57 protein-coding genes (1 of these 57 running past the window's edge) are annotated in these 57050 nt (G+C 52.4%); 27 read left to right on the forward strand and 30 right to left on the reverse strand.

The genetic code is table 11. From position 1 onward, the window contains the following. Positions 1-299 precede the first annotated feature (299 nt). Positions 300-875 carry a molybdenum cofactor guanylyltransferase MobA gene (mobA, locus tag LU196_RS18055; RefSeq protein ID WP_232761411.1) on the reverse strand — a complete coding sequence of 192 codons (576 nt, stop codon included), beginning with the start codon at positions 873-875 and terminating at the stop codon, positions 300-302. Positions 876-930: 55 nt separating this feature from the next. Here mobA and LU196_RS18060 point away from each other — a divergent pair, with 55 nt between their 5' ends. The 4 genes from LU196_RS18060 to polA all read left to right on the forward strand — a co-directional run bounded on the left by LU196_RS18060 (position 931) and on the right by polA (position 6041). Beyond that, positions 931-1206 (forward strand): YihD family protein, encoded by a 276-nt coding sequence (locus tag LU196_RS18060; protein WP_232761410.1) that lies wholly within the window; start codon positions 931-933, stop codon positions 1204-1206. Positions 1207-1251: 45 nt separating this feature from the next. Beyond that, positions 1252-2238 carry a serine/threonine protein kinase gene (locus LU196_RS18065; RefSeq protein ID WP_232761409.1) on the forward strand — a complete coding sequence of 329 codons (987 nt, stop codon included), beginning with the start codon at positions 1252-1254 and terminating at the stop codon, positions 2236-2238. 26 nt (positions 2239-2264) lie between these two features. Further along, the gene (gene dsbA, locus LU196_RS18070) at positions 2265-2894 is read left to right on the forward strand and encodes a thiol:disulfide interchange protein DsbA (RefSeq protein WP_232761408.1); all 630 of its coding nucleotides are present in this window, start codon (positions 2265-2267) and stop codon (positions 2892-2894) included. A gap of 357 nt (positions 2895-3251) precedes the next feature. Next, entirely contained in the window at positions 3252-6041 is a 2790-nt protein-coding gene (polA, locus tag LU196_RS18075) for a DNA polymerase I (protein WP_232761407.1), read from the forward strand. A gap of 395 nt (positions 6042-6436) precedes the next feature. Here polA and yihA read toward each other — a convergent pair whose 3' ends face one another. Continuing rightward, complete coding sequence (yihA, locus tag LU196_RS18080) at positions 6437-7072, reverse strand: ribosome biogenesis GTP-binding protein YihA/YsxC (RefSeq protein WP_232761406.1); 636 nt, start codon at positions 7070-7072, stop codon at positions 6437-6439. Between the two features lie 662 nt (positions 7073-7734). Between yihA and yihI the strand changes: the two genes are divergently transcribed. Both yihI and hemN read left to right on the forward strand, forming a co-directional pair. After that, on the forward strand, positions 7735-8262 hold the full coding sequence (gene yihI, locus LU196_RS18085) for a Der GTPase-activating protein YihI (RefSeq protein ID WP_232761405.1): 528 nt from the start codon (positions 7735-7737) through the stop codon (positions 8260-8262). A gap of 236 nt (positions 8263-8498) precedes the next feature. Continuing rightward, positions 8499-9872 carry an oxygen-independent coproporphyrinogen III oxidase gene (gene hemN, locus LU196_RS18090; protein ID WP_232761404.1) on the forward strand — a complete coding sequence of 458 codons (1374 nt, stop codon included), beginning with the start codon at positions 8499-8501 and terminating at the stop codon, positions 9870-9872. Between the two features lie 26 nt (positions 9873-9898). On the opposite strand, the gene LU196_RS18095 is transcribed toward hemN, so the two are convergent. From LU196_RS18095 to glnA, 4 genes are all read right to left on the reverse strand, one after another. After that, positions 9899-10024, reverse strand: a complete 126-nt coding sequence (locus LU196_RS18095) for a YshB family small membrane protein (protein ID WP_232761403.1) — start codon at positions 10022-10024, stop codon at positions 9899-9901. A 105-nt stretch (positions 10025-10129) separates the two neighbouring features. Next, the gene (gene glnG / locus LU196_RS18100; RefSeq protein WP_232761402.1) at positions 10130-11539 is read right to left on the reverse strand and encodes a nitrogen regulation protein NR(I); all 1410 of its coding nucleotides are present in this window, start codon (positions 11537-11539) and stop codon (positions 10130-10132) included. Between the two features lie 7 nt (positions 11540-11546). Beyond that, positions 11547-12596 (reverse strand): nitrogen regulation protein NR(II), encoded by a 1050-nt coding sequence (gene glnL / locus LU196_RS18105; protein WP_232761401.1) that lies wholly within the window; start codon positions 12594-12596, stop codon positions 11547-11549. Positions 12597-12771: 175 nt separating this feature from the next. Next, the gene (glnA, locus tag LU196_RS18110) at positions 12772-14181 is read right to left on the reverse strand and encodes a glutamate--ammonia ligase (protein ID WP_232761400.1); all 1410 of its coding nucleotides are present in this window, start codon (positions 14179-14181) and stop codon (positions 12772-12774) included. Positions 14182-14607: 426 nt separating this feature from the next. On the opposite strand from glnA, the gene typA reads away from it, so the two are divergent. From typA to fabY, 5 genes are all read left to right on the forward strand, one after another. Next, positions 14608-16428 (forward strand): ribosome-dependent GTPase TypA, encoded by a 1821-nt coding sequence (typA, locus tag LU196_RS18115; protein ID WP_232761399.1) that lies wholly within the window; start codon positions 14608-14610, stop codon positions 16426-16428. Positions 16429-16610: 182 nt separating this feature from the next. Further along, positions 16611-17207: a glucose-1-phosphatase gene (yihX, locus tag LU196_RS18120; RefSeq protein WP_232761398.1), complete on the forward strand. Its 597-nt coding sequence runs from the start codon at positions 16611-16613 to the stop codon at positions 17205-17207. Positions 17208-17213: 6 nt separating this feature from the next. Next, positions 17214-18080: a virulence factor BrkB family protein gene (locus LU196_RS18125; RefSeq protein ID WP_232761397.1), complete on the forward strand. Its 867-nt coding sequence runs from the start codon at positions 17214-17216 to the stop codon at positions 18078-18080. Continuing rightward, complete coding sequence (dtd, locus tag LU196_RS18130; RefSeq protein ID WP_232761396.1) at positions 18077-18514, forward strand: D-aminoacyl-tRNA deacylase; 438 nt, start codon at positions 18077-18079, stop codon at positions 18512-18514. Before LU196_RS18125 ends, dtd begins: the two co-directional genes overlap by 4 nt. 59 nt (positions 18515-18573) lie before the next feature. Then, the gene (gene fabY, locus LU196_RS18135; RefSeq protein ID WP_232761414.1) at positions 18574-19521 is read left to right on the forward strand and encodes a fatty acid biosynthesis protein FabY; all 948 of its coding nucleotides are present in this window, start codon (positions 18574-18576) and stop codon (positions 19519-19521) included. A gap of 44 nt (positions 19522-19565) precedes the next feature. Here fabY and LU196_RS18140 read toward each other — a convergent pair whose 3' ends face one another. The 7 genes from LU196_RS18140 to gmk all read right to left on the reverse strand — a co-directional run bounded on the left by LU196_RS18140 (position 19566) and on the right by gmk (position 28730). Further along, on the reverse strand, positions 19566-21248 hold the full coding sequence (locus LU196_RS18140) for an AsmA family protein (RefSeq protein ID WP_232761395.1): 1683 nt from the start codon (positions 21246-21248) through the stop codon (positions 19566-19568). Positions 21249-21366: 118 nt separating this feature from the next. Then, positions 21367-22746: an NCS2 family protein gene (locus tag LU196_RS18145; RefSeq protein WP_232761394.1), complete on the reverse strand. Its 1380-nt coding sequence runs from the start codon at positions 22744-22746 to the stop codon at positions 21367-21369. A 124-nt stretch (positions 22747-22870) separates the two neighbouring features. After that, entirely contained in the window at positions 22871-24949 is a 2079-nt protein-coding gene (gene recG / locus LU196_RS18150; RefSeq protein ID WP_232761393.1) for an ATP-dependent DNA helicase RecG, read from the reverse strand. Next, positions 24946-25641, reverse strand: coding sequence for a tRNA (guanosine(18)-2'-O)-methyltransferase TrmH (gene trmH, locus LU196_RS18155; protein ID WP_232761392.1), 696 nt, complete (start codon positions 25639-25641; stop codon positions 24946-24948). Before trmH ends, recG begins: the two co-directional genes overlap by 4 nt. 3 nt (positions 25642-25644) lie before the next feature. Then, positions 25645-27753, reverse strand: coding sequence for a bifunctional GTP diphosphokinase/guanosine-3',5'-bis pyrophosphate 3'-pyrophosphohydrolase (gene spoT, locus LU196_RS18160; RefSeq protein WP_232761391.1), 2109 nt, complete (start codon positions 27751-27753; stop codon positions 25645-25647). A gap of 20 nt (positions 27754-27773) precedes the next feature. Then, complete coding sequence (gene rpoZ, locus LU196_RS18165; RefSeq protein WP_100702040.1) at positions 27774-28049, reverse strand: DNA-directed RNA polymerase subunit omega; 276 nt, start codon at positions 28047-28049, stop codon at positions 27774-27776. A 57-nt stretch (positions 28050-28106) separates the two neighbouring features. Beyond that, positions 28107-28730: a guanylate kinase gene (gene gmk, locus LU196_RS18170; protein WP_232761390.1), complete on the reverse strand. Its 624-nt coding sequence runs from the start codon at positions 28728-28730 to the stop codon at positions 28107-28109. Positions 28731-28970: 240 nt separating this feature from the next. Between gmk and ligB the strand changes: the two genes are divergently transcribed. Continuing rightward, the gene (gene ligB / locus LU196_RS18175; protein ID WP_232761389.1) at positions 28971-30737 is read left to right on the forward strand and encodes an NAD-dependent DNA ligase LigB; all 1767 of its coding nucleotides are present in this window, start codon (positions 28971-28973) and stop codon (positions 30735-30737) included. Here the strand turns inward: ligB and LU196_RS18180 are convergent. Beyond that, a complete protein-coding gene (locus LU196_RS18180) occupies positions 30651-31268 on the reverse strand; it encodes a trimeric intracellular cation channel family protein (protein WP_232761388.1) in 618 nt (205 codons plus the stop codon). The genes ligB and LU196_RS18180 overlap by 87 nt on opposite strands. Before the next feature lie 274 nt (positions 31269-31542). Here LU196_RS18180 and LU196_RS18185 point away from each other — a divergent pair, with 274 nt between their 5' ends. After that, positions 31543-32223 (forward strand): DNA-binding response regulator, encoded by a 681-nt coding sequence (locus LU196_RS18185; RefSeq protein WP_232761387.1) that lies wholly within the window; start codon positions 31543-31545, stop codon positions 32221-32223. Positions 32224-32302: 79 nt separating this feature from the next. Here the strand turns inward: LU196_RS18185 and LU196_RS18190 are convergent, their stop codons facing one another. From LU196_RS18190 to lpxP, 4 genes are all read right to left on the reverse strand, one after another. After that, positions 32303-32947 (reverse strand): oligosaccharide flippase family protein, encoded by a 645-nt coding sequence (locus LU196_RS18190; RefSeq protein ID WP_232761386.1) that lies wholly within the window; start codon positions 32945-32947, stop codon positions 32303-32305. Between the two features lie 71 nt (positions 32948-33018). Then, complete coding sequence (locus tag LU196_RS18195) at positions 33019-33285, reverse strand: hypothetical protein (RefSeq protein ID WP_232761385.1); 267 nt, start codon at positions 33283-33285, stop codon at positions 33019-33021. Positions 33286-33719: 434 nt separating this feature from the next. Beyond that, entirely contained in the window at positions 33720-34118 is a 399-nt protein-coding gene (locus tag LU196_RS18200) for a polyketide cyclase (protein WP_232761384.1), read from the reverse strand. A gap of 149 nt (positions 34119-34267) precedes the next feature. Beyond that, positions 34268-35191, reverse strand: a complete 924-nt coding sequence (lpxP, locus tag LU196_RS18205; protein ID WP_232761383.1) for a kdo(2)-lipid IV(A) palmitoleoyltransferase — start codon at positions 35189-35191, stop codon at positions 34268-34270. A gap of 660 nt (positions 35192-35851) precedes the next feature. On the opposite strand from lpxP, the gene LU196_RS18210 reads away from it, so the two are divergent. The 4 genes from LU196_RS18210 to LU196_RS18225 all read left to right on the forward strand — a co-directional run bounded on the left by LU196_RS18210 (position 35852) and on the right by LU196_RS18225 (position 40417). After that, complete coding sequence (locus LU196_RS18210) at positions 35852-36466, forward strand: hypothetical protein (protein WP_232761382.1); 615 nt, start codon at positions 35852-35854, stop codon at positions 36464-36466. 3 nt (positions 36467-36469) lie between these two features. After that, complete coding sequence (locus LU196_RS18215; protein WP_232761381.1) at positions 36470-37597, forward strand: ImmA/IrrE family metallo-endopeptidase; 1128 nt, start codon at positions 36470-36472, stop codon at positions 37595-37597. Positions 37598-37799: 202 nt separating this feature from the next. Further along, complete coding sequence (locus LU196_RS18220; protein WP_232761380.1) at positions 37800-39782, forward strand: DEAD/DEAH box helicase; 1983 nt, start codon at positions 37800-37802, stop codon at positions 39780-39782. After that, positions 39779-40417, forward strand: a complete 639-nt coding sequence (locus LU196_RS18225) for a hypothetical protein (protein ID WP_232761379.1) — start codon at positions 39779-39781, stop codon at positions 40415-40417. The genes LU196_RS18220 and LU196_RS18225 overlap by 4 nt, the downstream gene beginning before the upstream one ends. Before the next feature lie 232 nt (positions 40418-40649). On the opposite strand, the gene LU196_RS18230 is transcribed toward LU196_RS18225, so the two are convergent. From LU196_RS18230 to LU196_RS18240, 3 genes are all read right to left on the reverse strand, one after another. Next, complete coding sequence (locus tag LU196_RS18230; RefSeq protein ID WP_232761378.1) at positions 40650-41687, reverse strand: hypothetical protein; 1038 nt, start codon at positions 41685-41687, stop codon at positions 40650-40652. Positions 41688-41818: 131 nt separating this feature from the next. Beyond that, entirely contained in the window at positions 41819-42052 is a 234-nt protein-coding gene (locus LU196_RS18235; protein WP_370641020.1) for a helix-turn-helix transcriptional regulator, read from the reverse strand. Between the two features lie 473 nt (positions 42053-42525). Continuing rightward, on the reverse strand, positions 42526-42900 hold the full coding sequence (locus LU196_RS18240; RefSeq protein ID WP_232761376.1) for a helix-turn-helix domain-containing protein: 375 nt from the start codon (positions 42898-42900) through the stop codon (positions 42526-42528). A gap of 248 nt (positions 42901-43148) precedes the next feature. Here LU196_RS18240 and LU196_RS18245 point away from each other — a divergent pair, with 248 nt between their 5' ends. The 3 genes from LU196_RS18245 to LU196_RS18255 are packed head-to-tail and all read left to right on the forward strand — an operon-like array spanning position 43149 to position 44073. Further along, on the forward strand, positions 43149-43427 hold the full coding sequence (locus LU196_RS18245) for a hypothetical protein (RefSeq protein WP_232761375.1): 279 nt from the start codon (positions 43149-43151) through the stop codon (positions 43425-43427). 9 nt (positions 43428-43436) lie between these two features. Then, on the forward strand, positions 43437-43694 hold the full coding sequence (locus tag LU196_RS18250; protein WP_232761374.1) for a hypothetical protein: 258 nt from the start codon (positions 43437-43439) through the stop codon (positions 43692-43694). A gap of 22 nt (positions 43695-43716) precedes the next feature. Further along, positions 43717-44073 (forward strand): acyl-CoA dehydrogenase, encoded by a 357-nt coding sequence (locus tag LU196_RS18255; RefSeq protein WP_232761373.1) that lies wholly within the window; start codon positions 43717-43719, stop codon positions 44071-44073. Positions 44074-44142: 69 nt separating this feature from the next. Here the strand turns inward: LU196_RS18255 and LU196_RS18260 are convergent, their stop codons facing one another. Then, positions 44143-45405 carry a site-specific integrase gene (locus tag LU196_RS18260; protein ID WP_232761372.1) on the reverse strand — a complete coding sequence of 421 codons (1263 nt, stop codon included), beginning with the start codon at positions 45403-45405 and terminating at the stop codon, positions 44143-44145. A gap of 192 nt (positions 45406-45597) precedes the next feature. Beyond that, the gene (locus tag LU196_RS18265; RefSeq protein WP_232761371.1) at positions 45598-46461 is read right to left on the reverse strand and encodes a YicC/YloC family endoribonuclease; all 864 of its coding nucleotides are present in this window, start codon (positions 46459-46461) and stop codon (positions 45598-45600) included. A 157-nt stretch (positions 46462-46618) separates the two neighbouring features. On the opposite strand from LU196_RS18265, the gene LU196_RS18270 reads away from it, so the two are divergent. After that, on the forward strand, positions 46619-47062 hold the full coding sequence (locus LU196_RS18270; protein WP_232761370.1) for a DUF3574 domain-containing protein: 444 nt from the start codon (positions 46619-46621) through the stop codon (positions 47060-47062). Between the two features lie 36 nt (positions 47063-47098). Here the strand turns inward: LU196_RS18270 and LU196_RS18275 are convergent, their stop codons facing one another. Further along, positions 47099-48283, reverse strand: coding sequence for a NupC/NupG family nucleoside CNT transporter (locus LU196_RS18275; protein WP_232761369.1), 1185 nt, complete (start codon positions 48281-48283; stop codon positions 47099-47101). Between the two features lie 147 nt (positions 48284-48430). On the opposite strand from LU196_RS18275, the gene rph reads away from it, so the two are divergent. Both rph and pyrE read left to right on the forward strand, forming a co-directional pair. Then, positions 48431-49147: a ribonuclease PH gene (gene rph, locus LU196_RS18280; protein WP_232761368.1), complete on the forward strand. Its 717-nt coding sequence runs from the start codon at positions 48431-48433 to the stop codon at positions 49145-49147. Positions 49148-49196: 49 nt separating this feature from the next. Further along, positions 49197-49838 carry an orotate phosphoribosyltransferase gene (pyrE, locus tag LU196_RS18285; RefSeq protein WP_232761367.1) on the forward strand — a complete coding sequence of 214 codons (642 nt, stop codon included), beginning with the start codon at positions 49197-49199 and terminating at the stop codon, positions 49836-49838. Positions 49839-49879: 41 nt separating this feature from the next. Here the strand turns inward: pyrE and slmA are convergent, their stop codons facing one another. The 3 genes from slmA to coaBC form a co-directional block, all read right to left on the reverse strand. After that, entirely contained in the window at positions 49880-50476 is a 597-nt protein-coding gene (gene slmA, locus LU196_RS18290) for a nucleoid occlusion factor SlmA (RefSeq protein WP_232761366.1), read from the reverse strand. A 117-nt stretch (positions 50477-50593) separates the two neighbouring features. Next, complete coding sequence (dut, locus tag LU196_RS18295; protein WP_232761365.1) at positions 50594-51052, reverse strand: dUTP diphosphatase; 459 nt, start codon at positions 51050-51052, stop codon at positions 50594-50596. Continuing rightward, the gene (gene coaBC / locus LU196_RS18300; protein WP_232761364.1) at positions 51030-52250 is read right to left on the reverse strand and encodes a bifunctional phosphopantothenoylcysteine decarboxylase/phosphopantothenate--cysteine ligase CoaBC; all 1221 of its coding nucleotides are present in this window, start codon (positions 52248-52250) and stop codon (positions 51030-51032) included. The genes dut and coaBC overlap by 23 nt, the downstream gene beginning before the upstream one ends. A 190-nt stretch (positions 52251-52440) precedes the next feature. Between coaBC and radC the strand changes: the two genes are divergently transcribed. The 4 genes from radC to mutM all read left to right on the forward strand — a co-directional run bounded on the left by radC (position 52441) and on the right by mutM (position 54637). Next, positions 52441-53100: a DNA repair protein RadC gene (gene radC, locus LU196_RS18305; protein WP_232761363.1), complete on the forward strand. Its 660-nt coding sequence runs from the start codon at positions 52441-52443 to the stop codon at positions 53098-53100. A gap of 242 nt (positions 53101-53342) precedes the next feature. Next, a complete protein-coding gene (rpmB, locus tag LU196_RS18310) occupies positions 53343-53579 on the forward strand; it encodes a 50S ribosomal protein L28 (RefSeq protein WP_013511031.1) in 237 nt (78 codons plus the stop codon). Between the two features lie 10 nt (positions 53580-53589). Next, a complete protein-coding gene (gene rpmG / locus LU196_RS18315) occupies positions 53590-53757 on the forward strand; it encodes a 50S ribosomal protein L33 (RefSeq protein WP_001051798.1) in 168 nt (55 codons plus the stop codon). A 70-nt stretch (positions 53758-53827) separates the two neighbouring features. Further along, positions 53828-54637, forward strand: a complete 810-nt coding sequence (mutM, locus tag LU196_RS18320) for a bifunctional DNA-formamidopyrimidine glycosylase/DNA-(apurinic or apyrimidinic site) lyase (protein WP_232761362.1) — start codon at positions 53828-53830, stop codon at positions 54635-54637. Here the strand turns inward: mutM and coaD are convergent, their stop codons facing one another. The 3 genes in view from coaD to waaA are tightly spaced (at most 8 nt apart) and all read right to left on the reverse strand, a layout consistent with a single transcriptional unit that may run on beyond the window. Then, a complete protein-coding gene (gene coaD, locus LU196_RS18325) occupies positions 54638-55126 on the reverse strand; it encodes a pantetheine-phosphate adenylyltransferase (protein ID WP_232761361.1) in 489 nt (162 codons plus the stop codon). 8 nt (positions 55127-55134) lie between these two features. Beyond that, a complete protein-coding gene (locus LU196_RS18330) occupies positions 55135-55899 on the reverse strand; it encodes a glycosyltransferase family 2 protein (RefSeq protein ID WP_232761360.1) in 765 nt (254 codons plus the stop codon). A 3-nt stretch (positions 55900-55902) separates the two neighbouring features. Further along, positions 55903-57050 carry the 3' portion of a lipid IV(A) 3-deoxy-D-manno-octulosonic acid transferase gene (gene waaA / locus LU196_RS18335; protein ID WP_232761359.1) on the reverse strand. The gene runs 127 nt beyond the window's last position, so 1148 of the gene's 1275 nt are visible here — the last part of the coding sequence; its start codon lies beyond the right edge, outside the window; it ends in the stop codon at positions 55903-55905.

Consider the following 57050-nt stretch of genomic DNA (forward strand, 5'->3'; position numbering starts at 1 on the left):
CAAACAGAAGAGCCCTGAACGACCGTTCAGGGCTTTTTTACGTCTGCAGAACATGACGTGCATGCGAAAATCGCCCGCCTGCCCGGCCGATCCGATCGCTGCCGCGCCCGCACAGGCGAATGACTTCGCCCGCTGTGATCTCTGCGACCGCTTAACGCCGTCTTTTCCTTCGCATAATCCTGCCGCTGTGCCTGTAGGAAATCCTCATTTGTTCGTTCCTTCACCGCGACGCACACCGGTTTACCGCCACCTGTCCGCACCCGCCGTAGCGCCAGGCCACCGCGGCGGTCGACTCTCCCTTACTGCTTTTTTTCTTCCTGCGCCAACTCTTCTGGCGTATTGATGTTGCTAAAGGCATCTTCCGTATCAGGGAAAAGCACGGCGTGTCCTGCTTGATGTTGCAAAAACTGGAGTAAACGTCGCTCACCGCGCAGCAGATAGGCTTCGAGCGGCTTGGCCAGGCGCCGATGCAGCAGGCAGAGCACCGGGTGATCGCGCGCTATCGTTTTTACCCATACCGCAGGCGAGTCAGCGCGCTGTTGCCATAATCGTTCCACCATATTTAGAGGAATGAACGGCGTGTCACAGGCGCAAAAGGCCACCCACTCGGTTTTACTGTGTTGTAATCCACTCAGCATACCGGCGAGCGGGCCAGAATAGTCTGTTATCGAATCGGTTATGACCTGACAGCCGCTAACCTGATAGCGATCAATGTTACGATTGGCACTGATCAACACACTGTCTACCTGCGGGCGAAATCGCTGCAGTACATGTTGATAAAGCGGCTGATCCTGAAAATCAATCAGTCCCTTGTCGCGTCCACCCATGCGACGGCCCTGGCCGCCCGCAAGGATAACGCCGGTCAATGTGCGCATGTGCGTCTCCAAACCTTTATGCATACTGGTCCCATGTAAACTGAGGAAATTAACGGTGCAACATCCTCGTCTTAATGAGTTGCTCGCCCTTCTGCACACAGCTTGGCAGCAGGAGCCTGATTCTAATCTATTGGCATTTTTACAGAAACTGGCGCAGGAATGCGGTTTCCGTGGCCCATTAAGTGAATTAAGCGACGATGCGTTGATTTATCATCTTAAAATGCGCGATGCGGATAGCCTGGCAGCGATTCCGGGTTTACAAAAGGACCAGACATCCGACTTTAAAACGGCGCTGCTGCGCGCACGCGGTGTGATAACCGATGACGAGTAATGTTATCCTGCACAGCTATTTGGAACGGAACGACCGGGCGTAACGATGAGTGAAGCTGCATTTAATTTTGAAACGCTTGATCCTGGCCTCATTCTGGATGCGCTCTGGGATGCCGGGCTGCGCGTGGAATCAGGTCTTACCGCGCTCAACAGCTATGAAAACCGTGTTTATCAATTCAGCGATGACGAGAAGCGCCGTTATGTAGCAAAGTTCTATCGGCCGCAACGCTGGCATCACGATCAAATCCTGGAAGAGCACGCCTTTGCCCAAGATCTTGTGGCCGACGAGGTCCCGATCGCTGCGCCTTTGCTGTTACAGAAGCAGACGTTGCATCAATATGGCGGTTTCATGTTTGCGGTCTTTCCCAGCTTGGGTGGCAGACAATATGAGACGGATAACGAAGATCACCTTGAGGCAGTGGGGCGTTTCCTGGGAAGACTGCACCAAACGGGTCGTAAGCGCCTGTTCGCGCATCGTCCTGCATTCACCCTTGATGAGTATGTGATTCAGCCCTATCAGATACTGGATCAGTGCGCGCTGGTGCCGGCATCGCTGAAAACATCACTGTTAAGCGCTGTCGAACGGCTGAGCCGCACGTTACAGCAAGTCTGGCATCATGATTGGCAGCCACTGCGACTACACGGCGACTGCCATCCCGGTAATATTCTTTGGCGAGAAGGGCCACTGTTCGTGGATCTTGATGACGCGCGCACTGGCCCTGCCGTGCAGGATCTCTGGATGCTGATCGCCGGTGAGCGTCAAGAGCAGCGCATTCAGTGGGACATTCTGCTGGAAGCCTATACGGAGTTCAGTGATTTTGACGAACGTGAACTGGCGCTGATTGAGCCTTTACGCGCGATGCGCATGGTTTATTATCTGGCTTGGGTGGCCCGCCGTTGGCAGGATCCCGCTTTTCCGCGCGCCTTTTCATGGATGACGGAGGAGGATTTTTGGCGGCGACAAATTTCTCTGTTTATCGAGCAGGAGAAGCTGTTACACGAACCCCCTTTACAGCTTCACCCGCAATTTTAATGATGTTCTCAGGAGAGTAACGAGTAATGAAGAAGATTATGTTTGCGCTGGTCGGTTTAATGCTGGCATTTGGAGCCTCAGCGGCACAATTCACAGACGGAAAGCAGTACGTTACGTTGCCAAAGCCGGTAAATAATCAACCGCAGATCGTGGAGTTCTTCTCCTTCTTCTGCCCACACTGCTATCAGTTTGAACGTCTTTATCAAGTAAGCGATACGGTGAAAAAAAGCCTGCCTGCCGATACCAAAATCACCAAATACCACGTTGATTTCCTCGGCGGTGATTTCGGTCCCGTGGTCACGCATGCTTGGGCGGTGGCCATGTCCATGGGGGTAGAAGATAAAGTGACTGCGCCTATTTTTGATGGCATTCAGAAAACCCAAACCATTACCGACCCGGCAAGCCTAAAAGAAGCCTTTGTTAAAGCTGCAGGCATCAGCGCCGAAGAGTACGACGCGGCCTGGAACAGTTTCGCTGTAAAAGCGCTGGTTGCGAATCAAGAGAAAGCGGCAAAAGACTTTGATTTACAGGGCGTGCCAGCGATGTTTATCGATGGTAAATACATGATCAATAACGGTGGTTTGGATACCAGCTCCAAAGAGAACTTTGTGGCTGATTATGCGAATACTGTGAACTTCCTGCTTAAGAAAAAGTAATTGCCTTGTCATACCGCCGACGCCCCTGGCGTCGGCGTCCTTATTTTCCCTTCTCATTTTCTTCGCGCCTTCGCTTAATATCCACATGGACGATCGTCTTTTCAAAAGGACGTTATGCATCACAGTAAGTTTTTAAGTTACTGATTAAAAATAACTTAAATTGCTTTTTAAAACGTCTATCCTGTCAATAATCAGACGTTATGATTTTTACGCACAAAGTTATCCACAGCGCGATCCCTGCGATCGCGATCGCGCGATCGTGAAAAGATGCCCGGTCACGGTGCGTACATTCAACATTCTCCGTAGGATGTGGCATCCTTATACCTCTCATTATCGCAACGAAGAAACGACGAACCTATGGCGCAAATTGCAGAAAATCCCCTGATTCTGGTAGATGGATCCTCTTACCTCTACCGTGCATATCACGCCTTTCCGCCGCTGACGAACAGTGGCGGAGAGCCAACGGGCGCCATGTATGGTGTGCTTAACATGCTGAAAAGCCTGTTAGTGCAGTATCAGCCTACTCACGTGGCTGTGGTCTTTGATGCCAAAGGCAAAACGTTCCGCGATGCGCTCTTCGAAAACTACAAATCCCATCGTCCGCCCATGCCAGACGATCTGCGTGCGCAGATCGAGCCGCTGCATGAAATGGTGAAAGCCATGGGGTTACCGCTGCTGGCTGTTTCCGGCGTGGAAGCCGATGATGTCATCGGTACGTTGGCGTTAGAGGCAGAAAAGCAGGGACGTGCCGTGCTGATCAGCACTGGCGATAAAGACATGGCGCAGTTGGTGACGCCAAACATTACGCTGATCAACACCATGAACAATACGGTGCTCGGCCCTGAAGAAGTTGAGGAAAAGTTTGGCGTGCCGCCGTCGCTGATTATTGATTTCCTTGCCATGATGGGTGACAGCTCCGACAACATACCGGGCGTACCGGGCGTTGGAGAAAAAACCGCGCAGGCGCTGCTGCAGGGCTTGGGCAGTATGCAGTCGATTTACGACAACCTCGATAAAGTTGCCGATCTCACGTTCCGTGGGGCGAAATCCATGGCAGCGAAGCTGGAGCAAAATCGCGACGTCGCCTTTCTCTCTTATCAGCTGGCCACGATTAAAACTGACGTGGCATTGGAACTGAGCAGCGAACAGCTTACGGTGAATGAGCCGGACGTGGATGCGCTACAAGCGCTATTTGCCCGCTTTGAATTTAAGCGCTGGATCAGTGACCTGCAGGAGGGCAAATGGCTGCAGGGAAGAAAGAACAATACGCGAGCGCAGAAAGCACTGCCGGAAGAGGTCGCGCCTGCGGTGGCCGAAACCGTCAGCGTGCTGTCATCTGATGGTTACGTCACCATTCTGGACGACGTTACGTTCGAGGCGTGGCTGGAAAAGCTGAAAGCAGCCGACCTCTTCGCCTTTGATTTAGAAACCGACGCGCTGGACACGTTAAGCGCCAACATTGTGGGTATTTCGTTTGCCGTTGCGCCGGGCGAGGCCGCTTATCTGCCGGTGGGGCATGACTATCTGGATGCGCCCGATCAGCTCGATCGCGCTGAGGTGCTCGCGCGTCTTAAGCCGCTGCTGGAAGATGGCAACGCTGCCAAGGTGGGGCAAAACCTTAAGTACGATCGCGGGGTATTAAAAAATTACGATATCGAACTTAACGGCATCAAATACGACACCATGCTGGAGTCGTATTGTCTGAATAGCGTGGGCGGTAAACACGACATGGATAGCCTCGCTGCGCGCTGGCTAAACCATAAAACCGTGACGTTTGAAGAGATTGCCGGTAAAGGCAAAAATCAGCTCACCTTCAACCAGATTGCCCTTGAGCAGGCGGCACATTATGCGGCAGAAGATGCCGATGTGACGCTGCAATTGCATCTGAAAATGTGGGAAAAACTGTCCCAGCAAGCGGGACCTAAGCAGGTGTTCAGCGAAATAGAAATGCCGCTGGTACGCGTGATCTCACGCATAGAGCGCAACGGCGTGTTGATTGATCCGTCCATTCTGGCGAAACATTCGCAGGAGTTGACGTCCCGTCTGGCCGAGCTGGAACAAAAAGCCCATGAACTGGCGGGAGAGCCGTTTAACCTCTCATCCACCAAGCAATTGCAAACCATCCTGTTTGAGAAACAGGGCATCAAACCCACTAAAAAGACGCCGGGCGGGGCGCCCTCGACCAGTGAAGAAGTACTGGCTGAGTTAGCGTTGGACTATCCGTTGCCCAAAGTCATCCTCGAGCACCGTGGCCTGTCGAAGCTGAAATCGACTTATACCGACAAGCTGCCGCTGATGATCAATCCGCACTCCGGACGCGTACATACCTCGTATCATCAAGCGGTGACCGCTACGGGCCGTCTCTCCTCAACCGATCCGAACCTGCAAAATATTCCGGTCAGGAACGAGGAGGGGCGCCGCATTCGTCAGGCGTTTATTGCCGGTCAGGACAAGCGCATTGTGGCAGCGGACTATTCGCAGATTGAGCTGCGTATCATGGCGCACTTGTCGCAAGATAAAGGCTTACTGGATGCGTTTGCGCACGGTGAAGATATCCACCGCGCGACGGCGGCGGAAGTATTTGGCGTGGCATTAAGCAAGGTGTCCGGTGAGCAGCGCCGCAGCGCCAAGGCGATTAACTTTGGTCTGATTTACGGCATGAGCGCTTTTGGCCTGTCACGGCAGCTCAACATTGGTGCCGGTGAGGCGAAGAAGTATATGGATCTTTACTTTGAACGCTATCCGGGTGTGCTGCGCTACATGGAGAAGACGCGCGCCATGGCGGCAGACAAAGGCTATGTGGAGACACTGGACGGCCGTCGCCTGTGGCTGCCTGATATCAACGCCAGCAATGCCATTCGGCGCAAGGCCGCAGAGCGTGCAGCGATCAACGCCCCGATGCAGGGTACTGCCGCAGACATCATCAAGCGCGCCATGATTGCCGTGGACGGTTGGCTACAGGATCAAAATACCGATGAAGTGAAGATGATCATGCAGGTACACGATGAATTGGTGTTCGAGATCCACCGTGATGCCGTTGACCATGCCAGCGAGAAAATCCGTCAGCTCATGGAAGGCAGTATGAAGCTGGATGTGCCGCTGCAGGTTGAAGTGGGCGTTGGCGATAATTGGGATCAGGCGCACTGATAGCCCTGAGCCAGCGGCAAGCTGCGTCGCTGGCTGCATCATAAGAAAAAACGAGGGATTCATTGGTTTAGCGTCAGCGCAACGCCACCGCATGAGTAACTGGCTGGCGTTTAAGCACTTTTTTGCAATTTCACGCCAGATCGTGTGCGAAAGTGTGACGAGGTCGGTAGAAAAAATGGCAAATCGTGAAACCAAAGGACAAAAAAAACTTTTTTGGTCACAAAAATTCAGGTAAAGTTCGCTGCGTAGGGTACAGAGGTAAGATGTTCTATCTTTCAGACCTTTTACTTCACGTAATCGGATTTGGCTGAATATTAGCCGCCCCAGTCAGTCATGACTGGGGCGTTTTTTATTGGGCGCGTTCTGAGAGCGTGCTCGTGACGCCCGCGATGTGCTTACGCCGTCGGGGCATCCTCTTCCAGCGCGGGTTCAAGTTCGCTAAACCAGCTATCCAGCTTCTGGCGCAGTTTATCGACGCCCAACTTTTTCAGCGAAGAGAACATTTCAACCTGCACATCCCCCATGAAAGCCAGAGAGGCTTCACGCACGATGTTCAGCTGCGCTTTGCGCGCGCCCGAGGCCAGCTTGTCGGCTTTAGTCAGCAAGATCAGTACGGGAATCTGACTCTGCACCGCCCACTCAATCATGTTCTGGTCGAGATCTTTCAGCGGATGGCGGATGTCCATCAGCACCACTAATCCCTTCAGCGCACGGCGTTTTTGCAAATATTCAGCCAGGGAACGCTGCCATTTACGCTTCATCTCCTCCGGCACCTCGGCGTAGCCGTAGCCAGGCAAATCAACCAGCCGCTTGCCCTCAACCACTTCAAAGAGGTTGATCAGCTGCGTGCGCCCAGGCGTTTTACTGGTGCGGGCCAGGCTTTTCTGGTTAGTAAGCGTATTCAGCGCGCTAGACTTGCCTGCGTTTGAGCGCCCGGCGAAGGCCACTTCGATACCGCTATCAGACGGTAAATGACGGATATCCGGGGCGCTCAGCATGAAGTGGGTAACGTGATAATTCAAAGCAGACAAAGTAAAGCTCCAGCAAATGTATTCAGGCAATGGCGCTGATTATACCTGTTATGACGCAAAAGTGCTCAATAGCCGCTGAACCGGCTATTTTGTAAGAGATTGCCGCGTGGCAGTAACAGATTTTACCGTTTTATGAAAAAAAGCTCTGATAATAAAATAATATTTTTCAATTATTTATATTATTTCTGGAAATAATGTTCGCAAAGAAGCTGAAAATCACCCTTGTCCAATTTCTCTCGTGGTCTACATTTGTTGTCAGTGCAAGGCCGCACCCATCAGGATGATGTGCTCAGGAGCGTTGGGGATAACCGAGAGCGGGGCAGGAATCGATTCAAACACGAAACGAACAGGGACAGGGAGCATTCGCAGGAGCGAAAAGGCGAAGGAGCAACCGGGACGTTGACAGCCATAACGGACTGATACCGTAATTCCTTCACAAGAAGGTGCGAAATAAGGCGATAGCATAGGCTGTCGCCTTTTTTCTTGGCTGTGTTTCTGCTAGATTTCGCCGGAAAACTATACCTTACGTCTTCAGGGCGAAGTGCGATGCGCCTGAACGCTGTTAGACAGCCGCAGTGCTTGAAAGCAGGGTGTAGCCAACGCGCCTGCACCGTGACAATGCCAGGTATATACTGAGTAAAAAATCGCCGAGACCGGACACCATGAAGCAACCTGCACCCGCCCAGCGCGGCAAACCCGCTGCAAAAGCAAAAGCCAAACGTAAATCACGCGAAGAACTGAACCAGGAAGCGCGCGATCGCAAACGCGAGAAAAAACACAGCGGCCATAAAGCAGGCAGCCGTGCCAACCCCGAAACGCCAGCGGCGGGCAAGCGTCAGGGCCAGTCGAATAGCGATCCGCGCTTGGGCAGTAAAAAGCCCGTGGCGCTGGTGGCCGAGGGCAAAACTCAGCCGGTGAAAAAACCGGTGGTGAAAACCGAGCCTGTGGCGAAAAAAACGCGCCTGACGCCGGAAGAAGAGCTGGCCTCGCTCGAGAACAATCCACGTCTGGATACGCTGCTGGATCGTCTTGAAAATGGCGAAACGCTGAGCGGCGAAGATCAAGCCTGGCTGGATGACACGCTGGACCGCATCGACGAGCTAATGGAAACGCTGGGCATTGCGCTGGACGATGAGAACGAAGATGAGCAGGCAGATGTCGATATGATGCGTCTGCTGAAGGGCAATTAAGGCCAAAAATGATCGGCATGCGGCTCTACGCATGCCGCGCTAAACCGGTATTCACCTATGCTTTGGCCTGGATCAATTTTAGCGCTGTTACTCACATGTTATCTCCTGAGGTTGTTGTTTAAACTACGCCGGTTGTCGCGCCTGAAGTCGCGTTTACACCAGCGTTCGGCCAACCGTCCCCTTTCAGCTTCTGCGACGCGACCTGCTTTTAGACGCCACCAGCGTAAGGAGTGAGCATGCTATCGTTGCAGCCAGAGTGGGATCAGCGCCGTATTGAAAAATACAATGGCGCAGGCCCTCGCTATACTTCCTATCCCACCGCGCTTGAATTCAGCGAAGCAATTGACGAAGCCACTTTCCTGCACGCCGTCGCGCATTCGCCGCAGCGTCCTCTTTCGCTGTATGTGCATATCCCGTTTTGCCACCGGCTTTGCTATTTTTGCGGCTGCAACAAAATCGTCACGCGTCACCCACACAAAGCCGATCGCTATCTTGATGCGCTGGCGCAAGAGATACGTCACCGTGCGCCCCTGTTTGCGGGCCGTGAGGTGGTGCAGCTGCACTGGGGCGGCGGTACGCCAACCTTCCTTAATCCGCAGCAGATAAGTCGGCTGGTAGCGCTGCTGCGCACGCATTTTACCTTTGCTGATGCGCCTGAAATGTCCATTGAAGTGGACCCGCGAGAAATCCCGCTGGAGGTCGTCGATCATCTGCGCGCGGAGGGCTTTAATCGTCTGAGCATTGGCGTGCAGGACTTTACTCCCGAAGTGCAGGCGCGCGTGAATCGCGTGCAGGATGAAGCGGTGCTTTCTGCGCTAATGACGCGGGCGCGAGAGCAGCAATTCCATTCCATCAGTCTGGATCTGATTTATGGTCTGCCGCTGCAAACGCCAGAAAGTTTTGCGCTGACGCTTCACAAGGTTTTGGCGCTGCATCCCGATCGCTTGAGCGTATTTAACTATGCGCACATGCCCGCGCTTTTTGCCGCGCAGCGCAAAATTAAACCCGATGAGCTGCCGAGCGCTGCACAAAAGTTACAGATACTTCAGCACACCATCGCGACGCTGACGCAGGCCGGCTACCAGTTTATTGGCATGGATCACTTTGCCAAACCGGATGATGAACTGGCCGTGGCGCAGCGCGCGGGGCTGCTGCACCGCAATTTTCAGGGCTACACCACGCGCGGCGATAGCGACCTGCTGGGGTTAGGGGTATCCGCCATCAGTATGTTGGGCGACAGCTATCTGCAAAACCAAAAAGATCTGAATACCTACTATCGCAGCGTGGAACAGTGCGGTGATGCGTTGTGGCGCGGCGTGCGCCTGAGCGAAGATGACATGATTCGTCGTGACGTGATCAAGCGGCTGATGTGTCATTTCTCGCTGGATTTTGCCGCTATAGAAGCGCAGTGGCCGGTGAGGTTTGAGCGTTACTTCGCAGAAGATTTGGCGCTGTTGGCACCGCTTGAAGCCGACGGATTACTGGTTATCCGTGACCGGCATATTCGGGTCACAGGCGTGGGCCGACTGCTGATCCGTACCCTTTGCATGTGTTTCGATCGCTATCTGCGCCAGCGCGCGCAGCCGCAGGCCTTTTCGCGCGTGATATAACAAAGGGAGCCGAGGCTCCCTTGGTATTAATTAAACAGACTCGCCGTCAGGGCGCACATCACTGCAGCCACCCAGGTTTGCGGTGAATGCGCCACCGCGCTACCCATTGTTGCTGCTGCGTGCGTGACAAGCTGAATAACTGAATGAAACATGTTCGCTTCTCCCGATTACCGTCCGTATGATACTGAACGGCATCGGCGTGTACAGACGGATCCCACGAAAAATGTGCATCTGCGTCGCGCTTCCACGCCGCTCACTTACTCCATCCCCAGCTCTTTCAGCTTACGCGTCAGCGTATTGCGTCCCCAACCCAGTAAACGCGCCGCCTCTTGCTTGTGGCCTTGAGTATGGCGCAGTGCCGTGGTGAGGAGCGTGCGCTCCATTTCCGGCTGTGCTTCTGACAGCAGGTTCTGATGACCGGAACGCAGCGCGCGGTCCGCCCATTGCGCCAGCAGCGTGGCCCAGCTATCGGGCAGTGACTGAACCGGGCTATCCGGCAGGCTGGATTCAAACAGTTCAGGCGGCAAATCCTGGATTAAGACTTCCTGTCCCGCGGCCATCACCGTCAGCCAGCGGCAGGTATTCTCCAGCTGGCGTACGTTACCGGACCAGTGCAAACGCGTCAGCGCCGTTTCCGTTTCCGGGTGCAGAATTTTTGCTTCAACGCCCAATTCGCGTGCGGCTACCTGCAGGAAGTAACGCGCGAGGCGTGGAATATCCTCACGGCGCTCGCGCAGAGGCGGCAGATGTACCCGAATCACATTAAGGCGGTGGAACAGATCCTCACGGAATTTGCCCTCCTGCACGCGCAGCTCCAGATTTTGGTGCGTTGCGGCAATAATGCGCACGTCCACCTTGACGGGCGCATAGCCTCCCACGCGATAGAATTGGCCATCGGCCAGTACGCGCAGTAAGCGGGTTTGCACGTCTAACGGCATATCACCAATCTCATCCAGGAACAGCGTGCCGCCGTCGGCCTGCTCGAACCGTCCCTGACGAATTTGATTCGCCCCGGTGAAGGCCCCTTTTTCGTGGCCAAACAGCTCGGATTCGATGAGATCTTTCGGGATAGCCGCCATGTTCAGGGCAATAAACGGTGCCTTGGCACGCGGGCTGTGACGATGCAGCGCATGCGCCACCAGCTCTTTACCCGTGCCGGATTCACCGTTAATCAGCACGCTAATGGAAGAGCGAGACAGGCGGCCGATGATGCGGAACACATCCTGCATCGCTGGCGCTTCGCCAATGATATCGGTGGTGGGACCACTGACCGGCTGATTGCGCGGCTGCTGCTGCTCTTGATAATGGCTGATCGCCCGCTCTACCAGCGCTACCGCTTCATCAATATCAAACGGTTTGGGCAGGTAATCAAACGCACCTTGCTGATAGGCGCTTACGGCTGCATCCAGATCGGAATGCGCCGTCATAATGATGACCGGAAGCATGGGATGACGCTGCTTGATCTGCTTCAGCAGGGCCAGACCGTCCATGCCCGGCATGCGAATATCGGACAACAGCACATCGGGGGTTTTGGTGGCTAATGCATCCAGCACCGCGTCACCGCTGTCAAAGGTCGCACAACTCAAACCGGCTCCAGTGAGCGCGCGTTCAAGCACCCAGCGGATGGAGCTATCGTCATCGACGATCCAGACTATCCCTCGTTGCATAGAAACCTCACTGGCGAAGAGGCAGGTAAACCGAAAATTCGGTATGACCCGGCCAACTGTTAAATTCAATTTTTCCTGAGTGCTGATCGATAAGGCTGCGTGCGATAGAAAGACCCAAGCCGGTGCCGCCTTCGCGTCCACTTACCATCGGATAGAACAGCGTGTCTTGCAGCTGCGCCGGAATGCCCGGGCCGTTATCTTCAATATCAATGCGTGCCACCAGCCGATAGCGCGTACCGTGCAGCGTAAGCTGGAAGGCGGTGCGCGTCCGGATGACGATGGTGCCGCCCTCTTCGCCCAGCGCCTGCAGCGCATTGCGGACAATGTTGAGCAGCACCTGTTCAATCTGATCGGGGTCGTGCGGCAACTCGGGCAGGCTGGGATCGTAGTCACGCACCAGCGACACGTTCTCCGGCAGCTCCATTGAGACCAGATTCACCACGCGCTCCGCAACCTGATGAATACTTTGCGTTACATGCATTCCCGGCTGTTGCGGACCCAGCAGCCGGTCCACCAGATTGCGCAAGCGATCGGCCTGCTCAATGATAATGCGGGTGTATTCATGCAGAGACGGATCGGGCAGGGCGCGCGTCAACAGCTGCGCCGCGCCGCGTAATCCGCCCAGCGGGTTCTTTATTTCATGCGCCAGTCCGCGCACCAGGTCGCGGGCGGCCACTTGCTGGGCGTGCTGCAATTGTTCCTGACTGAGGCGACGCTGATTATCCATTGGCGCCATTTCCAGCAGAATTAAGCCATCGGGTAAGCGCTGCGCCGTCAGCGACATAATGTGCGCGCGGCCGTCGACCACAATGGTGACTTCGCTGTCGGTAAAACCCTGGCCTGCGCTGAGACTCTCGTTCATCACCTCAACATTCAGCGAAAAATAGCCGGTGAGTTCCGGTAATGGGGTGCCGAACAATTTGCGTGAGCTTTGCGCCAGTAACTGCTGGGCTGCCGGGTTGGCGTAGTGAATCACTAACGCGTCATCCACCAACAAAATACTGTTGATCAAAGTATTGAGAATCTGCCCTGCGTCGGGCAGCGTGCCAGTTGCCATACAACGTTCCTCTGCACCAAATGCGTGCATTGTAGCCTTTCGCGGCGGTAAACAATCAGTTGAACGATGAATTCGCGGTGAAAAAAACCCATCCGAAGATGGGCTAAAGTTTCCACGGCAACAAAAAAACGTTGGCGGCCTGTGCCAAGCCTGACACAGGCGCAAATGTTACGATTTAAACGCTGTAATACAGTTCGAACTCAACCGGATGTGGCGTCATGCGCACGCGGTCTACGTCGGATTTACGCAGCTCAATATACGCATCGATCGTATCGTCAGTGAAGACGCCACCACGGGTCAGGAACTCGCGGTCTTCGTTCAGTGCGTTCAGTGCTTCTTCCAGCGAGCCAGCCACTTTTGGAATCTCAGCTTCTTCTTCCGGCGGCAGGTCGTAGAGGTTTTTGTCCATCGCGTCGCCAGGGTGGATCTTGTTGATGATGCCATCAAGACCGGCCATCAGCAGCGCGGTAAACGCCAGATATGGGTTAGCCGCTGGATCCGGGAAACGGGCTTCGATACGACGCGCTTTCGGGCTGGCAACCACTGGGATACGGATAGAGGCTGAGCGGTTACGTGCGGAGTAAGCCAGCATAACCGGCGCTTCATAACCCGGAACCAGACGCTTGTAAGAGTTGGTGGTGGGGTTCGCCAGGGCGTTGATGGCTTTAGCGTGCTTGATGATGCCGCCAATGTAGAACAGTGCCGTTTCAGACAGGCCGCCGTACTTATCGCCGGAGAACAGGTTCACGCCGCCTTTAGACAGTGACATATGGCAGTGCATGCCTGAGCCGTTGTCGCCGAACATTGGTTTCGGCATGAAGGTCGCGGTTTTGCCGTACGCGTGCGCCACGTTGTGCACCACGTATTTGTAGATCTGAATCTCATCGGCTTTTTTGGTCATGGTGTTGAAGCGGGTAGCCACTTCGTTCTGACCCGCCGTTGCCACTTCGTGGTGGTGTGCTTCAACCACCAGACCCATCTGCTCCATGGTCAGACACATGGCAGAACGGATGTCCTGTGAGGAGTCAACCGGTGGCACTGGGAAGTAGCCGCCTTTCAGGCCAGGACGGTGACCTTTGTTACCGCCTTCGTAAGCTTTGCCGGTGTTCCAGCATGCTTCGATATCATCAATAGCAACGTGTGAACCGGAAGTAGAAGAACCGAAACGAATGTCATCGAACAGGAAGAACTCGGGTTCTGGTCCAAACAGCACGGTGTCGGCGATGCCGGATGAGCGCAGGAACTCTTCTGCACGTTTCGCAATAGAGCGCGGATCGCGGTCGTAGCCCTGCAGCGTGCCCGGCTCCAGGATGTCGCAGCGGATGATAAGCGTAGGATCTTCAAAGAACGGGTCCATGACCGCGGTCGTTGCGTCCGGCATCAGCACCATGTCTGATTCGTTAATGCCTTTCCAGCCACCGATGGAAGAGCCATCGAACATTTTGCCTTCTTCGAAGAAGTCAGCGTTAACCTGGTGAGCAGGGATCGTAACGTGCTGTTCTTTACCTTTGGTATCGGTAAAACGCAGGTCAACAAACTTAACTTCGTGCTCGTTCATCATCGAGAGAACGTGTTCAGCAGACATACTCAACTCTCCTGGAAATGGTCATTGTTGTCATGGTGAGAGAACTTCTAAGCCTTGAGTGGTCGTCACTCTGACCGAGATCTCGGCAAGCTCTATCAACCGTTGTGCAACTGTCGTTTTCGCTTGTGAAAGATAAAGCGAATTCTGTGCCAACTTTTTTACAGCGGGCTAAATCGCGCTGCGATGCGCCCCTTCGTGGAGAAATGGCTGCACCAGGATGGCGGGATTGCACTAAAACAGTGCTCACCGAGGCGCGCAAAGCACCATTGTGGTGCATTCGCGTGCGCCATTGCGGATTAATGCACCGTAATCGGTACTAAAATCCAGCGCTACAAGAAACTTGCGGTGAAATCTGTGATCGTGTTCAGTCTTCCGCTTAATCCGTGTACAATACCGCGTTATTTCTATAATGCCTGAGGCAAAGCTGTGATCGAAAATTTGCGTAACATCGCCATCATCGCGCACGTTGACCATGGAAAGACCACCCTGGTTGATAAGCTGCTGCAACAATCCGGTACGTTTGATGCACGTACTGAAGCAACCGAGCGCGTAATGGACTCCAACGATTTGGAGAAAGAGCGTGGGATTACCATCCTCGCGAAAAACACCGCCATCAAATGGAATGATTACCGTATCAACATCGTTGATACCCCAGGACACGCCGACTTCGGTGGTGAAGTGGAGCGCGTAATGTCCATGGTGGACTCGGTGCTGCTGGTTGTAGATGCGATGGATGGCCCTATGCCGCAAACCCGCTTCGTAACCAAAAAAGCCTTTGCGCATGGTTTGAAGCCGATTGTAGTGATCAACAAAGTTGACCGTCCTGGCGCGCGTCCTGACTGGGTTGTGGATCAGGTCTTTGACCTGTTCGTTAACCTCGACGCGACCGACGAGCAGCTGGACTTCCCTATCATTTATGCCTCTGCGCTGAATGGTATTGCGGGTCTGGACCACAACGACATGGCCGACGACATGACGCCGCTGTATCAGGCGATTGTTGATCGCGTATCACCGCCGCAGGTTGAAGCCGACGCGCCGCTGCAGATGCAGATTTCGCAGCTGGACTACAACAACTACCTGGGCGTAATCGGTATCGGTCGCATCAAGCGCGGTAAGATCAAGCCGAACCAGCAGGTTACCGTGGTGGACAGCGAAGGCAAAACGCGCAACGCCAAAGTCGGTAAAGTGCTGACCCACCTGGGTCTGGAGCGTATCGACAGCGACATGGCGGAAGCGGGCGACATCATCGCCGTGACCGGCCTGGGCGAGCTGAACATCTCTGATACCATTTGCGATCCGCAGAACGTGCAGGCGCTGCCCGCACTGAGCGTGGATGAGCCAACGGTAACCATGTTCTTCAACGTCAACACCTCACCGTTCTGTGGTAAAGAAGGCAAGTTCGTGACCTCACGTCAGATTCTTGACCGCCTGAACAAAGAGCTGGTGCATAACGTGGCACTGCGCGTTGAAGAAACCGAAGATGCTGATGCATTCCGCGTTTCAGGTCGTGGTGAACTGCACTTGTCCGTTCTGATCGAGAACATGCGTCGTGAAGGTTTCGAGCTGGCGGTATCCCGTCCAAAAGTTATCTTCCGCGAGCACGAAGGCCGCAAACAGGAGCCGTTCGAAAACGTGACTCTGGACATCGAAGAGACCCACCAGGGTTCGGTGATGCAGGCCATGGGTGAGCGTAAAGGCGACCTGAAAAACATGGATCCAGATGGCAAAGGCCGCGTACGTCTCGACTACGTGATCCCAAGCCGTGGTTTGATCGGCTTCCGTAACGAATTCATGACCATGACTTCGGGTACCGGTCTGCTGTACTCCACGTTCAGCCACTACGACGATGTGCGTCCAGGCGAAGTGGGCCAGCGTCAGAACGGCGTGCTGATCTCTAACGGTCAGGGTAAAGCGGTGGCATTCGCACTGTTTGGCCTGCAGGATCGCGGTAAACTGTTCCTGGGTCACGGTGCGGAAGTGTATGAAGGCCAGATCATCGGTATTCACAGCCGCTCAAACGACCTGACGGTTAACTGCCTGACCGGTAAAAAACTGACCAACATGCGTGCGTCAGGTACCGACGAAGCCACAACCCTGGTTCCACCGCAGAAGATGACGCTGGAACAGGCTATCGAGTTCATCGATGATGACGAACTGGTAGAAGTAACGCCGCTGTCTGTGCGTATTCGCAAACGTCACCTGACCGAGAATGACCGCAAGCGCGCGTCACGCGGCAGCAAAGAGTAAGCGAAACAATCTGATAGAAAGCCCCGCACTGCGGGGCTTTTTTTTATCGATCGTCTTGCCTTAACCGTTGATGATGGTGCGGGACGCGCTTTCCAGAACGCTGATTTCTCGCTTATCTTAGCTGTTCAGCGCTCTGTTTTGCCGCTAGAGTGAATGATCCAGGGAACATCAGGAGAGACGTCATGCTGTACATCTTTGACTTAGGCAATGTGATTGTTGATATCGATTTTAACCGCGTACTGGGCGTCTGGAGCGATCTGGGCCGCGTGCCGCTGGCGACGCTGCAAAGTCGTTTTATCATGGACGAAAACTTTGAAAAACATGAGCGAGGCGAAATCAGCGATCCTGAATTTGCCGCGCGTCTCTGCGACCAGCTGGATGTCGCGCTGAGTTACCCGCAGTTCACGGCAGGCTGGCAGGCGCTGTTCATCGGCGTGCGTCCCGAAACCGTAGCCATCATGAAGAGACTGCGCGCCGAGGGCGAGCGCGTGGTGATTTTATCAAACACCAATCAGCTGCATTTTGAGTTCTGGCCAACCCATTATCCCGAGGTGCAGCAGGCGGCTGACCACATTTATATGTCGCAGGATCTTGGGATGCGTAAGCCGGAAGCGCGTATTTACCACCATGTTCTTGAGCACGAAGGGTTTACCGCCGATCAGACGGTGTTTTTCGATGATAATCAGGCCAATGTGGACGCCGCACAAGCGCTGGGCATTGAAAGCGTGCTGGTGGTGGATAACAAAACCGTACCGAACTGGTTTGCCAATCGGGTTTAATGGAACATGCGCACTCCTCTGCGCCATTCGGCGCACGCCTTCTTTTTATGGGTGAAGCTGCTCTGGCGACGCATTGATGAAGACAGCATGACCACGCAGGCCGGCAATCTGGCCTACGTTTCCCTGTTGGCCTTAGTGCCGCTGATCGCCGTGGTCTTTGCGCTTTTTGCCGCGTTTCCGGTGTTTTCTGACATCAGCGTACAGCTGAAGCACTTTATTTTTAGCAACTTTATGCCTGCGGCGGGCGACGTTATTCAGCGCTATCTCGACCAGTTCGTGCGTAACGTCAATAAAATGACTGCCGTGGGGGCGGTGGGGCTGATTGCCACTGCGCTGCTGTTGATGCATTCGGTGGACAGTGCGCTGAACACCATCTGGCGCAGTAATAACCATCGGCCAATGGTGTATTCGTTCGCCGTTTACTGGATGATTCTGACGCTGGGCCCCCTGCTGGCGGGTGCCAGTTTGGCCATCAGCTCTTATCTGCTGTCGCTGCGCTGGATGAACGTCTCCGGCATGACCAGCGTGATTGACCAGGTGCTGCGCATTTTCCCGCTGCTGCTTTCTGTGCTGTCGTTTTGGTTGCTGTACAGCATCGTTCCCACGCGCCGCGTGCCCGCGCGGGATGCGCTGATCGGCGCAATTGTCGCCGGTCTGCTGTTTGAGCTGGGCAAAAAAGGCTTTGCGCTCTATGTTACGATGTTCCCCTCTTATCAGTTGATATATGGCGTACTGGCGGTGATTCCTATTCTGTTCCTGTGGGTGTACTGGACATGGTGCATCGTGCTGCTGGGCGCGGAAATCACGGTGACGCTGGATGACTATCGCCAGCTAAAGCAGCAGGAACGCGAGAAAGAACAAGGGGAAACATGATTGCATTGATTCAGCGCGTGCGTCGCGCCAGCGTCAGCGTGGAAGATGAAACGGTGGGCGCGATCGGCACGGGGTTGCTGATATTGCTCGGTGTGGAAAAGGGCGATGATGAACAAAAATCGCAGCGTTTGGCCGAGCGGGTCTTGGGGTATCGCATTTTTGGCGATGAAAACGACAAAATGAACCTCAACGTTAAGCAGGCGGGCGGCAGCGTGCTGGTGGTGTCGCAGTTTACGCTGGCTGCGGATACGCAAAAAGGGTTGCGGCCTTCCTTTTCCGGTGGTGCAGAACCGGCTGAAGCGCAAAGGCTTTACGAAGATTTCAGCGCACGCTGTCGCGCGCTTGGCGTGCAGACTGCCAACGGACGCTTTGCGGCCAACATGCAGGTTTCACTGGTTAACGATGGCCCCGTTACTTTCTGGTTGCAGGTATGATGTCGCTTGCTACGCGGCAGGGATTGAGTCACGCCAGCACCGAACGAGAGAATCACTTTATGTATCATCTTCGCGTGCCACAAACCGCAGAAGAGCTGGATATGTATTACCAGTTCCGCTGGGAAATGTTACGAAAACCGCTGCGCCAGCCTCAAGGTTCTGAGCGAGACGCCTGGGATGCGCTCGCCCATCACCAAATGGTGGTGGATGAGCAGGGCAAAGCCGTTGCCGTCGGTCGTCTGTATATCAATGCTGAAAACGAAGCGGCAATCCGCTTTCTGGCCGTGCACCCGTCGGTGCAGGGCAAAGGTTTGGGGACGCTGGTGGCGATGACGCTAGAGTCCGTGGCGCGGCAGGAAGGCGCGAAGCGTGTGACCTGTAGCGCGCGCGAAGACGCCGTGGAATTTTTCGCTAAGCTGGGTTTTGTGAATCAGGGCGAGATCACCGCGCCGCAAACCACGCCGGTTCGTCATTTTCTCATGATCAAACCGGTAGTGACGCTGGATGATATTCTGCACCGTGCCGACTGGTGCGGGCAGTTGCAGCAAGCATGGTATGAGCACATCCCCCTCAGTGAAAAGATGGGCGTGCGCATCCTGCAATACACCGGCCAGAAGTTTGTCACCACGATGCCGGAGGCGGGGAACCAGAATCCCCATCACACGCTGTTTGCGGGCAGCTTGTTCTCCCTGGCCACGCTCACCGGCTGGGGCCTGATTTGGCTTCTGCTGCGTGAGCGCCATTTGGGCGGCACCATTATTCTTGCCGATGCGCATATCCGTTACAGCAAACCCATTAGCGGCCGACCCGGCGCCACCGCCGATCTTGGCTCGCTGAGCGGCGATCTTGACCGCCTGGCGCGCGGGCGCAAAGCTCGAGTACAAATGGAGGTCGATCTGTTTGGCGACGACGAGTTGGGCGCGGTGTTTGAGGGCGTGTACATCGTGCTGCCTGCCGATCCGGATGGACCGTTAGAAGAGGGCGGTTCCGGCGCGCGCATCAACTGAGTATTGACGCAACAACAAGGGCGGTGACATCACCGCCCTTTGCATTATGGCTGCACCTGCCCGGCGCGCATGTTCTGCTGCAGGGATTGGGTTTCGGTCGTCACCGACAGCGTAGCATCGGTGCTGGCGCGCAGCGGCGTGCTAGCACGCAGCGAACTTTTTAACTGCAGCTGCAGATTACTGTTGCCGCTCACAGGCAGGGCAGGCCATCCCCAGTTTTCCAGCACGTTTGCTGGCACGGCTTGGCCTTTCAGGTTCAGGGTGACAGGACGTTGCACATCTTGTCCCACGCTTGCGGTCCCTTCCAGCAGTCCCTTGCCAACAAAGGCGCTCATCTCACTCACCTGTACCTGCTGTTCATCGGCACTCAGGGTCAGCGAGGGATGGCGGAGGTCGGTACGGTTAAAGGTGGCTTCTGCCGCGTTGAAACTCGCCTTACCCGCCCACACGCCCCACTGGTGCTGTCGCGCCAGCAGCAGATTCTCTGCGCTGCCGTCTACCGCCGTCATCTGGAAGGGAAACGCGGGATTAATATCGATCACCAGATTGCGGTTTGCCGTGGCGCGCTTCACCAGTACGCTGTCCAGCCATTGCGGTAGCGCCTGCTGCCAGCGATCGCGCCAGTCTTGCGGCAGGGTATATTCCAGCCCGGCCACCGCAAGCTCATCCAGGGTTAAGCGCTTGTCGGTGCGGGTCCACGCGCCGCTGGCACGGATCACCCCGTTGACCCAGCGCGAACTGAATTGCGTCAGCTGCATGCCCTGCGGCGAAAACGTGGCATTCACAATCGGATCGTTCAGCTCCAGCGCGCCATCAATAAAATTACCGGCATTCATGGAGAGCGATCCGTCCTGACTTTGCCAATCATCACCGCGCAGCGTGATATTTTTGAGGGTTAAATCCAGATCGGTGATTGCCCAGTCGGGGCCCTGCAAGCGCGCATCGGTCACATCGAGTCGGTTGATGCTCACTGAAGGCACATCACGCAGCGGAGTGAGGAAATCCCGCAGGCTCTGCGCCGTTTGTAAGCGGATATCGTTGAGGCGCAGCTGGTCGATTTGCCAGTTGCCCTGCGCATCGCGGCTTGCGCGTCCGGTCATTGAGCCGCGCGCCAAATCCGCCCCGACGGTATTCAATACCAGCTGGCGGTTCTTCAGGCTGCCCTGTAGCAGAACGTTATCACCGGTCACGCCGTTAAGCGTCAGGGTGCCCGCGCTCACCTGAAACTGCGCATCGGTGCCGAGCATGTCTGAAGGCTGCGGTTTCCACGGCACAATGCCGCCGTTAACGCGCGTAGCGGTGAGTGGCAGCGTGCTGCGCGGGCTTTCAATGCGGACATTATTCAACTGCAGTCGATTGGCCTCAACGGGAAGCGCGGTGTCGGGCGTTTGATTGCCGAGGTTAACGTCGCCATCGCGAATTTCAATGCTGTCAAAATGCAGCCAATCGCTGAACTGTACCAGTGACATGCCGAGATCCACGCGCTTCGCCACCAGCATGGCGGGCTGACCGTCATGACCAAAGCTGAAGTTATCCAGGATGACGTGTGAGGGCGCGGAAAGGCGATGCTCAATCTTGCTCAACGAGAGGTGCCAAGCCGTTTTATCGCTTACCCAGCGGCTAAACCAGCCCGCGCCCCACTGTGTCTGCAACAGAACATAAAGCAGCACCAGCGCCAGCGTGAGCAGCAGCAGTAAGGTAAGGAAAAACTTGCCCAAAAATTTCATCGCATCCATCCCGATCATCATGCGGTAAGAGGTTGTTATGCCTGAATTAACGTTGTAGCTCAACCACCGGGATGTAAATGCGGATAAATAGCAGGCAGCCCGCAGGCTGCCCGTGCGTTTACTTCTCTTGCGGGAAGATGAGGTTAAGGATAATTGCGGTAATTCCTCCGGCGGCAATGCCGGATGAAAGCAGGGTTTTCAGCCAGTCCGGCGCGAATTGCAGGATCAGCGGCTGCTGTGATACGCCCATGCCCACCGCCAGCGAGAGCGCGATGATCATGATGGCGCGGCGATTTAACGGTTCACGCGCCACGATACGCACGCCGGAAGCGGCAATGGTACCAAACATCACAATGGTGGCACCGCCCAGTACCGGCTCAGGAATATGCTGCACGAAGCCACTCACCGCCGGGAACAAGCCCAGCACAATCAGCATCAGCGCAATCACAAAGCCGACGTAGCGACTGGCCACGCCGGTAAGCTGGATCACGCCATTGTTCTGACCGAAGCACGAGTTTGGGAAGGTATTGAACAGCGCTGAGACGAAGGAGTTGAGGCCGTTCGCCAGCACGCCGCCTTTTAATCGCTTCATGTACAGCGGACCGCTAACGGGCTGCTCTGAGACATCAGAGGTGGCGGTGATATCGCCGATGGTCTCCAGCGACGTCACCATAAAGACCAGCATCAGCGGAATCAAAAGATTCCAGTCAAAACCGAGACCGTAGTAGAGCGGCGAGGGCACCGCCAGCAGCGGCTGCGCGGTTGCTGGTGCCTGCGCGGGTAGCATGTCCAGCGCCCACGCCAGCAGATAGCCCACCGCCATGGCAATGACCAGTGACGCCACGCGCAGCCAGGGATTACGCTGGCGGTTAAGCAGGATAATCACCAGCAGCACGGCGCCTGCCAGCAGCAGATTTTTTGGCGCGCCAAAGCTGTGATCGTTCATCGCGGCGAAGCCGCCGCCGATTGACGTCAGTCCCACCTGAATCAGTGATAACCCAATGATCATTACCACAATGCCGGAAACCAGCGGGGTAATAATGCGACGTGCCAAATGCAGCACGCGAGACAACACCATTTCCGTACAGGAGGCGACCATCAGCGTTCCAAACAGCGCCGCCATCATGGTCGGCACATCAGCACCGCCATTTTTCAGCGCCATGCCGCCCATGATCAGCGGCGTGACAAAGTTAAAGCTGGTGCCCTGAATCGACAGCAGGCCCGATCCCACCGGTCCCCAGGTTTTGATTTGCAGCAGAGAGGCCACGCCGGAGGCAAACAGCGACATACTGATAATGTGCTGCGTATCCTGCGCCGGTAAGCCCAGCGCCTGGCAGATTAAAAGCGCAGGGGTGATCACCGCAACGAACATGGCGAGCAGATGCTGACAGGCGGCAAACAGCGTCTGCGGCAGCGGTGGGCGGTCTTCAAGGCGATAAATTAACTCGCTTTTCGCCGGCGTGGCAGGCGAGTGCGCTTCGGCAGTATCAATGGACATGGTGGGATCTCAATCACACAAAGAGGCGATTTTAAACGGTTGCGTTGTGAAAGCAATCGTTTGCACTGCGAGGCGCGGCGGCAGATAAATAACCCGATCCGCGCGCCCAAGCGATCTGAGGGAATCAGGCGTTGCTATAGCGCTCTGTTTCCGGCAGCCAGCGTTCGATCAACGCCTGCGCTTGCTCGGGATAATGCTGGTGGATATGGCGTGCCACGCGTTGAACTTCCGGGATCATGCTTTGATCGCGCAGTAAATCTGCCACTTTAAATTCAGCGTTGCCGGTCTGGCGCGTGCCCAGAAGTTCGCCTGGTCCGCGGATTTCCAGGTCATGTTGCGCAATCACAAAGCCGTCGTTACTGTCGCGCAGCACCTGCAAACGTTTTTGGGCCGTTTTACTCAGCGGTGATTTATACAGCAGCACGCAGTGGGAAGCCACGGCACCGCGGCCTACGCGTCCGCGCAATTGATGGAGCTGCGCCAGGCCGAGCCGCTCGGGGTTTTCAATAATCATCAGACTGGCATTGGGCACGTCAACGCCCACCTCGATAACCGTCGTGGCGACCAGCAGTTGAATCTCATTGGCTTTGAAGGCGGCCATCACCGCCTGCTTTTCGGCGGGTTTCATGCGCCCGTGCACCAGACCCACCTGCAAATCGGGCAGGGCGGCTTTGAGCTCTTCCCAACTGGCTTCCGCCGCCTGTGCTTCCAGCATCTCGGACTCTTCAATCAGCGTACAGACCCAGTAAGCCTGACGCCCCTCTTGGCAGGCACGCTCCACGCGCGCAATGATTTCACTGCGGCGGGTATCCGGGATGGCGACCGTGGTGACCGGCGTTCGTCCCGGCGGCAGTTCATCAATGGTGGAGGTATCCAGATCGGCATAGGCCGTCATGGCCAGCGTGCGCGGAATCGGCGTGGCGGTCATGATGAGCTGATGAGGATGGAACCCTTGCTCTTCGCCTTTTTCCCACAGCGCCAGCCGCTGATGCACGCCAAAGCGGTGCTGTTCATCAATGATCACCAGCGCCATGCCGTTGAATTTTACCTGCTCCTGGAATAGCGCATGGGTGCCGACCACCATCGCGACCTGGCCGCTGGCGATGGCGGCCTGCTGCGCTTCACGCGCTTTACCTTTTTGTTTGCCCGCCAGCCAGCCAACTTCTATACCCAGCGGGGCAAACCACTGGCGGAAGTTGTTGGCGTGCTGCTCGGCCAGTAACTCGGTGGGCGCCATCAGCGCGACTTGTTTACCGTGCGCGATCACATTGAGCGCTGCCAGCGCCGCCACCAGGGTTTTTCCCGAGCCGACGTCGCCTTGTACCAGACGCATCATCGGGAAATCATTTGCCAGATCGCGTTCAATTTCCGCCACGACGCGCCGCTGGGCCTGCGTAGGTGAAAACGGCAGCGCGGCCAGCAGTTTATCGGCCAGCGCGTGGCGTGGTGACAGCGGTAACGCATGATGACGCTGCGCGCCCGCACGCACCGCCAGCATGCTGAGATTGTGCGCCAGCAGCTCTTCCAGAATCAGACGCTTTTGCGCGGGATGACGGCCCGTTTCCAGTTCGCTCAAGCGCAGATCCGGCGGTGGACGGTGCAGCGTCCGCAGGGCATCGGGCAGGCTCATCAGTCCGCCGCTTAGCTCCGGCGGCAGCAGCTCGGCGATCGCCCCGCTTTCCAGCAGCGTCAGTGCCTGGTCGGTGAGATTGCGCAGCGTGGCCTGACGAATGCCTTCCGTGGTGGGGTAAACCGGCGTAAGGGTTTCCTGCAACTCTACGCCGCCATGCTCACCCTGCACGCGGAACTCGGGATGAATGATCTCCGCGCCGCGCTGGCCGCGTTTGATTTCGCCATAGGCCGTTACGCGGCGTCCCGGCGCCAGGCTGTTTTTCATGCCGGCATTGAAGTTAAAGAAGCGCAGGGTCAGCACGCCGCTGCCGTCGCTGATCTGACATACCAGCATGCGGCGACGGCCAAAGGTAATGTCGCTCTGCAAGACATCGCCTTCCACCGTGGTCCAGATGCCCGGCAGCAGGTCATTAATTTTATGAAGTTGGGTACGATCTTCGTAGCGCAGGGGAAGGTGCAGCAGTAAATCCTGAATGGTAAATAGCCCCAGCTTGGCCAGCTTACCCGCCTGACTGGCGCCGACGCCGGTCAGGGTACTGAGCGGAATGGCATCCAGCAGACGTCCTTTCATTTTTTACCTGTGGCTTGCAAAGTGGCCCACCAGTCGGCATCGGCTTCAACCGCGCCCTGGTCATTGATGAAAGGATAGGGTAATCCTTTCTGTTTGGCGACGCGCGCCAGCACCGGATAGCCACCCTCAAACAGCAGACGCTGCTGCTCCTCGTGGTCAAGTAAACTGTGTTTGCGCTGATACATGCCTGCGTTCTGTCGTTGGCGCTGCGCTTCATACAGGATCAGCGCCGAGGCAACGGACACATTCAGCGACTGCACCATCCCAACCATCGGAATAATGATGTCCTGATCGGCGAGCGCCAGGGCTTCCGCCGTGATGCCGGTTTTTTCCTGACCCATGAGAATACAGGTGGGGCGGGTATAGTCGATCGCGCGAAAATCAACGGCCTTGTCGGAGAGATGGGTCGCCAGCACCTGCATACCGCTATCCTTTAAATGGCGAACCGCCTCGGCGATATGACGATGCGTTTTGACCTTCACCCAGCTATTGCTGCCCGCGGACGCCGACACCATGGTGCGCATCCGCACGCTGGGCCAGACCGCATGCACTTCGTGGATGCCGACGGCATCCGCCGTGCGGATCACCGCAGAGACGTTATGCGGCTTGTGGACCTGTTCCATGCAGACGGTAAGATCGTGCTGGCGCAGGGCCAGCATCTCCTGAATACGAGCAAAGCGTTGAGCGTTCATGCACTAATTACGGTTACGGTGAACTTTAATCACATCCGGCATGACGCGAATTTTTCGCATGATGTTCGCCAGATGGACGCGGTCATTTGCGGTGAGCCGGATAAAGGCGCTGTATACGCGTCCATCGCGCTCTTCGGTATTGAGGCTTTGAATATTCGAACTGGCGGTGTTGATCGCGGCCGTGAGATTGGCCAGCGCGCCCTGATGATTGAACATGTCGACCTTAATTTCGGCGACAAACTCCAGCTCAGTGACTTTATCCCACTCCACCGGCATGAATTTTTCAGGCTCTTTCTGGTAGCCACGAATATTGCGGCAGGATTCATGGTGCACCACCAGCCCTTTGCCCGGACTGACGTGGGCAACAATCGGATCGCCGGGAATGGGACGACAGCATTTTGCGAAGGTGATCAGGACGCCGTCTGCGCCTTTGATCGGCAATTTCTTGCGTTTGCTGCCGCTCTGCGGTGCGTCACTGCCTGATTGCAGCAGGTTTTTGGCGACGACCACGCTCATGGCGTTGCCGAGGCCAATTTCCGCCAGCAGGTCGTCGAAGCTGGTGAGCTTCATGCGCTCCAGCTCTTGCTGGATATTTTCCGCAGGGATTTCCGCCAGCTTCTTGCTGCCACCGAGCGCATGGCTTAACAGGCGGCGGCCCAAATTGACGGAATCTTCCCGCTTGAGGTTTTTCAGCAGCTGACGAATTTTAGCGCGCGCTTTAGAGCTGACCACAAAGTTGAGCCATGCCGCATTGGGACGTGCGCCCGGGGCGGTAATGATTTCAATGGTTTGTCCGCTGGTCAGCGGCTGAGAGAGCGGATAGGGCTGACGATCAACGCGTGCGCCGACGCACGCATGGCCAATGTCGGTATGCACAGCATACGCAAAATCAACCGGTGTGGCGCCCGCAGGCAGTTCGACAATGCGGCCTTCTGGCGTGAACACATAAATCTCATCGGGGAAAAGATCGGATTTCACGCTTTCAATAAATTCAAAGGAGCTGCCGGCGCTCTGCTGCAATTCCAGCAGGCTTTGCAGCCAGCGCTGGGCGCGGATCTGCGCCGTGGTACCGCTTTCACCGGCTTCTTTATACGCCCAGTGCGCCGCGACACCCATCTCCGCCATCTGATCCATATCTTCGGTACGAATCTGCACCTCAACCGGCACGCCATGCGGGCCAATCATCGAGGTGTGCAGCGACTGATAGCCGTTTGCCTTGGGGATGGCGATATAATCTTTCACCCGTCCTGGACGCGGCTTGTAAAGGCTGTGCATCTGGCCGAGTACGCGATAGCAGGTATCCAGATCCTTCACGATGACGCGGAAGGCGTAGATATCCATGATCGAGTGAAATCGCTGCTCTTTGAGATGCATTTTGCGGTAGATCGAATAGAGATGCTTTTCACGGCCGCTGACGCGACACGGGATGCCGGCCTCTTGCAGGCGTCCGTCAATTTCCGCGAGGATTTTTTGAATCATCTCTTTGCGATTACCGCGCGCGGCTTTCACCACCTCTTTGATGACGCGGAAACGGTTAGGATAGAGCGCTTCAAAGCCAAGCTCTTCCAGTTCAGTTTTAAGGTGATGAATACCCAGGCGGTGCGCCAGAGGACTGTAAATCTCCAGCGTTTCAAGCGCAATGCGCCGCTTTTTATCAGGGCGCAGCGCGCCGAGCGTGCGCATATTGTGCGTGCGGTCAGCCAGTTTGATCAGAATGACGCGAATATCCTGCACCATTGCCATGATCATTTTGCGGAAGTTTTCAGCCTGCGCTTCTTTTTTGTCGCGGAATTTCAGCTTATCAAGCTTTGAAACCCCCTCCACCAGTTCAGCAACGCTTTTACCAAACAGCTGTTCCATGTCCTGGTAAGTTGCGGGCGTATCTTCAATCACATCATGCAGCAGCGCCGCCATCAGCGTTTCATGGTCGAGTTTCATCTCGGCCAGGATGCAGGCAACGGCGACTGGATGGGTAATATAAGGCTCGCCGCTGGAGCGTGTTTGTCCCTCGTGGGCATCACGCGCAACAAGATAGGCTTGCTTGAGGCGCTTGATCTGCTCCTCAGGCAAGTATTTTTCAATCAGCTGATTAAGGCTTTCAAACAGATACAAGGTTGACCTGCAGAGTGCTGTTAACGACGACCTTCAGCGATAGCGGTAACGGCCTGTAACTCCGCGGCTTCCTGCTCTTGCTGTTCCTGACGATCACGAACATCCAGAATCTTGTTGGTGATCAGACCTTCTTCGATTTCGCGCAGGGCGATAACGGTGGCCTTGTCGTTCTCTTCGGGAACCAGCGGATCTTTTCCGCCTACCTGCATCTGACGTGCACGACGTGCAGCGACCAACACCAGGTCAAAACGGTTACCAATTTTCTCTACTGCGTCCTGAACGGTTACGCGTGCCATAGGTGTGCTACTCCACAGATGATGAAGAAATGACTGGGCATAATACTGAAAGAGTCTTCAGACTGCCAATAGTTTGCTGATTAAAGCGTCATGTCGCGATTTTTGGCGACTCATACGCAGACGTTCTGCGCGAATAATGGTTTTGAGATCGGATAGCGCCAGGTCGAAATCATCATTCACAATCAGATAATCATACTCGGCGTAATGACTCATTTCCGCGACGGCCTGTGCCATGCGGCGGGCAATGATCTCTTCGCTATCCTGACCGCGACCGCGCAGGCGGCGATCCAGCTCTTCGGTGGACGGCGGCAGAACAAAAATGCTGCGTGACGTCGGCATTTTTTGACGAATTTGCTGCGCGCCCTGCCAGTCGATATCCAGAAAAACATCAACGCCGGTCGACAGTACCTGCTCAATGGCGGCGCGCGACGTGCCGTAATAGTTGCCGAACACTTCTGCGTGTTCGAGGAAGTCACCTTCGGCAATCATCTGTTCAAATTCAGGCCGCGAGACAAAAAAGTAGTGCTCACCATGTGCTTCGCCGGGACGCACGCTGCGGGTGGTATGTGAAACAGACACTTGCATGTCGTATAACGGCTGTGTCTTTAACAGTGCCTGAATCAGGCTGGATTTTCCCGCGCCGCTGGGGGCGGAAACAATAAAAAGCGTGCCTTGAGCCATGGTTATCTTGCGTTGAATAAAGAGCGGAAAGATATCGGGCAAAGTATACACGGCTTGGCAGCCTGACGCAGCGTTTGCCCGCATGCCAGATGCATTCTTTTTCTGCGCGGCCGTTCATGTTCAGGTTTTGCATGACGGTAAACGGGGAAATAAAAGCGGAACACCGCTTCAGAAAGTGCCCTTTTCCGCTGGCTCAACGGACGGTTTTTTCCGTTAATAGCGGCAAAAGGGAGAGCCAGTATGAAAGGATTCGTTGTGCTTTGCTGCGGCTTGTTATCAATGGCCTGTCTCGCCGAGCCACTGTGCCCCGGCTGGGCGCCAGCGCGCGCCGCGCAAGAGATCGAGCAGCTCCAGCAGCAGCTGCGTCATTGGGATGACGCATATTATCGGCAAGGGATTAGCGCGGTAAGCGATGCAGATTACGACACGCTGCAACAGCGTTTGATGCAGTGGCAGCGCTGTTTCACACCTGATGCAATGTATGCTGCCCAGCCCACCACGGATGGCAGTACGCCGCACCCCGTTGCGCATACGGGCGTGCGCAAACTGCGCGATAAACTCGCGGTGGCCTATTGGATGCAGGACAAAACCGAGCTGTGGGTGCAGCCCAAAGTGGATGGCGTGGCGGTGACGCTGCACTATCGGCAGGGCAAACTTATTTCCTTGATCAGCCGTGGCGATGGTATGCGGGGCGAAGAGTGGTTTAGCCGTGCCCGCTTTATCCCCGCCATTCCCAAGCAGATCGCGACCGATCGGCATGACGTCGTGTTACAAGGCGAACTTTTTCTCAAGGTGACCGATCATCAACAGGCCCGCGACGGCGGTCAAAATGCGCGCGCAAAAGTGGCAGGCGCCATGATGCGCCAGCAGCCAGGTCCGTTACTGCCGCAGCTGGGCGTATTTATCTGGTCATGGCCAGAGGGCCCCGCGCGAATGCATGACCGACTGCAACAGCTTAGCGCGTGGGGATTCGATCTGACGGCGCGCTGGAGTCATCCCGTGCAAAACGAAGAAGAGGTGGCGCAATGGCGCAATCGCTGGTTTCACGCTTCCCTGCCGTTTGTAAGCGACGGCGTGGTGATTCACCAGACACCCTCTCTGGCAGGCCGAGACTGGCAGCCCGGTCAGGGAAATTGGTCGGCTGCCTGGAAATACCAACCTGTGGAAGTCAGCAGCGAAGTCATGTCAGTGAGTTTTAATGTGGGACGCACGGGTAAAATTGCGGTGGTACTGAATGTCGTGCCGGTTCAGATTGAAGATAAAACCGTGCGGCGAGTGAATATTGGATCGCTGCGGCGCTGGCGTGAACTTGATGTGATTGCAGGCGATCAGGTAACGCTTGCGCTGGCCGGCCTGGGTATCCCTCGGTTAGAAAGGGTGATCTGGCGAGTGGTGGAGCGCGAGTATCCGCTTGCCCCACAAGAAGACGCGTTTACCAGCGTATCTTGTCTGCATCTCACCGCTGCATGCCGCACGCAGTTTTTATCGCGCTTGAGCGCATTGAGCCAAAAATCGGTGCTAAATATTGCGGGTGTGCAGCGCAGTACTTGGCAGCGTTTACTCGATGGCGGCGGTATCGATCATCTTTTTTCCTGGCTGCGGTTAACGCCTCAGCAAATTGCTGAAGTCAGTGGAATTAGCGCAGAGCGGGCACACACTATCTGGCATCGTTTTAATCTGACGCGCCAGCAGCCGCTGCGCCGCTGGCTGGTTGCGCTGGGTCTGCCGCTGCCGCGTCGCGCGCTGCAGGCTTTACCCGATAGCGCTTGGCCTGCGTTACTCACACGAACGGTGGAGGAGTGGCAGCAGCTGCCGGGCATCGGCCGCGTGTTAGCGCTGCGCATCGTTGCGATGCTCCAGCATGCCGAGCTGCGGCAGCTAATCACATTTTTGCAGCAGCAAGCGGTGCCGGCCGCGCCTTCAATGCTCGGGATGGGGATAGTTGAAAATAGGCAAGCCGAGGCGAAAGCGCAGCGCCAGCAGCCGGGCAATGAAACCAAACAGTAAGGTGACGATGACCACCGCTTCATGGGGCATCGGCGTTTTTAACAGCAGGATATACAGCCAGCCAGACGCGAAGGCGATACCTGCATAGAGCTCTTTCTGGAACACCAGGGGAATACGGTTGCAAAACATATCGCGTAACACGCCACCAAAAACGCCCGTGATGACGGCCGCAATGGCGGCAATGATTGCAGCATGACCCGAATCCAGTGCCACCTGCGCGCCGATAATCGAAAACACCACGAGGCCGAGCGCATCCAGCACTAAAAAGACCTTACGCAGATGATTCATCAATGGCGCAACAAAGGTGGTTACCACTGCGGCGGCGGCCACAATCATGATGTATTCCGGGTGCTTGACCCAGCCAAGCGGATAGTGCCCAAGCAGAATGTCGCGCACCGACCCCCCGCCAATCGCCGTGACGGAGGCAATAATAATGACCCCGAACAGATCCATTTTTCTTCTGCCCGCAGCCAAGGCGCCGGTCATGGCTTCAGCGGTGATACCCAAAATATAGAGAACGGTTAATAACATAGAAACCCCCCGCAGTGTGGCGCAAAGACTAATGCCTTTTAGGCGGTTAAACCACTGCGATTTACTTAGTCAGGCAAAACGCGGCCCGCCGTGAGCATTAAGCTTGGGAAGGCCCATGCCTGAAGGAGTTAACGCGCCAGGAGAGCAATGGCGGAAGCAATAAAACCGTTTGCGTCTCCATTTAAGTGCGCCCGCGCCCGTGTCGTCTCTGATTGAAGTCAGAATGACCAGACTAAACCTTTTTTGTCTCTCCAAGCCGCAGGAATGGGCCGTTATGCTAATGCATCCGCAACACATTATGTTTTACTCCTCCGATAAGCTGGCCGCGTTGGGCCTGCAAGGCGTGTTGGAGGCGTGTGCATCTGACTATTCTGCTTACCAACAGTGGTCGTTCAGTGAAGCGATCGCGGAATGCGGTAAACGTCATCCCCGGTTATTCATCTGTATTTTTCATGAAAACATGCTGCTAACCGGTACGTTGAATGCGTTCTTTACCCTACAGCAGCGCTATCCATCAATGCATGTTTTGCTTTTGACGCGGCGCCTGGTTCCGCTGTTTAACGGCGTCGGTCAGTATTTGCCTCAGTTCAGCGTCATGGATTTAAAGTCGCCGCACAAGGCTATTATCAACCGAATAAAGGCATGCCTGGGTGCGCCGAAAAGCGCGCGCGCGGCATCAACGGTAGATATCATGCTGTCAGACCGGGCCCTTCAGGCGCTTTTGATGCAGGCATGGGGATGCAGCATTGTGCAGATTGCCAGGCACATGGCCGTCAGCACAAAGACCATCAACGCATGTAAAATGCAGGCACTGGCCGCGTTGCACATCAAAACGCGGCACGAAATGGTGGATTTATTGATGCTGATTGATGAGTTGCGGATGATTGTCAGCTGGCTACGCATGCGGCCTGAGGCGAAATCTCGATTATCGGATGCCACGATCGCGGCAGTGTGAAAAGAAAAAAGCGTGCTGGCGATCAGCACGCGAATGCACCTTTACGGTGCCCAGAGCCCACCATACAGCTTTGTTTTTATTATCCCTTTCTTGCTCGCAACTGCGCGAAACGCGTGAAGCTAAAACGGAATGCTGGCTGAAACCAGGCGCGCCCGTAGTAGCAAAACATCAGCATTCTTATCGATGCCATGGCGAGATAGCCCCAGATGGCACAGAGTACGGATGGGGTTAACCATACGGTAAAAAGCGTCACACCCAGTCCCATGAGCACTGAGGTCATTTCCACAATGGCAATACGTGAAACCTGCTTCTCGCGCTGCAAGATAGCGCGATAATGCTGCCCTTGCGGAATGATAATAAAGACGACGGAGATCATTTCTAGCATCATAGCAAGCTGAGGCTGGCTGACTGAGCGGCTAGCAATATCGCCACTGATAAAAAGTAGCGAGAAGAGTAATGCGCCGGTTAAAACATTCCCCCAGTACAATATTGAGTGATCTGCATTATTTAGTTCAGTATTGCGTATAATGATATTGTTAAATCCGAAGTCAGACAGTGCATCAATAACCAATAATGTAATAATAGTAATGGCGAGTAAGTTAATCTCATTAGCCTGAACTAATTGTGCCAGTAGTGTAAGCTGTAATACGCCAATGCCAATAATTTTAATCGAGGATAAAAGTGAACCGTTTATCCGGGCTATGTTTTTTTCTTTTATCGCCATATTCTACTCGCCTTAATACGTGCACCCCAGCTGTAAAACTGTTGCCTGGCCAAGACCTGGCATCCCAAGAGTTAATGCAATGCCGCTTGTCGCAGGCCAGATATACCTTTGAACGATTCCCAGCTCTCAATGGCCTGGATTAAATGGTGCTGCGGATAAAAATAAATATCCCCGGTGCTGTTTTTTCTGTTCACCTGAGCGAAATCTCCTCCTACTCGGAGGAAATTCGCCAGGTCATGATAAAATCCTTTTTGATTATTATATTTTCCAGCCTGTATCCTTGCGGCGAGCTCAACAAATTCATTTTCTGATAATAAAGCATATGCTGAGCGATCCATGTCATTCCCTGGTGTTGTTATTATAGGTAATTGCTGTGTGTGGAAGATTTATACCTCGTTTTAATTATATTAACACCATGAGAAAATTCCGATAAATTTTTAGCAGTAATAAATGGTTTCAGAGTATTCATCATAAAACTTTAAAAATTGCATGCTCTAATTATGTTTTTTTTAATGCTTTATGATTATCGCTATAAAAATCCCCCTCAAGAAAATTAAAAAAGCGTATAAAATCAGAGATCGTGATGGGGAAGGCGCGGTGTGCGGCCAGGATTTTTCCCAGCCGGGATGGTTAAGCCATATCGGCGCTTTGACGATAAAATCCTAAAAAAGTGAATTGAACGGTTAATGACCGTCATGAAAAAAAACGCACTTTTTTAGCCAAACGCAGCCACAGCAAGATTGAGGTGGGCTTGCTGCATAACCTATTGTTTTTAATGTGTTAAGTAATGAAGTAGCTGTTCAAGATCGCGTTTAACCCACGCGATGCTCTCGGCGAACTTGGTGTCGGACATGAACGGTTGTTGATACACCACCATGACAATCTCTGCGCCCTGCTCATTCGCAATCACCCGCATAGGCATATAAATTTCTCGCCCGCTGCTGCCGGTGGTAATCCAGTGATCCATGACGCCATAAGGGTTATAAGGCGTAAAACGAATTTTTTGGCTGCCTTCGGGCCCTGTTGTTTTCCAGTAGTTGCCCTCCTGCGACAGCGTGCCAGTGCAAAGGCCGCTTGCCCATTTGGCAAAATATTCGGGTTTCCAAATGGTTTCATACAAATCTAACCAGTGGCGAGGCACGGTTAGCGTTACGGTCTGGCATGGCAGCATGAGGCCTCCTGTTAAGTGTGTGCGACGCAGCGCGCAATCAGCACGGCATTTCACCTTAGCGGAAGCCAGACTCGCTGCCTATGCGCGAATGAAGGAAGTGTGGTGCAGCAGCGGTTTCAAACGATACCGCTGCTCAGGAAAGACGGGATTTAGACGTAAAGCGAGGCTTCACCGGGTGGACGCGTTTTAAAGCGGCGATGCAGCCAGAGATACTGCTCCGGTGCGCGCAGGATTTCCAGCTCGATCACTCTGTTCATGTAAGCCGCCGCGGCTGACTCATCATGATGAGGATAGCCTTCCAGCTCCGGTTGGATAATCAACTGATAACCGTCTTTACGCACATTGCGAATCAGAACGATGGTCAGCATGGCGGGTTTCGCCAGGCGAGACAGCACGAAGGTGCCGTTGGTGGTCGCGGCTTTTTCCACCGCAAACAGCGGCGCGAAAGTGCTGCCTTTCGGGCCGTAATCCTGATCGGGTGCGAACCAGACGGCTTCGCCCTGCTTAAGCGCCTGCACCATGCCGCGCAGATCGCGACGATCGATCATCGCCTTGTTGGATCGCATCCGGCCGCGGGTTTGCGCCCACTCCATGGCTTGGTTGTTATGCGGGCGGTACATGGCCATCATCGGCTGACACAGCCCGGTAATTCGGCCGCCCAGCTCCAGCGACATAAAGTGCACGCCAATCACCATCACGCCACGCTGCTGGTTTTGGGCGTTTTGCAAATTGCGCATACCGTTGACATTAAACAGGCGGCGCACGCTCGCATCGGACCAGAACCAGGCGATGCCCGTTTCTGCCAGCGCCATGCCCAGCGATTCAAAGTTCGCGGCGATCATCGCCTCTTTCTTCTCATCGCTGATATTCGGGAAGCAGAGTTCAATGTTGCGGCACGTAATGCGCTCACGGCGTTTCAGGAAATGGCGTGACAGTTTACCCGCCGACGCGCCCAGTTTGATCAATACAGGGTAGGGAAGCTGTACCAGCAGCCACAGGATGCCCAAGCCAAACCAGGTAAACCAATAGCGTGGATGCAGCAGGTGGGAACAAAATTGTCCGGTTTTTTTCATAGCGCCTTCAGGTCATGAGTTACTGTAACGCGCAAGAAGCAAATCCCTGAGATCCCGGAGCGGTACAACTGTATCAATTACGACCCGCATTTTAGCAAAAAGTGCCGCTGATGAGTGACAATCTCCACACTCTTTAGGATTAATCAATTTGATGGATGCGGCGGCTTTGCGCCCCTGATAGCGCTGAAAATCCAATTTTATCTAAATAATTTCAATGGATTAATTAAATTTGCTTCGTTTGAACGAGAAGCGCACAAGGCATGGTTGCTCAAGAAATGACACATTCATACATCACATCTGTCACTTCCTTTACATTGCAAAGACAAAAATATGGTCTATGAAGGGCAGTAAGAGGGTGATGAGGGTAAAAAAGCCCCGAGTGGGGCTTCTTGATAGGGTGTTACTCGATTGAATCTGAATGTTGAGTTAAGGTTTTTTCTATTGATTTCTATTGCTTTTATTTTTGTTGATTAGTGATTACGTACACTCTTAAGTACACCTGAATTTGAAGGATTGGTTATGAGCAGAAATTGACAAGTTCACACGGGTTTTACTTTTCTGTCATTGCTTGACAAAATTAGAAAAGTGCAGGATTATTGCCCTTGTCACACCTTCTTACCTCAAACCTGCATCTGTCCTGTGAAAGAGGAACATTTTCGAATGAAGCAACCTTGGGAACTCAACTCTGTACTAACAGCTGATCGCTTGAAACAGCTAGCCTCTCTGATTAGAGACGTTAGGGATGATGTAATTGATCGGCATGATGACGACATAGGTGATACGGCCCGTGGTACTGGCATGAGGGCTTATGAGTGTTCACGATCACGCATCATTCGTGCGGTTAAGGATAGTAAAAATTGGCCTTGGTTGGGAATTGTGAAACCTGATGGTCGATTCACTTTTTCGATTCAATCCGTCCCTGTAAGACTTTATAGAGGTAAGCCTGGCTGCCCCGAAGAAAGAAGGCTAATTCCCTCTATTGAAGCATTAAGGCAAATGTCATGGCTTGAGCCAGAAGTCGGTGATGCTGCTGCTGTACTTTGGTTTTTTGCTATCGAATTGGATGAAATGCGATACGTTGAGCGTGTGACGTTTGTCGGTTTCCTTGAAGGACAGCAGATTTCGTGTTGGGAAATTCCTCTTGATGAGCGGGTTCCTGCTTTTGGCCCTGCCATGAGTGAATTGCCTCAGCCAGTTGAAACGAAAAAAGCATCAGTCTCGGTCAAAAAGAAAGACAAAAAAGCAGAGAATGATGGCGAAGATAATGGTCAGTAAGGTATGTATTTAGATTTCTATGGTGAAAAATTAAGGCTGGCTCGTTTGCTCAAAGGAGTAACTCTTCAAGAGCTAGGTGATGCTGTATCTGTTTCCAGGCAGGGTATACACCAGTATGAAAGCGATGCAAGGGCTCCTTCGATGGATGTCAGAAACGCTTTGGCAGAATATCTTCAAGTATCCCCTAGCTTTTTTGGTATGCCTATGTCTGGAGATGTGAAGCCGGAGCAATGTCATTTTCGGAAGAGACAAACAACGCCAGTGGGAGTAAAAGAGCGGGTGCAGGCATATAGCACCGTGCTTGAGCAGCTAGTGGTTGAGTTGAATGAGCATTTGGATATGCCTCAAAATGGCTTTAACTTAATCGATAATACAAAAATTAAGGAACTTACTCCCCCCATAATAGAAAAGATTGCAGAGGGAGCACGCCTCAGGTGGAATTTATCAGCTGATGCTCCGATCGACAATATGGTTAATGTTTTGGAAAATCAAGGGGCTATTGTTACTTGTTTCGATGGTGTGTCCGATAAAGTTGATGCTCTATCTGTAAATAGAAAATATCCAATAGTAATAAGGAATACAGCCAAGGAAAGTGTTTGCAGAATGAGATTCGATTTGGCTCACGAATGTGGTCATTTGGTAATGCATGATGGGATAGAAACAGGTTGTAAACAAACGGAAAGAGAAGCAGATGCTTTTGCGAGCGCCTTTTTATTTCCAAGGAAATCATTTGCTAGTGAGTTTCCTGCATGCTTGAATTTCGATGGCTCTATTAATTGGAAAAAAGTATACGAATTAAAAGTCAGATGGAAGGTGAGTGCAAAAGCAATAATATATAGAGCTCATTTTTTAGGCTTTATTAATGCACAACAATATAGAAGTGCTAATGTCTGGTTTAGCCAAACGAGGCAAGCGCGACAAGAGAAGTTTGATGATATTCTCCAAATGGAAGAGCCTCATATACTGAAAGAAAGTATCATTGTTATGAAAGAGCAGTTAGGTATAACATTTGAAATGATGGCCGATAAATTAGGGGTTAAACCCATATTGTTGGCGAGTGTTACAGGTATGGAGTATAAAGAAACCACTCCTGACATCTATGATGATGTGGTTGTTCCATTCAATTTTTAATAAAAAATTTTCTCGTGACGGGCTTTTTATAGTTGTATTAATTATCTTATCTAAGATTTGGCCTAACAGAACTATGAGGCAGAGCCAAATCTAATCTGACTGGCAGCTTTATACCATAGCTGATGTTGCTAACATCAGTCTGTGGGAATCGTTGGGGAGCTGGTCATACGATGTGTATTCAGATATCTTAAAAGGAAATTTTATGTCCAGCTACTGTTTTTACTCTCAAGATGCATTAGCTCTTGCTCAAAGTTCTGGGGTCGATGTACTTATCAATAATTATGCTGATCAGTATAAAAAACAGACCTACATTCTTTGCAGACCCTTATCAAATGAGGATGTGAAATATGACTACGATCAGGCAATTGCGGTGTTTTCCTCTGGTATAAAACCCTTTTTCATAGATATAGGTAATGATTCTGATCTCTTTGAAGAGTATCAGGAGGACTTTCTGGAAGATGTCTCTTTTTTAGCTGAGAAATTTAAATACAGAGAAAAAATTGGCAGAAAAAAATCATGGCAGAGCCTATTCGATTCACTTCCTATGGATGATTTGGATTTCAGCAAATTAGAGGTAGAAACTAAGGAAAGCAGGGTCATTGACCTAATAATCTCACTGATCGTAGGAAGTATTAATGACACTTCTAGAATAAACCTTGAAGCAAACAATCTATTAGATACCATTAAGTCTAAAATTATTCTTTTTGATACTGATCAAACCAAATTTGTTTTTCAGAGTGGATTTGGGAAAAAAAGCGTAATCCAAGGGCTAGCAGGCTCAGGTAAGACTGAACTACTCTTGCATAAATTAAAAGAAATTTATTCTAAAAACCCAGAATCTAAAATTGCATTCACATGTTTTAATAAAATACTTGCCTCCACAATGAGAACTAGGATTCCAGAGTTTTTCGATTTTATGCGAGTTGAAAAACAGATTGAATGGGGTACAAAGCTTTTTTGCTTCAACTCTTGGGGTTTGACTAGGGATCCCTTCTCTGGAATGTACAGATATATATGTCATTTTTATGAAATTCCATTCGGTGGTTTTGGAAACGGGGATTTTGATTCTCTATGTAAGAAAGCAATTGTCGACATAAATAATAGTGGGCGTTCGGCTAAGAAGGCGCTTGATTATGTATTTATCGATGAGAGTCAGGACTTCCCACAAAGCTTCATTGACCTCTGTGAAATGGTCACATCTAAAAAATTGTATGTAGCAGGCGACGTTTTCCAAAACATTTTCATGCCGATCAACGATAACGTAAATCGAGCCGATATAGTTCTTAAAAAATGTTATCGTACAGACCCCAAAAATTTGATGTTTTCCCATGCCTTAGGGATGGGGCTTTATGAAGAGCCAGTTTTGAGATGGTTAAAGGAGACTGAATGGGATTCCTGCGGGTATAAATACAATAAAGTAGGTAATAGAGTCGAGTTATCCAGAGATCCACTAAGACGCTTTGAAGATATTCCAAAAGATTATAAAAGCACTGCTCTTCATTTGCTGGAAGGGACAGATAATGGCCCGGAAAAAATAATTGAAATAATAAAAGATATAAAATCTCGAAATCCGTCTTTAGAACAAGGTGATATAGCTGTTATCTTCCTTGATTCAGGCGGTTATATTTATGATCACATACAGTCTTTAAAGTCAAAGGTTAAGCAGCAACTTGGTTGGGATTCCAACATTTCACATGAAACAAAAGCAAAACAAGATGGAAAACTGTTTATTTCAAATATAAATAATGCAAAAGGCTTAGAATTTCCATTTGTAATTTGTTTCGCCATGAAGTTGGTAAAGAGATCTAATTTCCGAAATGCGCTGTATACCATGATGGCTCGCTCATTTCTTGAGAGTCATTTGGTTTTGAACAACGACAAAGAAAATCCATCGATTCCCACTATTCTTCAAGGATTAGAGTTTCTAAAAAACAATAATTATATGGATGTAAGGCTACCGTCTGAACAAGAAATAATAAATCAAAAAGATTTCATTGTTCTGGATGAGTCAATCTCTATATCTAAACTGGTAAAAGGCTATTGCTCAGACAAGAAATCGACTCCTCGGTTAATTGCTAAAATAATTGATAGAGTAGAAAGAATTATTTCAGAGGATGATGATGTTGATGCGGATTATATAAAAGGCCTGATCGAGATAGAATACGAAAGGAATAAGAAACTATGAGTCATTATTTGTTCAGAGATATACCGGGCGAATATTTTGACAAGTTCCGCCCTGTGAGAGATGCGTTTTCTAATTTGGAAAACCTTCTTGTCACTGCGGAAATAGTGAATACTTGCCATAGTTCTTGGAACAGAGAATCAAATGATTTTGATTTGTTGATAACCACTGGAACTCATAAGAGAATACTTATAAGAAAGCCAGACGGTTTTTTTACGATGAATCTTCCTTTTCAGGTTATTGAATTCGAGGAAAATATCTGTTTTAACTATGATGCTTATGGTTTAGCAGTTAATGCAGAGTTCATATCTAGATGCAGGAATGTAATAACAACATGTGAAAATGGTTTCTTTTCTCATGAGGCAATAGCTGTAGACTTGTGCGATAACTTTGATAGGGATATGCAACTGGCTATAAATTATTCTGATGCAATCTCGGCATTGCTATTATTAGATCATGGATATTTTAGGTTTGATGATGATCCAGTAAACGTTAATGGTAGAGTGCATCCCAGATATCATTTCGACTTCTTCTGTAATAATTCAACCAATGTGAAGATTGGTTCTAATATTCGGATAGGCGATTCCTTTTTCTTAGATCTATTTGATGCCAGTAAAGATCGTCCTTATCTTGCTTGATTTATAAGCGCCCAATTGGGCGCTTATTTATTAACGTTAAGGCTCAGTGAAACATCATTACTCATTACACTCTAACCACCATGCAGGATTCTTCCATCTTATTTTAAAGACCTACTTCTAAATTTATGGAGTAACCTTAAAGTGGACAGCAGATAGTCGCTTTAACCAGGCTACCAATTTTTATTATATTTGAATTACAATACCTGTTAGACCAAATTCGCACGAATATACATCAGTATTTATTTATTAAGCATTCAAATTTTCTAGTACATAATTCCCATTTTCCCCACATTTCATCTTGATCAATCAAATCAATTTCGTTTTTCTCGATCACCGCGAGAGAGTGCCGAGAGAGTTTAGAGCTTTTTTTCATTTTATTCTTGATGACGATTACATTGTTAGTCTTTATTTTATATGGAAGATATTTTTTGTTAATTAGGTTTTCTTGCATCTGATTACTATAAATCATTAACCGTAAGAATGGGTTGTCCATAGAGGCTATTTCTTTTAGTGAAAGTGGTTTTCCTTTTTTACCTTGTAATATTGTCTTTGGCTTAAAGCGAGCTTCAACTCTTAACAAGTATTTGTGATTTTTACTTTTAACTCCCAATAATCCATTTTCAGTTTGCAAAGAGGAAAACTCCTTCCTTCTTATGTATATTTTTTCATAGCATAGTATATTTATTTTTGACCTTACGCTTCCCAATCTCAGACCGGGCAATCCATTTCTATGATGAAAATATTCAGATACTCCTGCATTTTTTAGCGACCACAAATAATCATTCAATTTACAGTCATAAATATCCAATGCCACATCTATCTGTGTAATCCAAGATCTGCTTATTATTTTAAGAATCTCTTTTCCAAATTTTGATTCCATCCATTTTATAAGTTCTTTAAATTCACTATCGTTAACATGTTGTGGCCTAAAATCAAATCTTATACTTCCTGTGTTTTTATTTACAGGGGAGTAGGCGATATGCAATAGCATACTTGGGATCTTTTCTCTGCTTATAATGCTGATTGCTTTCTTATACGGATAGCCTTCCTTTGGTTTAGTATGAGTTATGGCGTATTTATTGTTTTGGGATTTATTGCAGCTTCTGAGTGCTGAGTGTATTTTAATTTTCTCCTTCTTATTAGTAAAACTACTAACAAGAGTAGCTTTGTCTATTCTTATCTTTAATTTATGTTTGTGATAACTCTTTCCTACATTAATAGAAGGTCTTGTTTCGATGTTCTTGATGTTTAAAAGCATATAGGCTTCCATACAGGATATTTCCTTTGTAAATGGGTTATAGCTATGAATGTATCTAAATACATAGGTTCTAGATAGGTGGTATATAGCGTGCTATTAGAGGGGAAATCAGATAAAGCTATTTGTACCCTGTAATGATTAGATTACATTGAATCCACTATCTGACGGCTTGTTATCCACTCCAAAACCTCCTCTTCTCGCCATGCAACTGCGCGTGCTCCGGTTAGGCTGACTTGCCGAGGAAACGCACCTGCTTCGATTTGTCGGTAGAGCGTTGCACGTGAAATTGCGCATAGTTCCAGAACGGTTTTCACTTTGATTAAGCGTTGATTCGACATCGTTTGAATCCACATTAAAACGCATCGGATTGATACCATCTCGATTTACAGTTTTGTAGATCAACCAAACGATATTGCGTAACATGCTGAAATAAATGAGTTTTTATGGTTTTAATTTCCGAGGAAGAAGTTTCAAACTCTGAAAAAGTTTCGGAATTTTTTGGGTTTCAAAACGGAAATTCTGCGGCGGGATGTTTCAAACGCCGAAAAGTTTCGGAATTTCTGGGTTTCAAAACACAAGTTTAGTGGCGGAAAATGTCGTGTTTTCCATGTGAAAGTTTTGTGTGAACTGATCGAAGAAGACGAGTTTGGCTGATCATGAGAACAGCTTTCTTATGCTGTTCTCAGAGAAAGACTTGAGAATATGAATGGCAACTTTACAGTATTGGGCTGACGCGTAAATTGTGATTTTAATGAACCAACTCAGAATTATATTTATTTTATCGAAACAAAATATATAGTTTCATAGAAAACATATTGCTGTCTAAAAAGTCCCTTGAAAGATAAATTAATCATGTGTATTCATCCAAAAACAAGATCAAAACTCGGCGTTGTTCATGTGTTAAACGAGGCCAAACTTGTTCAAACCTATTCTTTAGATCTACATCTTTTACTGGAACAAATTCTGGTTGTTCGTTATTTCCAGAGGAGCTTTCATCAAAGCAACCAATGAAAAACCAACCAATTGGCGTATTCATTTTTATAGAGATATTTACCAGATGTGCGACATTAATTTTATTAGTCCCTCTTTCATAACGTGAAAGTTGTTGCTGGGAAATATCCGCATACTCGGCTAATTGCTGCGCAGTCATGCCAAGTTCTTTTCTGCGCATCTGGATACGTTGACCAACCAGCTTATCAGTAACTTCGGATGCAAGCTTCGCCATTCTCCCGCCTCATTTTCACTATTAATGTCTATAAATGACATTTTGCTGGCGTTTTACTCTTGCATGAACATCTGTAATGGACTATAAAGTTACTTTTACTCATTTATGGATTACCTGACGCTGATTAACTCACCACTCCGGTCTGAGCATCCTCAAAAAGAGGATTTAACTCAAATTTGATGTCTCTTAATTGGAATTTCTGAGCAGTAAATTTAAAAAATGACATATGATTATTGTAAGAGGAAAATATGAAAGGTTTATCTATCGTAAAAATATTTGTTATACCTCTGATGGTTTATGGCAACGTTGCTTATTCGTCTCCTGATCGTACTGGTTTACCAAACATTGTTGAGGCGTCGTCTTCTCAGGATGAAGGAAGGACTATTGAAGGAGCCTTATATTATTTATCCTTAAAGCATGAAAGTGAAATTTCTGGCTTGGGATTTTCTGCCAGTCAACTTAATTCAATCGTTTATACACGTCCAAGTTGGGTTCATAACTTCGGCAGATTTTCTACTGTGAAGTAATTTATCGCTGTGCTTTATGATCTCCCAAATCTACAATCGTTAAAGGTTATTAAAGACGGTAAATATGTCGGCTTTTTGGTGAAGTTAGCTGGCCGTCCGTCAGCAGGTTTTGCACTTTATAAAGAGGGAGATGAATATTTTTTGAAAGGGCTTGTTGATAATGACGGCATCACTGCCGCGTCTGATCCTAAGGATGAGGCAATAATTTTCAATGCATTTTATTCAGTAGCTGTAGGTGTTTTTATGGCTAATGGTGTTAAAGGTTAATAACTATTGCTAAAAGTGAGCCATGAAAAAACTTATTATACTATCTTTGCTGACAATCGGTACGGCTGTTCATGCTGACGATTATAAAAAACGTAATGGTATCCTTTCTATATCTCCGGAGTCAGATCTTGCGAAATTTAGCATCAATGCTTCTCATGGAGACGGATATGGTGTCTGTGAGATTGAAGGTAAAGCTATATCAATTGGTGCAGAGAAAGGGCTACGCAATCGATGGGTATATAATGATCAATCCAGTACATGCGCAAGAGTTATTAGTGAACAAAAAAATGGCACAATGAAGGTTATTACTGACAAGTGTGAAAATTACTGTGGAGTAACAGCGATAGGCTCATTTGATGGGGATTATCGGAAACAATAAATAGTTTAGGTTTAATTCTCTGGCCTGATATTTCTTAGGCCAGAGAATTTTTTATATATAGGTAAGATATTATGCGATTGCTTGTCTTATTGGTTTTACGTTGTAGTCTTCCCCCTTTTCGAGGATGGAAAGTAACTCTGCCCATAGTGTAAGGGCTTTCTTTCGTTCTTCGAAATATTGGTATCTGTTGTATATACCTTCAACGCCTTTTATTTTGTGGTTTAAGCAACGCTCTGCTATCACCGGGTCTACGCCCAGCGCAGCTAAATGAGAGCGGGCCGTTCGTCTAAAGTCATGAATCGTGAAATTTGGCACGTCCGGCATGTTTGATCTTATTTTAGCTAACGCTACAGGTAGGGTACTTTCCTGAATATGAGGAATCATACGGTGTTGCATTTTTCTTGCCGGAAGAACCCATTCACTGTTGCCGGACATGATGTGCAATTCTTTAAGCCAGCCAACAACGGATACAGCCAGTGGGATATCAATGCCATCGCCGTTTTTAACGCGTTCAGCAGGCAAATGCCAGATGCCTTCGTCCAGATCAAATTCTGACCATTTAGCACCACATAATTCCATCTTTCGGCAGCAGAGGGCTAGAATGAGCTTCACAGTTAGTTCATTCTGACGGGAAAATCCTTTGGTTAAAGGCATTACCTTAAAGAGCTGTACCAGTTCATCCCGACTTAACCAGCGCTCGCGGCTTTGTTCTTGCCCTCCTGCATCAGAGATGTCAAATGCACTTGCTGGATTAGCAGCCAGCATGTGCCGCTTAATTCCGTAATCAAAGATCCGTCGAGTCCACCTGAGAACGTCATTGGCAACGGTAGGCGCTCCTCGTAGAAGGATCTTTTGCAACATATCATCAATATGATAAGGGCGAACGTCCTCTATTCGCAGGTTGCCTATGTTTGGATTTATATCTTTTTCGATGCGGCGGCGCAGTATGTCGGGGTTCTTCCAGCGTTTAAGTATCTGGCGTTCAAAATATTCGCTAGCTAATTGGGAAACCCGAAGTGCGTGTTTTTCAGACTCTATTTTTTTGAGGGCGTCAGCTTTACGTTCTTGCTTCTCTCCGGCTACGTCATAACCCAATGCCACACGTGCAGAGAGTTCCTTAGCTGTCTCCCGCGCTCTTGCTAGTGATAGTTCAGCATAGGAACCGATGCCCATTACTCGCTGTTTTCCAGAGAAACGGTAACGAAAACGCCAGAATGGAGCAGCATACTTCTTTGGAAAACAGATATATAGGCCGTTTCCAGCCGACCTTGCTTCGAAGCGTTCGTCAGCCCTGATCCATGCCTTGATTTGTATGTCTGTCATTTTTGTCATGTATGACTCTGCTTATGTGCTGTGTGTACATAATTATGATGCCATAAAAGTTATTATGTACATAGATAAGTACACGCTAAACATGCGCTGTAGTGATACACGATGAGACAATGTGATAAAAAATAGCCCGGTAATTCGGGCTATTAGAGGTGGGTTTAGCTTGGGTGAGACAAAGTGAGATCGCCTGAGATATTACTCAATGTTCTGAATCTGCTCGCGCATCTGCTCAATCAGCACCTTCAGCTCTATCGCGGAGGTGGTGATTTCAGCGTTAATTGACTTCGAGGCCAGGGTGTTCGACTCGCGGTTGAACTCCTGCATCATAAAGTCCAGCCGGCGGCCTACCGCCTCTTTTTTCTTGAGGATGTTGTAGGTTTCTTTCACGTGCGCGTCGAGGCGATCCAATTCTTCCGCCACGTCGATGCGCTGCGCCATCATCACCAGCTCTTGCTCAAGGCGATTATTTTCCAGCTGCACCTCGGCGTCTTCCAGCTTCGCCACCAGGCGCTCGCGCTGCCATTTCACCACTTCAGGCATCTGCGCGCGCACTTTGCTGACTTCCTGTGTGACGCCCTCAAGGCGCTGCTCAATCAACCCCTTCAGCGCTTGTCCTTCGGTCTCGCGCGCTTCAATGAAGTCATCCAGCGCGCCATCCAGCGCGCTCAGCAGTTCGGCGTTAATGGCATCCAGATCTTGCTCCTGTGCGGACATGACGCCCGGCCAGCGCAGAATATCCATCGGATTGATTGCGCCTTCGTCAGCCTGCATTTTCACCCAGTTGGCCGACTGCACCAGCTGTTTCGCCAGCGCTTCGTTAAGCTGGAGCTCGCCCTGTGCGCTCGGGTCTGCCTCAAAACGCAGATAGCACTCAATCTTGCCGCGCGTCAGGCGATTGCGAATGCGCTCGCGGATCACCGGCTCCAGACCGCGAAATTGCTCCGGCAGACGGATATAGGTTTCCAGATAGCGCTGGTTTACCGAACGGAGTTCCCAGGCGGCGCTGCCCCAGTTGCCTTTGGCTTCGCGTCGGGCGTAAGCGGTCATGCTGCGGATCATAAGCGTGTACTCATTTTCAGGAATGTTCTGCGCATTATAGTGATGCAGGCTTAACCATGATAGGCATAAGCACGCGGCCGCCTTCCGCGAAAAGCGTGACGCGCGCGTTATGTTCGCCCTATGATGGCGCATCACCCCTGTTAACGATGAGGCTATCATGTTGAATAAACTCGCGATGTCGCTGGCTCTCGCCCTGTTTCTTACCGGCTGTCAGGTCCCTGTGACTCCGCATCAGCACGCCGTCACCCCAACGACGCCGGTCGCGGTATGTCATTCGGGCGATATGATGATGCAAACCACGCTGTGGTTTGGTCTGAGTAAACCGGATGGCGGAACGGTCAGCGCGCAAGCGTGGCAGCAGTTTATTGATAACGACGTGACGCCGCGCTTCAAAGACGGGCTGTCTGTCTATGATGCAAAAGGGCAGTGGCTGGGGGAAAATGGCCGACTGGCGCGCGAGAACAGCAAGGCGCTGATGCTGATTCATCGTCCGGATAGCGCGACCTCAGCGAGCATTGACGCACTGCGCGAGATCTATAAAAAACGCTTTAACCAAGAATCGGTGATGCGCGTAGACGCCCTGGTCTGCGCCGCGTTTTAAGAAACAGCGGGGCGCGCGGTAAAGGCGCCCCAGCGGTTAAATAAATAAGCCGGCAAACGCCGCAGACAGCAGGCTTACTAACGTTGAGCCATACACCAGCTTCCAGCCGAAGCGCGACACCACGTTACCCTGCCGCTCATTCAGGCCTTTAATGGCACCTGCGACAATGCCGATCGAGGCAAAGTTAGCAAACGACACCAGGAACACCGACAGAATACCTAAGCCCCGTGGCGACATGCCGGCGGCAACTTTTTTCAGCTCGATCATGGCGACAAACTCATTGGCCACCAGCTTGGTCGCCATAATGCTGGCTGCCTGCAGCGCATCTGCTGAAGGAATACCAATCAGCCAGGCAAAAGGATAGAACAGATACCCCAGCAGCTGCTGGAAGCTGTAGCCAAACACGGCGGCAAACACCGCGTTAATCGCGGCGATCAGGGCAATGAAGCCAATCAGCATTGCCAGAATAATCATGGCAACCTTGAAGCCTGCAAGAATGTATTCGCCCAGCATCTCAAAGAAGCTTTGTTCTTCATGCAGTTTGTCCAGCGCGATATGCTCTTCCGTCTCGGGCTGCGTTGGGTTGATGATGGACAGAATAATAAACGTGCTGAACATATTGAGCAGCAGCGCGGCGACCACATAGCGCGCATCGATCATCGACATGTAGGCACCCACAATCGACAGCGAAACGGTAGACATGGCGGTGGCGGCCATGGTGTACATGCGCGGTGCGGAGATATCGCCGAGGATGCCTTTGTAGGCAATAAAGTTCTCCGACTGCCCGAGAATCAGCGTGCTGACGGCATTGAACGACTCCAGTTTGCCCATGCCGTTGACCTTCGACAGCAGCGTGCCCACCAGGCGGATCAGGAGCGGCAAAATACGCCAATGCTGTAAAATGCCAATCAGCGCGGAAATAAACACAATCGGACACAAAACGCCGAGGAAAATGAACGCCAGGCCCTGCTTCGCCATATTGCCGAATACAAAATCGGTGCCCTGTGCAGCAAAGGTCAGCAGCGTTTCAAAAAAACCGCCGACGGCCGTGACGACCGACTGTCCCTCTGCGGAATGCAGGAAAAACCAGCCTAGCGCGGCTTCCACCACCAGCAGCTGTACGATAAAACGCGGACGGATCCGCTTGCGGTCATGGCTGACCACCAACGCAAGGGCAAAAATCACCGCCAGCGCCAGAAGAAAATGAAGTATCGCTGTCATCTTTTATCTTTATCTCGGAGGGAAAGGGCGCATTTAGCCACAGCTGCGGCGGAATTTCATCCAGGAAAAGGGGTGCAAGCGGGCGGGACAGCTGCGCCTGAAGTCCGTATAATGCGCAGCCAAACCTATGCAAGCCGGAGAGAAACCATGCGTCCAGCAGGCCGTAGCACTTCTGAAGTGCGTCCCGTCACCCTGACTCGTCACTACACCAAACACGCCGAAGGCTCGGTGCTTGTTGAGTTCGGTGAAACTAAAGTGCTCTGCACCGCGACCATTGAAGAGGGCGTTCCCCGTTTCCTGAAAGGCAAAGGCCAGGGTTGGATCACCGCCGAGTATGGCATGCTGCCGCGCTCGACCCACAGCCGCATGGCGCGTGAAGCGGCCAAAGGCAAACAGGGTGGGCGCACCCTGGAAATTCAGCGCCTGATTGCCCGTTCGCTGCGCGCGGCGGTGGATTTAGCGGCGTTGGGTGAATACACCATTACGCTGGACTGCGACGTCATTCAGGCCGATGGCGGCACGCGCACGGCGTCCATTACCGGTGCCTGTGTGGCGTTGGCCGATGCGCTGAATGCGTTGGTTGCCGCAGGCAAGCTGAAAGCCAGCCCGCTGAAAGGCATGGTGGCGGCCATTTCGGTGGGCATCGTTGCCGGAGAAGCGGTATGTGACCTGGAGTACGTGGAAGACGCCGCCGCAGAGACCGACATGAATGTCGTGATGACAGAAGATGGTCGCATGATCGAAGTGCAGGGCACCGCAGAAGGCGAACCCTTCAGCCACGACGAGCTATTGCAGCTGCTGGCGCTGGCGCGCGACGGTATTGCGCAGCTGATTCAGGCGCAAAAAGCAGCGTTAACATCTTGAGGTAACAGGCGACCATGGAGTCGCCTTTTTTTTACGAGAGGAATGAGAAATGAAAGCCTGGCAGCGTCAGTTTATCGAATTTGCCCTCAACAAAGGGGTGCTGAAATTTGGGGAGTTCACTCTAAAATCCGGACGGAAAAGTCCCTATTTCTTCAACGCGGGTCTGTTTAATACCGGACGGGATTTAGCGCTGCTGGGCCGTTTTTATGCACAGGCGCTGGTGGATGCCGGCGTAGATTTCGATCTGCTGTTTGGCCCGGCTTACAAAGGGATTCCGATCGCCACCACCACTGCGGTCGCCCTGGCCGATCATCACGACCGAGATGTGCCTTACTGCTTTAATCGCAAAGAAGCCAAAGATCACGGTGAAGGTGGGTTGCTGGTGGGCAGTCCGCTGCAGGGCAAAGTGATGCTGGTAGACGATGTGATTACCGCAGGCACTGCGATTCGTGAGTCGATGGACATTATTAACGCGCACAGCGCCACGCTGGCGGGCGTATTAATTTCGCTGGATCGTCAGGAGCGCGGCCGTGGCGAGATCTCCGCCATTCAGGAAGTCGAGCGCGATTATCAGTGTCAGGTGACGGCTATCGTGACCTTAAGCGACCTGATTGACTATCTGGAAGAGAAGCCGGAGATGGCCGATCATCTGGCCAATGTACGCAGCTATCGTAAAACGTACGGGGTGTAACCGTCGCGTTTGCCGCGCGTTGCCTGACGCGCGGCCCGCGATTACACCAGCTGAGCGGCCAGCAACGGCCAGCGCTGATCAAAATCGCTGGTGGGTCGGTAGCGGAACTCTGAGCGCACGTAACGCGACAACAGGCCCTCACAAAAGGCCAGGAGCTGGCTAGCCAGCAGCGCTTCATCCGCCTGGAAACCTTCGCCCTCACGCATCTTTTTCTCCCGCATGACCTGGCGCAGCTGCACTTCTATGCGTTCAAACAGCTGATTGATGCGCCCTTGCAGGCGATCCTGTTCAAACATCAGCGCATGGCCGGTTAAAATACGCGTCAGACCCGGATTACGTTCGCCGAATCCCAGAATCAGCTGAACAATGAGCCGCAGGCGAGTCAGCGTCTCTTTTTCATCGTTCAGGATGAGATTGATACGCGTGATAAGACTGTCTTCGATAAATTCAATAAGGCTGTCGAACATGCGCGTTTTGCTGGGAAAATGTCGATATAGCGCGGCTTCTGACACGCCCACATTCGCGGCCAGCTTGGCCGTGGTGATGCGCTGACTGCCATCGCTTGACTCCAGCATCTGCGCGAGCGCCTGCAAAATCTCTTCGCGACGGTTCCGTTTCGCGACTTTTTTTTCTGCCATGACCTTCAAGACCCCTGAAATTCACCAAAACAGGCAATACGCGCCCCTCTGTCACAGACCAGGCGACCTGTGACGCTGAGAAATAAAAAGATGGCGTAGAGAAAAGTGCGCTGCGTGTTACTGACGACCGGAATGACCAAAGCCACCGTCGCCGCGATCGCTGGTGTCAAATGCGTCCACCAGATTAAATTCAGCCTGTACCACCGGCACAAACACGAGCTGTGCCAGACGATCGCCGGGCTGCAGCGTAAAGTGCTGTTGTCCCCGGTTCCATACGGACACCATGAGCTGTCCTTGATAATCCGAGTCAATCAAGCCAACCAGGTTACCTAATACAATACCGTGTTTGTGGCCTAAACCGGAGCGCGGCAGAATCACAGCAGCCAGAGAGGGATCGGCAATGTGAATGGCCAAGCCGGTCGGCACCAGCGTGGTCGTGCCCGGTGCGATGTCCAGCGCGTCATCAAGGCAGGCGCGCAGATCAAGCCCGGCAGAACCTGATGTTGCATAGGTAGGCAGCGGAAATTCACTGCCCACGCGTGGATCAAGAATCTTAACGTCTATTTTTTTCATCATAACGGCTGACAATCTCGTCTATTAATTGTTGGCCAAGGAGGGCCTTATCGCTGAGCGGTAAGATTTTTTCGCCGTCCTGCCAAAAAAGGTGAAGAGCATTGGTGTCGCTATTGAATCCCTGCCCGGCTTGCGCGACATCATTGGCGCAAATCAGGTCCAGGTTTTTTCGCACCCGCTTTTGCCGCGCGTATTCTTCCACATTCTGGGTTTCGGCAGCAAATCCGACAACATAAGGGCGATTTTTTGGCAAATTTGCCACGCCCGCTACGATATCGGGGTTTTTTACCAGCTGCACGGTGACGCTATCGTCTCCGCCCTGCTTTTTGATTTTCTCTGCAGCGATGGTGGCCGCGCGGTAGTCTGCCACGGCTGCGCTAGCAATGAAAATATGTTGTTGGCTGATTTGCGCCATCACGGCGGCTTCCATTTCCAGCGCACTGTTCACGTCCACGCGCGTCACGCCTGCGGGGGTTGCCAGCGTCACTGGTCCGGAAACCAGCGTGACGTTGGCGCCGCGTTTGGCGGCAGCCGCCGCGATGGCATAGCCCATTTTGCCGGAGCTGTGGTTGCTGATATACCGCACTGGATCAAGCGCCTCTCGCGTCGGGCCGGCGGTGATCATAATGTTGAGATGTTGCAGATCGTTGACGGGCGCGGCCCACTCCAGCGCGTGCGCCACAATGGCCAGCGGGTCAAGCATGCGGCCGGGGCCAACGTCCCCGCACGCCTGACTGCCGCTGTCTGGCCCCCAAATTAAGACACCGCGCTGGTGAAGGCGCGTCAGGTTCTCCTGCGTCACGGCGGCGCGGTACATTTGTTGATTCATTGCCGGAACGATAGCCAGCGGCGCGGCGCTCGCAAGGCAGGCGGTCGTGACCAGATCGTTCGCCATACCGGCCGTGACGCGCGCAATCAGATCGGCGGACGCCGGGGCCAGCAGAATCAAATCTGCCCACTTTGCCAGCTCAATATGGCCCATAGCGGCTTCCGCGGCCGGGTCGAGGAGGTCGTCAAACACGGGATATCCCGAAACGGCTTGCAGGCTCAGCGGCGTAATAAAGGCCCGTGCAGCCTGCGTCATCATTACGCGCACCTCCGCGCCGCGATCGCGCAGTCTACGCACCAGCTCAGGCGCTTTATATGCAGCAATGCCGCCGCTCACGCCCAGTAGAACTTTTTTTCCGGCTAATCCCGTCATGTTGTGACCTCACCTGAAGACAGAGCGCCGCGTTGAGTCTGAGGCGGCAGATGCGGGCAACTTTATCATAAAATCCCCAGGGCGCCTTTTCACGGCCTGCGCCTTTGCGAGCTCGCGCTGAAAAGCAGGCAAAGGCGCTGGCGTCGGATGCGCCGCCCGCGCAGACTGGGCGTGAATCTGAGGGGGCACCATGGATATCGAATTGGCACCACGAGAAAAGCTGCTTGCGGCGGGCGCAGCATCGCTGAGCGATGTTGAGCTGTTAGCGATCTTTTTGCGTACCGGCCTGCGCGGCATCAGCGTGATAACGCTGGCCGAACAGATGATGCAGGAGTTTGGCTCGCTGTACGGCATTATCACGGCAGGGCCAGAAAGACTCGGCGCGGTAAAAGGCATTGGCAGTGCCAAAATGGCGCAGCTTCAGGCCATTGCCGAACTGGGGCAGCGTTTTTTTGCCAGCCAGCTCTCGCGGGAGAATGTCATGAAGAATCCGCATGTGACCCGGCACTATCTGCAGAGCGTGCTGGCGCATCAGGAGCGAGAAGTTTTTATGGCGCTGTTTCTTGATAATCAACATCGCGTGTTACAGGCGAAAAGGATGTTTTCAGGGACGCTGGCCAGCGTGGAGGTGCATCCACGAGAGATCGTGCGCGAGGCGCTGAAACTCAATGCCGCCGCGGTTATCCTTGCGCATAATCACCCTTCTGGCATGGCTGAACCCAGCCGGGCTGACCGAGACATTACCGAGAAAGTGAAGCAGGCCTGCGCGCTGCTGAACATCCGTTTACTGGATCACCTGGTTATAGGACACGGGGATTACACCTCTTTCGCGGAACGCGGTTGGCTATAATTTGCGGCGCGATTGGGCAGAAATGAGGCGTTTTCACGCGATCCAGCGGGATCTTTATTTGTTCGGGACTTGAGCACTTGGCCTGAGCGGCGTATACTACGCCACCTTTGAGAATCTCGGGTTTGGCGTTTGGGCCAGCTTAGCGGGTTCACATGGAACTCGCCTGGGCGGGCTAAGGCCTGACGAGGCGGCCAAAACCTAGTTTTTAAAGCTCGAGCTGATTTGATTTTTGGAGAATAGAAATGTCACGAGTCTGCCAGGTAACTGGAAAGCGTCCGGTGACCGGTAACAACCGTTCCCACGCATTGAACGCGACGAAACGCCGTTTCCTGCCGAACCTGCACTCTCACCGTTTCTGGGTTGAGAGCGAGAAGCGCTTCGTTACTCTGCGTGTATCTGCTAAAGGTATGCGTGTTATTGATAAAAAGGGCATTGATACGGTCTTAGCCGAAATCCGCGCCCGTGGTGAGAAGTACTAAGGACTGAATCATGGCTAAAGGTATTCGTGAGAAGATCAAGCTCGTTTCCTCTGCTGGTACAGGTCACTTCTATACCACCACGAAGAACAAACGTACTAAACCAGAGAAGCTGGAACTGAAAAAGTTCGATCCGGTTGTACGTCAGCACGTGATCTACAAAGAAGCCAAAATTAAGTAATTTTGGTGTTCTTGCGAAAAACCCGGCTCCGGCCGGGTTTTTTGTTTCTGCGCTTCGTTGAGGAGATGAGATGCCTGAGTTACCAGAGGTTGAAACCAGCCGACGCGGAATTGAGCCTCATTTAGTGGGGCAGACCATTCTGCATGCCATTGTGCGTAACCCGCGCCTGCGCTGGCCGGTTTCCCATGAAATTCACGCGTTAAGCGATCAGCCGGTGCTGAGCGTACAGCGCCGCGCCAAATACTTGCTGCTGGAGCTGCCGCACGGCTGGATCATCATCCATCTCGGCATGTCGGGCAGCCTGCGCGTATTACCCGGTGAACAGCCAGCGGCAAAACATGACCACGTTGATCTGGTGATGAGTAATGGCAAAGTGCTGCGCTATACCGATCCGCGCCGCTTCGGTGCATGGCTATGGACCAGCGACTTGCAGGGCAGTAGCGTGCTGGCGCATCTGGGACCCGAGCCGCTGAGTAGCGAATTTAACGGCGATTACCTGTTCGAGAAATCACGTGGCAAGCGCACTGTGATTAAGCAGTGGCTGATGGACAACAAAGTGGTGGTCGGTGTGGGCAATATCTACGCCAGTGAATCGCTGTTCACCGCCGGGATCTTACCCGATCGTCCCGTGATGAGTATCAGCGCAGAAGACGCCAACAGGCTGGCGGATACCATTAAAGCCGTGCTGTTGCGCTCTATTGAGCAGGGCGGAACCACGCTGCGCGATTTCCTGCAAACTGACGGGAAACCGGGATATTTTGCGCAGCAGCTGCAAGTGTATGGCCGGAGCGGCGAACCGTGTCGCGCGTGCGGCACGCCCATTATGAGCGGCAAGCATGGTCAGCGCAGCACCTTCTGGTGCCCACGCTGTCAGCGCTAGTTAACTCGGCTGAGCCAGTTTAGCCAGCAGCGCCTGATGCACCTCGGCAGGCAGAAATGCCTGCACATCTCCGCCGTGACGCGCCACTTCTTTCACCAGCGACGAGGAGATGAAAGAGAAAGCTTCTGACGGCATCAAAAACACGCTTTCCAGCGTGGGCAGCAAATGGCGATTCATTTTTGCCAGTTGAAGTTCATACTCAAAATCCCCCACGCCGCGCAGGCCGCGTACCAGCACATTTGCGCCCTGTTGCTCAGCGAAGTTGGCCATCAGCTCACTGAATCCCCTCACCGTCACGTTGGCAAGATGCGCCGTGACCTGACGTGCCAGCGCCACGCGCTCGTCCAGGCTGAACAGCGGTTTTTTGCTGGGGCTGGCGGCGATCGCCACCACAAGGTGGTCAAACATCTGCGCTGCGCGAGCCACAATATCAAGGTGGCCCAGCGTAATAGGATCAAACGTGCCAGGATAAATCGCTTTCGTGCTCATACGCGACCTTAAGTTGAAGTGTGGTGCAGCGCCCAGAGCGCCGAGTATTTATTGAACGTATATTGCGCGTTCACCACCGCCAAAATCCAGCCCTGCTTGCCATCAAGAAATCCGCCTCGCAGCAGCAGCGTTTTCAGGAACGCGCCCAGCGTGTGGGCAAAAATGCTCACGATGTCGCAGCGCTTGCCACGCTGGAAGCGCTCCTGTGCCCAGGCTTCGGCATAGTTCATCTGCTTACGCTGAAAAGCGATGAGGTCACGGCAGGTGAGATGCTGTAAATCGCCGGACAGCGCCACCACCTGTGCACCCTGCGTCTCCAGCGACTCATGCACCAGATTGTCGTTATAGACGAAGGTACGCGGATAGAGGCGCGTGACGCGATCGGGGTACCAGCCGCTGTGGCGCATAAAGCGTCCCAAAAAAAGATTGCTGCGGCCCAGGCTATAAACGGTGTGAGGCGCGGGCTGGGCCAGCACCTGTTCAATGGCGCCCCGCAGCGCTGGGGTGACGCGTTCATCGGCATCCAGCATCAAAATCATGTCGCCCGTGGCAAATGCCTGCGCGCGCTGACGCTGTTTACCAAACCCGGCCCACGCCTCAGAGACGTAAACTTGGGCACCTGCCCGGCGCGCCACCTCGACGGTGTTATCCTGACTGCCTGCGTCCAGCACCACAATTTCATCTGCCCAGCTTACGGAGGCAAGCGCATCCGGCAGGAGTTCAGCTTCGTTTTTGGCGATCATCACCACGGAAAGGCGTTGGCGTTGCGGCATGCGTTAGTGGGCTCGCGGCGGTAAATAGGGTTCAAGTAACTGAAGCAGGCGCTGAAGTGCGCCCTGATTCTGGTGCAGCACCTCAACCGCATGGCGGCCGTAATAGCGGCGGTAGTCATCGTCATTCAGCAGATTGACGACTTCTTTCTCCAGCGATGCCGCGTCCGTGACGGTGATCAGTCCCTCGGCCTGCTGCAGCTTGGCGCAGATATCTTTGAAGTTCCAGGTGTGCGGCCCCATCAGTACGGGGATCGCATGCGCAGCGGGTTCCAGCGGATTATGTCCGCCACGCTCAACCAGGCTGCCGCCCACAAACGCAAGATCGGCAATGCCGTAGAGCAGCATCAGTTCACCCATGGTGTCGCCAATCACCACTTGCGTGGCGCTGGACGGGATCTCGCCGCTGCTGCGTAGGGTAAAGCTAAAGCCGCGCTTTTGCGTCAGATCGCAGGCATCTTTAAACCGTTCGGGGTGGCGCGGCACCAGAATCAGCAGCAGGTCGGGAAACGATTGCAGCAGGCGGCGATGCACATCCAGCACCAGTGCTTCTTCGCCATCATGGGTACTGGTGGCGATCCAGACGGGGCGACGCGAGGCCCACTGACGACGCAGGGTAAGGGCTTTGGCCGCCAGCTCTGGCGTGACGGAGATATCAAACTTCAGGCTGCCGGTCACCGCCAGATGCGAGCGTTTCAACCCCAGGCTCAGGAAGCGGTCGCCGTCCTCGGTATTCTGGGCGGCAATCAGGGTAATGCGCTGTAGCAAGTCGCGCATGAAGCCCCCCAGCTTTTTGTACCCTTTTGCCGAGCGCTCCGAAAGGCGCGCATTGGCAATCACCAACGGGATCTGACGCTGGTGCAAAATGCGGATGATGTTCGGCCACAGCTCGGTTTCCATGATGATCACCAGGCGTGGATTCACCGTGTCGAGAAAACGGTTGATGGCGTTGGGCAAGTCATAGGGCAGATAGACGTGATGCACGTCTTTGCCAAAGGCCGACTGCGCGCGCTCTGAGCCGGTTGGCGTCATGGTCGTAACGGTGATAGGCAGCATCGGATAGCGATGACGTAGCGCCCGCACCAGCGGAACGGCGGCCAGGGTTTCGCCCACCGACACGGAGTGCAGCACAATACCGTGCGGCTGCACTTTCC

Origin of the sequence: Pantoea sp. Mb-10 (assembly GCF_021272205.1) — a bacterium.
Lineage (GTDB): Bacteria > Pseudomonadota > Gammaproteobacteria > Enterobacterales > Enterobacteriaceae > Pantoea.

Excerpts from the sequence above, each read along its gene's own strand:
- LU196_RS18185 (WP_232761387.1), top strand. The coding sequence starts at position 31,543 with ATGCTAATGCATCCGCAACACATTATGTTTTACTCCTCCGATAAGCTG.
- fabY (WP_232761414.1), top strand. The coding sequence starts at position 18,574 with ATGTATCATCTTCGCGTGCCACAAACCGCAGAAGAGCTGGATATGTAT.
- radC (WP_232761363.1), top strand. The coding sequence starts at position 52,441 with ATGGATATCGAATTGGCACCACGAGAAAAGCTGCTTGCGGCGGGCGCA.
- hemN (WP_232761404.1), top strand. The coding sequence starts at position 8,499 with ATGCTATCGTTGCAGCCAGAGTGGGATCAGCGCCGTATTGAAAAATAC.
- dsbA (WP_232761408.1), top strand. The coding sequence starts at position 2,265 with ATGAAGAAGATTATGTTTGCGCTGGTCGGTTTAATGCTGGCATTTGGA.
- ligB (WP_232761389.1), top strand. The coding sequence starts at position 28,971 with ATGAAAGGATTCGTTGTGCTTTGCTGCGGCTTGTTATCAATGGCCTGT.
- glnG (WP_232761402.1), bottom strand. The coding sequence starts at position 11,539 with ATGCAACGAGGGATAGTCTGGATCGTCGATGACGATAGCTCCATCCGC.
- LU196_RS18145 (WP_232761394.1), bottom strand. The coding sequence starts at position 22,746 with ATGTCCATTGATACTGCCGAAGCGCACTCGCCTGCCACGCCGGCGAAA.
- LU196_RS18225 (WP_232761379.1), top strand. The coding sequence starts at position 39,779 with ATGAGTCATTATTTGTTCAGAGATATACCGGGCGAATATTTTGACAAG.
- LU196_RS18255 (WP_232761373.1), top strand. The coding sequence starts at position 43,717 with ATGAAAAAACTTATTATACTATCTTTGCTGACAATCGGTACGGCTGTT.
- LU196_RS18265 (WP_232761371.1), bottom strand. The coding sequence starts at position 46,461 with ATGATCCGCAGCATGACCGCTTACGCCCGACGCGAAGCCAAAGGCAAC.
- LU196_RS18220 (WP_232761380.1), top strand. The coding sequence starts at position 37,800 with ATGTCCAGCTACTGTTTTTACTCTCAAGATGCATTAGCTCTTGCTCAA.
- LU196_RS18240 (WP_232761376.1), bottom strand. The coding sequence starts at position 42,900 with ATGGCGAAGCTTGCATCCGAAGTTACTGATAAGCTGGTTGGTCAACGT.
- slmA (WP_232761366.1), bottom strand. The coding sequence starts at position 50,476 with ATGGCAGAAAAAAAAGTCGCGAAACGGAACCGTCGCGAAGAGATTTTG.
- glnA (WP_232761400.1), bottom strand. The coding sequence starts at position 14,181 with ATGTCTGCTGAACACGTTCTCTCGATGATGAACGAGCACGAAGTTAAG.
- rpmG (WP_001051798.1), top strand. The coding sequence starts at position 53,590 with ATGGCTAAAGGTATTCGTGAGAAGATCAAGCTCGTTTCCTCTGCTGGT.
- LU196_RS18230 (WP_232761378.1), bottom strand. The coding sequence starts at position 41,687 with ATGGAAGCCTATATGCTTTTAAACATCAAGAACATCGAAACAAGACCT.
- LU196_RS18180 (WP_232761388.1), bottom strand. The coding sequence starts at position 31,268 with ATGTTATTAACCGTTCTCTATATTTTGGGTATCACCGCTGAAGCCATG.
- dut (WP_232761365.1), bottom strand. The coding sequence starts at position 51,052 with ATGATGAAAAAAATAGACGTTAAGATTCTTGATCCACGCGTGGGCAGT.
- coaD (WP_232761361.1), bottom strand. The coding sequence starts at position 55,126 with ATGAGCACGAAAGCGATTTATCCTGGCACGTTTGATCCTATTACGCTG.
- coaBC (WP_232761364.1), bottom strand. The coding sequence starts at position 52,250 with ATGACGGGATTAGCCGGAAAAAAAGTTCTACTGGGCGTGAGCGGCGGC.
- pyrE (WP_232761367.1), top strand. The coding sequence starts at position 49,197 with ATGAAAGCCTGGCAGCGTCAGTTTATCGAATTTGCCCTCAACAAAGGG.
- LU196_RS18095 (WP_232761403.1), bottom strand. The coding sequence starts at position 10,024 with ATGTTTCATTCAGTTATTCAGCTTGTCACGCACGCAGCAGCAACAATG.
- LU196_RS18190 (WP_232761386.1), bottom strand. The coding sequence starts at position 32,947 with ATGGCGATAAAAGAAAAAAACATAGCCCGGATAAACGGTTCACTTTTA.
- rpoZ (WP_100702040.1), bottom strand. The coding sequence starts at position 28,049 with ATGGCACGCGTAACCGTTCAGGACGCAGTAGAGAAAATTGGTAACCGT.
- LU196_RS18200 (WP_232761384.1), bottom strand. The coding sequence starts at position 34,118 with ATGCTGCCATGCCAGACCGTAACGCTAACCGTGCCTCGCCACTGGTTA.
- rpmB (WP_013511031.1), top strand. The coding sequence starts at position 53,343 with ATGTCACGAGTCTGCCAGGTAACTGGAAAGCGTCCGGTGACCGGTAAC.
- LU196_RS18275 (WP_232761369.1), bottom strand. The coding sequence starts at position 48,283 with ATGACAGCGATACTTCATTTTCTTCTGGCGCTGGCGGTGATTTTTGCC.
- LU196_RS18215 (WP_232761381.1), top strand. The coding sequence starts at position 36,470 with ATGTATTTAGATTTCTATGGTGAAAAATTAAGGCTGGCTCGTTTGCTC.
- glnL (WP_232761401.1), bottom strand. The coding sequence starts at position 12,596 with ATGGCAACTGGCACGCTGCCCGACGCAGGGCAGATTCTCAATACTTTG.
- LU196_RS18245 (WP_232761375.1), top strand. The coding sequence starts at position 43,149 with ATGAAAGGTTTATCTATCGTAAAAATATTTGTTATACCTCTGATGGTT.
- LU196_RS18210 (WP_232761382.1), top strand. The coding sequence starts at position 35,852 with ATGAAGCAACCTTGGGAACTCAACTCTGTACTAACAGCTGATCGCTTG.
- mutM (WP_232761362.1), top strand. The coding sequence starts at position 53,828 with ATGCCTGAGTTACCAGAGGTTGAAACCAGCCGACGCGGAATTGAGCCT.
- gmk (WP_232761390.1), bottom strand. The coding sequence starts at position 28,730 with ATGGCTCAAGGCACGCTTTTTATTGTTTCCGCCCCCAGCGGCGCGGGA.
- lpxP (WP_232761383.1), bottom strand. The coding sequence starts at position 35,191 with ATGAAAAAAACCGGACAATTTTGTTCCCACCTGCTGCATCCACGCTAT.
- LU196_RS18140 (WP_232761395.1), bottom strand. The coding sequence starts at position 21,248 with ATGAAATTTTTGGGCAAGTTTTTCCTTACCTTACTGCTGCTGCTCACG.
- LU196_RS18330 (WP_232761360.1), bottom strand. The coding sequence starts at position 55,899 with ATGCCGCAACGCCAACGCCTTTCCGTGGTGATGATCGCCAAAAACGAA.
- dtd (WP_232761396.1), top strand. The coding sequence starts at position 18,077 with ATGATTGCATTGATTCAGCGCGTGCGTCGCGCCAGCGTCAGCGTGGAA.
- LU196_RS18260 (WP_232761372.1), bottom strand. The coding sequence starts at position 45,405 with ATGACAAAAATGACAGACATACAAATCAAGGCATGGATCAGGGCTGAC.
- yihI (WP_232761405.1), top strand. The coding sequence starts at position 7,735 with ATGAAGCAACCTGCACCCGCCCAGCGCGGCAAACCCGCTGCAAAAGCA.
- LU196_RS18125 (WP_232761397.1), top strand. The coding sequence starts at position 17,214 with ATGCGCACTCCTCTGCGCCATTCGGCGCACGCCTTCTTTTTATGGGTG.
- polA (WP_232761407.1), top strand. The coding sequence starts at position 3,252 with ATGGCGCAAATTGCAGAAAATCCCCTGATTCTGGTAGATGGATCCTCT.
- mobA (WP_232761411.1), bottom strand. The coding sequence starts at position 875 with ATGCGCACATTGACCGGCGTTATCCTTGCGGGCGGCCAGGGCCGTCGC.
- trmH (WP_232761392.1), bottom strand. The coding sequence starts at position 25,641 with ATGAACGCTCAACGCTTTGCTCGTATTCAGGAGATGCTGGCCCTGCGC.
- LU196_RS18235 (WP_370641020.1), bottom strand. The coding sequence starts at position 42,052 with ATGGTATCAATCCGATGCGTTTTAATGTGGATTCAAACGATGTCGAAT.
- LU196_RS18065 (WP_232761409.1), top strand. The coding sequence starts at position 1,252 with ATGAGTGAAGCTGCATTTAATTTTGAAACGCTTGATCCTGGCCTCATT.
- yihX (WP_232761398.1), top strand. The coding sequence starts at position 16,611 with ATGCTGTACATCTTTGACTTAGGCAATGTGATTGTTGATATCGATTTT.
- recG (WP_232761393.1), bottom strand. The coding sequence starts at position 24,949 with ATGAAAGGACGTCTGCTGGATGCCATTCCGCTCAGTACCCTGACCGGC.
- rph (WP_232761368.1), top strand. The coding sequence starts at position 48,431 with ATGCGTCCAGCAGGCCGTAGCACTTCTGAAGTGCGTCCCGTCACCCTG.
- LU196_RS18195 (WP_232761385.1), bottom strand. The coding sequence starts at position 33,285 with ATGGATCGCTCAGCATATGCTTTATTATCAGAAAATGAATTTGTTGAG.
- LU196_RS18270 (WP_232761370.1), top strand. The coding sequence starts at position 46,619 with ATGTTGAATAAACTCGCGATGTCGCTGGCTCTCGCCCTGTTTCTTACC.